This is a genomic window from Mycobacterium asiaticum DSM 44297, assembly GCF_000613245.1.
Taxonomy (GTDB): Bacteria; Actinomycetota; Actinomycetes; order Mycobacteriales; family Mycobacteriaceae; genus Mycobacterium; species Mycobacterium asiaticum.
The window spans coordinates 741,493-799,163 of record NZ_HG964936.1; the positions used below are offsets into that span (position 1 = coordinate 741,493).

Sequence of the window (57,671 nt, forward strand, 5' to 3'; positions counted from 1 at the left end):
ACAGCCATCCGCCACTCCCACCGGCACCGCCGCTGCCGCCCGCCGCGCCCGCGGCGCCGCCACTGCCGCCTGCCCCACCGGCGCCGCCGCTGCCGACTAGCCCAGCGGACCCGCCAGAGCCTCCGGCCAGACCCGACCCGGCCGGTTGGGAGAAGCCATTGCCGCCGTTGCCGTATAGCAGCCCGCCGGCGCCGCCGTTCGGACTGGCCGCCGTCCCGTTGGCGCCGTCACCGATCAGCGGGCGTCCCAACAGTGTCTGGGTGGGGGCGTTGATCGCGCTCAAGATGAGTTGGTCGACGCTCGCGGTTTCGGCCGAGGCATAGGCGCCGGCGGCGTTGGCCACGGCCGCGGCGAACTGCTGGTGAAACGCGGACGCCTGGGCGGCCAGCGACTGATACGTCTGACCGTGTGCACCGAAGATCGCTGTTATCACCGTTGATATTTCGTCGGCGGCCGCAGCCTGCAACTGCGTGGTCGGGGCCAGTGCCGCCGCACTCGCCGCGCTGATCGCTTGCCGGATGCCTGCCAAATCCGTCGCCACTGAGGTGATGGTTTCTGGGGTCGCGAACACAAACGACATGGCAGTCCTCCCGATAGACTGCCGCGCACTGTAACTCCGGACGGGCCGTCGCGTTGGCTGTTTCGCGCAGGTTGTCCGTTTTTAACCCGCGGCCGTAATGGCCGGCAGTTAATCCACGCTGGCGTCACCGATGAGATGAGCCAGCCGCGTGACGAATTCGACGGCCTGGGCCGGACTGTCCAGCGCATACCGGGCAGCGGTGGTTCGGTCACCGTCGTCGTTGTGCCGCACGATGATTGGTATGCCGTCAACGCGCGCCGCGTCGAAGGCGTCCTCGTCGGTGATGTCGTCACCGAGATAGATCGGCGCCGAGTCCGAGTCAGGCAGATGATCCATCACCCAACGCAGCGTCTTGCCCTTGTCCCAGTCAAGATCAGGACGCAACTCGATGACTTCCCGCCCCGTGGTCACCCGCAGCACATCACGCTGCCCAGCGGTGCGCACGGCGGCGGCAACCTCGTCGACCCGATCCCGCCCGGCGTTACGGTAATGCACCGCCACACCAAAACGCTTGTGCTCCACGGTAACTCCGGGAATTGGACCGAGCTTCTCGCGTAACTTTGCCGCGGCCTCCGCGAGCACGGGGATCGCTTTTGCCGCCTCTTCGTTTTGGTGGTGCTCGCCGTCGGGTGCAGTCAGCTCGAATCCGTGGCTGCCGGCATACCAGATGCCGGGCAGACCCACCCGCTTGGACACATCGGCCAGATCCCGTCCGCTGAGCACGGCGACCGGGCATTGCGCCGCCAACCGCCGCAGCGCCTCGACGGCGCCTTCGACGGGTCGCGCTTCGTCGGGGTCGTTGACGATGTCTGAGAGCGTTCCGTCGAAGTCGAAGAAAACCGCGGGCCGCCGGACAGAGAAGTCGTTGACCGCCTGCAGTGCGTCCGGAAGCTCGGACATCCGCAGGTCGCCGGTGCGCACGGTGACCTGATCGAGGTCGGCGACCTCGAAATCACCGCCGGTGGCCCGAACGCCGATCACCAAGGCGAACCCCGCGTCGCGAGCCGCCGCGACACCGGATTGATCGGCCGCGACGACCGCGCACCGGCCCGGCCGCACGGCCAGTGCCTCGGCCGTCTCAATCAGGGAGTCGCCGGCGCGGGAAAAGATGCCGGTGCCGACGCCCGCAATCCGCAGTTGTTGCACCAGCGCGTCAGTAGTCGGCAAGGCCGCGTCGAAGAGCACCGCGTCAAGGCGGCGGGGGTCGATCATCACCGACATGGCCCCACCTTCTCACGCGAGTGGGCGCCGGCCGTCACTGGCGCGACATGAACCGGCGGTGCCGCGTCAGGCCCTCGTCGGTGCTGGCGACGGAATAGCAGATTGCGGTCGAGACAACCGTGGGCACCAGCAGCGACAGCACGAAGACGAGACCTACGAATCCGCGGTTGGGTGTGGTCAGCCAGCCGACCGGAAGGCGCGCCACGCTGACGGCGAGCCAGGACGCGGCGACCGTGAGGAACAGGGTTCCCACGGTCGCTACCTTGATTGACCGCAACGCCAATTCCGTTGGCTCGGGCGTCTTCAGCGACCGGCTAAGGGTCCGGGTGCGGATGTACACCAACACGAAATCAAGCAGGATGGCCGCCGCGCAGAACGTTGCGATCGATCCGGTGAGCCAGAGCGCGGGCGGGTGGCCAAGCATGGAATGCAGGTAGTCGATACTGGTTTCGCTCATGATCAGCGTCGTGGTCATCGCGGCGCCGAAGGTCAGCCAGCCGCCTAATTCTCCCAGGAAGCAGTAGGCGCTGATGTCGGACGGGTCCTCCTTGGGCGTCTTGTTCACCGCGTGGCTGGCTAGCATCCAGCCCAGCCCGCCGAACAGTCCGGTGGTGCCGGCCGCGAGCATTCCGGTCGCCAAATTTCCCTGGGTCCAGGCGATTGCGCAGATGCTTTGGCGGTCCCCGGTGTCGGAGGGGTGAGTGCCGGAGATCAGGCTGAACAGGTAACTGTCCAGCATCAGGATCAGGACCGCCGAAGCGAACAGCGCCAGGGTGTGCGCCCCTTCTCGGCTGCTGCGGTCGAACACCAACGCGATGGCGGTGATCAGGAATCCGCCCAGCACCCCGGCTAATTGAGAGGTCGACGACGCCGCTGCGATCCCGCTCCATTGATCGGACGTGCAGAAGGCATCGGGATTCATCGAGGCCGCAATCCCGTCGAGATCCGCAAAGTCATGGGCCAGAACAATAGCGCGGATTGCGGCCGCGCTATGTCGGCTCCCTAGGGCGCGCCCGGGTCAGTGACGCACGCGCGCAGGTGGCGCGGACGGCCGCCACCGCGCCGCTCCGGAAGGCAGCGCGCGCGACGAACGCTTGCGCCGCCGGTCGAACAACAGCACCGAGTCGTCGCTCAGCGCGACCAGCTGCGCTATGCCCAGTTCGATGCCGTCGGCCAGGTGCGCCATCTCGGTCGCCCCGTCGTAGCCGGCGGTGATCCCAAAGACCAGTTCGTCTCCGTAGCTGAAGACCGCGACCCCGGTGCTGACGTTCGGTGCGGTCGGTGGGATGGGCAGCAGCCGCTCCATCCGTTGGCCCAGCAGATGCAACCGTCGCCGCGGCCCGGCGGCTGTGGTGGCCAGCGTCACCAGGCCTGCCGAAGATGGTCTGGTCAGGGCGTGTGTGCCTTGGCGCACAACGCAATGGGTGAGTTCACAGTAGGCCGCTGGTGAGGGCGGTCCGTCATGCTGTACACGGCCCGAAGCTGTTGAACGGGCTGCTCATGTTCGACGGGGAGGTACGGTAACGCCGGTCCGAGGGCGCGGAGCGAATCAGCGCGCGGTTGTTCACCGCGCCGCATCAGCAGCGTGCGGAAGCCCTCGGTGACCGCGGCAAGCGCGACATCGTTGGGCTGCACCCCGAACTTGCGAGATATCTCCTCGACGACGGCGCGCGGCACCCGCACGGTGCGGTAGTGCCGCCGAGTGGTGTCGGCACCGGTCGGCGACATCCAGGTAATGGGTAGCAGCGCTGCCCGCGCCGCCGCCTTCACCAGCGTCGCGGGTAGCTGCCAGAGAGCGTTTGTCCAGTCGGTCGATGGCTGCGAAACCTGTTTCAGCGAGCCATAGTTCGCCAATGTGCTGTTCGCAGCATCATCGCAGAGTCGCAGGAGAAGGTGGGTCGGCGACACCGCCAGGCTGTGGTGGACCTTGATCAGGATCGCCCAGCGGTCGTCGCGGAGGCCTTCGATGACCCAGCATTCCCATAACGGGCCGTCGAGGTCGAGGGGACGTTCCAGGGCGTGGGTGATGGCTGGGAAGAGTTCGCCCTCATCGCCAGGCGAGGGTAGCGCAATCCTGTGCACGTGCCGCCCCGCATTCGAATTCAACCGGAACCCCGGTTGAATCCGTTCTGTCAGCAAGTCTTTGATCAGCTCGCTGTCCGGCGCGCCGCCCTCGACGATGGCAACGGCGGCCATCGCCATGTTTGGGTGCTGATCCGGTGTCGAGCCGCCGAAGAGTCCTGCTTCGGATGCCGTCTGATGCGCCATGCCCACCCCCGATGTGGTTTTCTTGACTTGTACCAGTATCCGGATGGTGCCCGCACGGCGGTAGCCTCGTCAGGTTAAGAACGTGTGTTCCAGTTAAAGATGTGTTTAACAGCGGCGATGCGGTGGAGCGGTGGCTCCAATTTGTTACAAGCCCGTTTGAAAGCCGTTGGCGAATTCGCCTTCTTCGGTTGTGACCGATTTCATTTGTCGAACAGATGTTCGATATAGTGGAACGATGGGCTGGCACAACGGACCGCCCAGCTGGTCCGAGATGGAACGGGTGCTGGACGGCAAGCCGCGTCACGCCGGCGCTCCCGTTGCGGTGCGGCCGGCCGATGATGCCCCGCTGTCGTCCAAGCGGGGGACGTACACCGCAAAACCGGAAGGGCGGCGAGCCAAGTCGTCGGTCGCGTATGCCGAACTGCATGCGCATTCGGCGTACAGCTTTCTCGACGGGGCCAGCACGCCGGAGGAGCTGGTCGAGGAGGCCGCCCGGCTGGACCTGCGCGCGCTTGCGCTGACCGACCACAACGGCTTGTACGGGGCGGTGCGGTTCGCCGAGGCCGCCGCCGAACTCGACGTGCGGACGGTTTTCGGCGCCGAGCTGTCGTTGGGAGCCTCGTCGGTATCGGAAGCCCGCACCGAGCAGCCGGACCCGCCCGGGCCCCATCTGTTGGTGCTGGCCCGCGGGCCCGAAGGGTATCGGCGGCTGTCCCGCCAACTGGCCGCGGCGCATCTGGCCGGTGGTGAGAAGGGCAAGCTGCGCTATGACATCGATGCGCTGACCGAGGCGGCCGGTGGGCACTGGCACATTTTGACCGGTTGCCGTAAAGGTACTGTGCGCCAAGCTCTTTCCGACGGCGGGCCGGAGGCGGCGAGGCGGGCTTTGGCCGAGCTGGTGGACCGGTTCAGTGCCGAACGGGTCAGCATCGAATTGACCCATCACGGACAGCCGCTCGATGACGAACGCAACGCGCTGTTGGCCGGGTTGGCGGCACACTTCGGCGTCGGGGTCGTCGCCACCACGGGAGCGCACTTCGCCCATCCGTCCCGCCGCCGGTTGGCCATGGCGATGGGCGCGATCCGGGCCCGGCAGTCCCTGGATGCGGCGGCCGGCTGGCTGGCGCCGCTGGGCGGCTCGCATCTGCGGTCGGGTGAGGAGATGGCCCGGCTGTTCGCGCAGCACCCCGCGGCGGTGACCGCGGCCGCCGAACTCGGGGAACAGTGCGCGTTCGGTCTGGCGCTGATCGCACCGCAACTGCCGCCGTTCGACGTGCCCGACGGGCACACCGAGGACAGCTGGCTGCGCTCGTTGACCATGGTGGGCGCTGCCGACCGCTACGGGCCACCCGACGCCGCGCCGCGCGCCTACGCCCAGATCGAGCATGAGCTGAAAATCATTGCGCAACTGCAGTTTCCGGGTTATTTCCTGGTGGTCGACGATATCACCCGGTTCTGCCGGGAGAACGACATTCTGTGCCAGGGTCGGGGGTCGGCGGCCAATTCCGCGGTCTGTTATGCCCTCGGTGTCACCGCTGTCGACCCGGTGGCCAACGATCTGCTGTTCGAACGGTTTCTGTCGCCCGCCCGCGACGGGCCACCCGACATCGACATCGACATCGAGTCGGATCAGCGGGAAAAGGTGATCCAGTACGTCTACGACAAATACGGCCGCGACTACGCGGCCCAGGTGGCCAACGTCATCACCTACCGGCCGCGCAGCGCGGTGCGCGACATGGCCCGCGCCCTGGGTTTCTCGCAGGGGCAGCAGGACGCTTGGAGTAAGCAGATCAGCCACTGGTCGGGGCAGCCGGACGATATCGAAGGCATCCCCAAGCAGGTGGTCGACCTGGCCAACCAGATCCGCAACCTGCCCCGGCACATGGGAATCCATTCCGGTGGCATGGTGATCTGCGACCGGCCGATCGCCGACGTGTGCCCGGTGGAATGGGCGCGGATGGAGAACCGCAGCGTCCTGCAGTGGGACAAAGACGACTGCGCGGCAATCGGTTTGGTGAAGTTCGATCTGCTCGGGCTGGGCATGCTCTCGGCCCTGCATTACGCCAGGGACCTGGTGGCCGAGCACAAGGGCATCGAGGTGGACCTGGCCCGGCTCGACCTTTCCGAACCGGCGGTGTACGAGATGCTTTCGCGTGCCGACTCGGTGGGGGTGTTCCAGGTGGAGTCGCGGGCGCAGATGGCCACATTGCCCCGACTGCGGCCCCGGATCTTCTATGACCTGGTGGTGGAAGTGGCGCTGATCCGTCCCGGCCCCATCCAGGGCAATTCGGTGCACCCGTACATCAAGCGGCGCAACGGTATCGAGCCGGTGGTCTACGACCACCCAGCCATGGAATCGGCCCTGCGCAAGACGCTGGGGGTGCCGCTTTTCCAAGAGCAACTGATGCAGCTCGCGGTCGACTGCGCCGGGTTCTCGGCCGCCGAGGCCGACCAGTTGCGGCGCGCCATGGGCTCCAAACGCTCGACCGAACGGATGCGACGGTTGCGTGGCCGGTTCTATGACGGCATGCGCACCCTGCACGGCGCCGATGACGAGGTGATCGACCGGATCTACGAGAAGCTGGAGGCGTTCGCCAATTTCGGTTTTCCGGAAAGTCACGCGCTGTCCTTTGCGTCGCTGGTGTTCTACTCGTCGTGGTTCAAGCTGCATCATCCGGCGGCGTTCTGCGCGGCGTTGCTGCGCGCCCAGCCGATGGGTTTCTATTCACCGCAGTCGCTGGTGGCCGATGCGCGGCGGCACGGGGTGTTGGTGCACGGCCCGTGCGTCAACGCCAGCCTGGCGCACGCGACGCTGGAGAATGCCGGCATGGAGGTCCGCCTCGGGCTGGGCGCGGTCCGCCATATCGGCGACGACCTCGCCGAGAAGCTGGCCGACGAACGAAAGGCCCACGGCCCGTTTGCTTCTCTGCTGGACTTGACGTCACGGCTACAACTCTCCGTGCCGCAGACCGAGGCATTGGCGACGGCCGGGGCGCTGGGTTGTTTCGGGATGTCCCGACGCGAAGCGCTGTGGGCGGCCGGCGCCGCGGTCACTCAGCGGCCGGACCGGCTGCCGGGGGTGGGCTCGTCGTCGCACATCCCGGAGTTGCCCGGGATGAGTGAGCTCGAGCTGGCTGCCGCCGACGTGTGGGCCACCGGTGTCTCGCCGGACAGTTACCCGACCCAGTTCCTGCGCGCGGACCTGGACGCGATGGGGGTGGTGCCCGCCGCCGCGTTGGGATCGGTGCCCGATGGGGACCGGGTGCTGATCGCCGGTGCGGTGACCCACCGTCAACGGCCCGGCACCGCGCAGGGGGTGACGTTCGTCAACCTCGAAGACGAGACCGGGATGGTCAACGTGCTCTGCACGCCCGGGGTTTGGGCGCGGCATCGTAGACTGGCGCACACCGCGCCGGCGTTGCTGATTCGCGGCCAGGTCCAAAACGCAAGCGGGGCAATCACTGTCGTGGCCGAGCGGATGGGCCGCATCAGCCTGGCGGTGGGTTCGAAGTCGCGCGACTTCCGGTGATCGCGGGCAGAGCGAAAGCACCAATTTCGCGCCCGAATTGGCTGCTTTTGCGTCTGCTCGCGGTGTGCCGCACAGTATGGGGGTCACTCGCAGAAGGAGGCACGGTGTCGAAGGTCTGGTTCCTCACGGGAGCGTCTCGCGGCTTTGGTCTCGAGATCGCACGCAAGATCCTCAGCCAGGGGGACCGCGTGGTCGCCACCGCGCGGCGCGCGGATCGGATTCCAGCACAATTCCCTGACGCCGGGGACGCCCTACTCGCCGTCGACCTGGATGTCACCGACGCCGACCAGGCGACGGCCGCGGTCCAGGCCGCCGTCGACAAATTCGGGCGGATCGACGTGCTGGTGAACAACGCGGGTCGGGGACTGCTCGGAGCCGTCGAGGAATCGTCGGATGCTTCGGTCCGTGCCGTCTACGAAGTCAATGTGTTCGGCACCCTGACCATGCAACGCGCGGTGCTACCGGTGATGCGTCGTCAACGCTCGGGCCACATCATCAACATCAGTTCGGTCGGTGGGCTGCAGGGCGGACCCGGCTTCGGGGTGTACTGCTCGACCAAGTTCGCGATGGAAGGGTTCAGCGAGGCGCTCGCGCAGGAGGTCAAGCCGCTCGGCATCTGGGTGACCATCATCGAACCCGGCTATTTCCGCACCGACTTCCTCGATGCGACGAGCCTCGGTACCGAAGAGACCATCATCGAGGACTACGCCGCCACCGCCGGCGCGGTGCGCGCACGCGCCGCCGACATCAACCACAGTCAGCCGGGTGACCCGGTCAAGGCTGCCGCGGCCATTGTCGACATCGCCTCGGCATCCGAGCCGCCGCTACACCTGCTGCTGGGCACGGACTGCGTCGCGGCCGTCGAGAGCAAGATCAAACAGCTGCAGACCGACATCGACAATTGGCGCAGCGTGTCGGTGTCCACCGACCTCGACTAGCCGGCTAACGAGCGGAGGGCGTTAAGCGGTGGGTGTGGTCCATACCTTCGTCGGGGTGATCCGCAGCCGCGTGCTGTAGTTGCTCATCGCGTCGGTCAAGCCGAATTGCTCGGCGTCTTCTTGGTATTTCGCCCAGTACGATTCGTCGTCTCGGCAGTCGACACCGGTGGCGTCCACCGCCGCCGTGCCCCCGATCACGATGATGCCGCCACCGTTGCCGTCCGAATCCAGATTCACGCTCACCCGCGGGCGTGCCTGGATGTGGGCGACCTTGGCGGCGTGGGGTTCGGTGTAGACCGTGAGCGTGGTGCCGTCGAAGTAGAACCAGATCAACCGCGGCACCGGCTGCCCGGACTTGGCGACAGTGGTCAGCCAGCCGTAGTGGTCGACTGTGAGCCTGCTGGAAACCTCTTGCGTCAGTTCGATGCTCATGGCGCCAACGGTAGCCTGCAGCCATGACACTCAACCTGACCGTCGACGAAGTCCTGACCACCACCCGCTCGGTCCGCAAGCGTCTTGACTTCGACAAACCGGTGCCGCGCGAAGTGCTCATGGAATGCCTCGAGCTGGCGCTGCAGGCGCCCACCGGCTCCAATTCGCAAGGCTGGCAATGGGTTTTCGTCGAGGATCCGGAAAAGAAAAAGGCGATTGGGGACGTCTACCTGGCCAATGCCAGCGGCTACCTGAGCTCACCGGCGCCCGAATACGGCGAAGGCGACACCCGCGGCGAACGAATGGGGAAGGTGCGCGATTCGGCTTCGTACCTGGCCGAGCACATGCACGAGGCGCCGGTCCTGCTGATCCCGTGCATCCTTGGCCGGGAGGAGAAGTCGCCGTTGGGCGGGGTGTCGTTCTGGGCGTCGCTGTTCCCGGCGGTGTGGAGCTTCTGCTTGGCGCTGCGCTCGCGCGGGTTGGGGTCGTGCTGGACAACTTTGCACCTGCTCGGTGACGGCGAGCGCAAGGTGGCCGACGTGCTCGGGATCCCCTACGACGAGTACAGCCAGGGTGGGCTGTTCCCGATCGCCTACACCAAGGGCACCGACTTCCGGCCGGCCAAGCGGCTGCCGGCCGAAAAGCTGACGCACTGGAACGGTTGGTGACCACCCGCTTTGTCCCCCAATCGGAGGACAAGCAATTCATCCCAGCTATCACCTGTCGGTGGACACCGCTACCACGCGAAGTCGGGCAATCTAAGGACACAAGGTTTTACCGAAGAACAAAGTCACCGAAGGAGATTTATTGATCTGCCCGTGACAACAGACTGCGGCATGTTTCTCCCCTGCCCCCCTGAACATGCCCTGTAGAAAGCAGGCTCGTGTACGCACGAGCCTGCTTCTGCGTTAAAGGGCGCCCAAATAACCCTGTTGCCGCCAAGCCTCGTAAACCGCGACCGCCGCGGCGTTCGACAAATTCAGGGATCGTCGGCCGGCCAGCATCGGAATGCGCACCTGGCCGGTGATGTGAGGGTCGGTGAGCGTCACCTCGTCCAGTCCCGTTGGCTCGGGCCCGAACATCAGCACGTCGCCGGGCCGGTAGGCGACGTCGGCGAACCGCGTCGTGGCCTGAGCGGTGAAGGCGAACACCCGCGCCGAACCCAACACCGCCCACGCATCGTCAAGCGACGTATGCACGGTGACCGAAGCCAGGTCGTGGTAGTCCAGACCGGCGCGTCGAAGCTTGGGCTCGGACAGGTCGAAGCCGAGCGGTTCGACCAGATGCAGTTCGCAGCCGGTGGCGGCCGCAGTGCGGATGGCATTGCCGGTGTTGGGGGCGATGCGCGGTGAGTAGAACAGCATCCTGAACACAACAGGCATCCTGCCGGTACGCCGCGGGCACGAAGCGCGGCGGTTGGGACCGGGGACAATGGTCGTCATGGTCGAGCAGAGCCTGTGGATGCGGAAGGTCGCGGCCGATCCCGGACATTCGCACTGGTATATCGAACGATTCCGCTCGATGGCGCGCGCCGGCGACGACCTGGCCGGTGAGGCGCGCCTGGTCGACGCGGTGGCGCCCCGGCACGCCCGCATCCTCGACGCCGGCTGCGGCCCCGGCCGGCTGGGCGGCTATCTGGCCGCGGCCGGTCACGACGTCGTGGGCGTCGACGTGGACCCGGTACTGATCGAGGCGGCCGAACAGGACCACCCGCAGGGGCACTGGCTCGTCGGCGACCTCGCCGAACTCGACCTGCCCGCCCGCGGGATTGCCGAACCGTTCGACGTGATCGTTTCCGCCGGCAACGTCATGACGTTCCTGGCGCCGAGCACCCGCGTGCAGGTGCTGAGCCGGCTGCGGGCCCATCTTGCCGCCGACGGCCGGGCGGTGATCGGCTTCGGCGCCAACCGAGGTTACGGGTTCGATGCATTCCTCGGCCATGCGGCGGAGGCCGGTTTCACCCCGGATCTGTTGCTGTCGACCTGGGATTTGCGGCCGTTCACCGCAGACTCGAATTTCCTCGTCGCAATCCTGCGACCGTCGTAGGCATGAGCGGTAAGGCGAAGTTTGCCGGGGCGAACTGCCGGTGCGCAGGCCCGCGCGCCCGGACCTTATCTACTCAGTAACAATTATGGAGACCTCGGCTGGGTGGTGACATACTCGTCGGATTGCCAGGCAATTGCGTTCGCGGCCATCTGCCGGGGCGGGCGAAATAATGCAGCAGGAAGTTTGATGAGCCTCTCGTTTCACGTGGCCGGCGGCACGGCCATGCACAGATGACCATGTTCGCCCGCCCGACCAATTCGGTCGCGGCGGTTCCGGGCGACGCATCCGCGGGCGCGTCGGCGGCGCGCGGCCCGAAGCGTCCGCCGGCCTGGTCGCTGCGCAATTGGCCGGTGCGGTGGAAAGTGTTGGCGATCGCGCTGATCCCGTTGGTACTGGCCACGGTGTTCGGGGCCCTGCGGGTGCAGCAAGAGATGGCCAATTCCAGCAGTCTGCGGCTGGCGGCGTCCCGCGCCAACGTGATCCCGGCGATCACCAAGTACATGTCCGCACTGGATGTGGCCCTGCTGGCGGGTTCCACGGGCCGCGACGTGGATGGGGCGAAGAAGAATTTCGCCGCCCGCAAGTACGAGTTGCAGACGCGGCTGGCCGATACCGATGTGATTCCCGACGTCCGGTCCGGCGTGAACACCCTGCTGAACGGCGGCCAGGCGGTGCTGGACAAGACGGTGGACAACAGCATCGGCCTGCGCGACCGAATCACCAGCTACGCGCCGTTGTTGCTGACCGCCGAGAACGCGATCAACGCGTCGGTGCGCGTTGACAACGAGCAGATCCGGGCGCAGGTGCAGGGCCTGAGCCGGGCCGTGGGGGCGCGCGGGCAGATGACGCTTCAGGAGATCCTGACGACTCGCGGCGCCGACCTGCCCGAGCCGCAGTTGCGCACTGCGATGATCACCCTGGCAGGCACCGAGCCGTCGACGCTGTTCGGAATGACTGAGGTGCTTGGGGTCGGCTCGCCGGACGCGAAGAACCTGCAGCAGCAGATGGTGAGCCGGATGGCGATCATGTCGGATCCGGACAGCGTCCTCGTCGACAACCAGGACCTGTTGCGCTCGATCCACACCACCCAGGGGATCGCCGAGCAGATCATCAATGACACCACCGGGTCGGTGACGACCTCGGTGCAGGACCAGGCCACCGCGCGTCGCGACGCCGCCGTCCGCGACGCCGTGCTGACGCTGGCCGCGATGGCCATCGCTCTGCTGATCGTGCTGCTGGTGGCGCGGGCGCTGGTCAAGCCGCTGCGGGTGCTGCGCGACGGTGCACTCAAGGTCGCCCACACCGACCTGGAGGGCGAGATCGACCGGGTGCGGGCCGGCGCCGAACCGACTCCCGAGCCGCTGCCCGTGTACACCACCGAGGAGATCGGGCAGGTCGCCCACGCCGTCGACGAACTGCACACCCAGGCGTTGCTGCTGGCCGGGGACGAAGCCCGGCTGCGGCTGCTGGTCAACGACATGTTCGAGACCATGTCGCGGCGCAGCCGTTCCCTGGTGGATCAGCAGCTGGCGCTCATCGACCGGCTGGAGCGCAACGAGGAGGACCCCGAGCGGTTGGACAACCTGTTTCGGCTGGATCACCTGGCGGCGCGGCTGCGCCGCAACAGCGCCAACCTGCTGGTACTGGCCGGTGCCCAGATCTCGCGGGACCAGCGGGAGCCGGTTCCGCTGCTGACGGTGATCAACGCCGCGGTGTCCGAAGTGGAGGACTACCGGCGCGTCGAGATCGGATCCGTCGCCGATTGCACGGTGCTCAGCGCGGCGGCCGGCGGCGTCATCCATCTGCTCGCCGAGCTGATCGACAACGCGCTGCGCTACTCGCCGCCCAACACACCGGTGAAGGTGTCCGCGGTCCGCGGCAGTGAGGGAGGCGTGCTGCTGCGCATCGCCGACGCCGGACTGGGCATGACCGAGTCGGACCGGCGCATGGCCAACATGCGGCTACAGGCTGAACGGGACGGCACCCCCGACCCGACTCCGGAGAACGCCCGGCATATGGGACTGTTCGTGGTCGGCCGGCTCGCAGCACGGCACGGCCTGCGCGTGGGGCTGCGCGGGCCCGCCAACGGCGAAGCGGGCACCGGCACGACTGCCGAGGTTTACCTGCCGCTGAGCGTGCTCGTCGAGGGTCAGGACCGGCAGGCCGCAGAACAAGCCGCCGCGCCGCAGCGCCAGTTCTTCGCCGTACGGCCCCCGGAACCCGACGTGGCAGCCGTCGGGACCGCTCTGAGTGACGGTCGCACGCAGGCCGGGACTCCGGTGACCTCGCTGCCGCGCCGCAGTCCCGGATCGAGTGGCATCACCGGCGTACCGGTGCAGCCCGAGGAACAGCAGCCCAAGCAGAAACGCCCGCTGCCCACGCCGTGGTGGGAGAAGGGTTCTCCGCAGCCGGAGCAGCCGGCCGCGCCGCCCGAGGCTGCCAAGGTCGCGTCCGACACCTCGGCCTTCTTCGCGCGCCGGCCCCCGGCCACGGCTCCGGCCCCGCCGCCTCCGCAACCGCCCGATCTGAAACCGTCCGGACCGGCCGATGACGACGTCATCTACCAGCGGATGCTGTCGGAAATGATGGGCGACCCCCACGAGTTGGTGCAGAGTCCTGACCTGGACTGGCAGACGGTGTGGGACCGCGGCTGGTCGGCGGCCGCCGAAGCCGCGGAAAAACCCGTCGAGGCGCACACCGAGTCCGGCCTGCCGATGCGCACCCCCGGGGCGCGGCTGGTGCCCGGGGCGGCCGAGCCCGACGAGCAGCCCGAACAGCACCGCGACCCCGAAGCCATCCGCGCCACCATCGGGAAACATTTCAACGGCGTGCGCACCGGGCGCTCGCATGCCCGTCAGGAAGCCGAGCAGCAATGACGGTGCAGTCGTCGTACAGCCCGCTGGATTGGCTGGTGTCAAAATTCGTGCGGGAGGTGCCCGGCGTGGCACATGCGTTGCTGGTGTCTGTCGACGGACTGCCGGTCGCTGCTAGTGAGCACCTGCCCCGGGAACGGGCCGATCAGTTGGCTGCGGTGGCGTCCGGGCTGGCCAGCCTCGCCACCGGCGCCGCGCAGTTGTTCGAGGGCGGACAGGTGCTGCAGTCGGTGGTGGAAATGCAGAACGGCTTCCTGCTGTTGATGCGCGTCGGTGACGGTTCACACCTGGCCACCCTGGCCATGCCGTCGTGCGACATCGGTCAGATCGGTTACGAGATGGCCGTTCTGGTCGAACAGGTAGGCAACGTCGTTCAGTCCGCCCGCCGCGCCGAGCCCGAGTCCCGATGGACGAACTCGAGCCACCGCTGACACCGCCGAGGTTGGTCCGGCCGTACACTTTGACGGCCGGGCGGACCGGCACCGACGTCGACCTTCCGCTGGAAGCGCCGGTGCAGGCATTGCAGGCGGGTCTGGCGCACGAGTGGCCGGCCGACGACGTGCGGGGCAAGATCATCCGGTTGTGCGTCGGCACGCTCTCGGTCGCGGAAGTCGCGGCCCGGCTGGATATTCCGGTCGGTGTTGCGCGCGTCCTGATCGGTGATCTGGTCACCTCCGACTACCTTCGGGTGCACAGGACCTTGACCGACCGTTCGACCCGCGATGAGCGGCAGGAACTCATAGGAAGGACCCTGCGTGGCCTCAGGGCACTCTGAAGCACTCGGCACCGCGTCGACGAAGATCGTCATCGCGGGCGGCTTCGGCACCGGCAAAACCACCTTCGTCGGTGCGGTGTCGGAGATCATGCCGTTGCGGACCGAGGCGATGGTCACCGACGCCTCGGCCGGCGTCGACATGATCGAGGCGACGCCAGACAAGCGCACCACCACCGTCGCGATGGACTTCGGCCGCATCACCCTGGCCGAGGATTTGGTGCTTTACCTGTTCGGCACCCCCGGCCAGCGCCGGTTCTGGTTCATGTGGGACGACCTGGTGCGCGGCGCGATCGGCGCGATCGTGCTGGTGGACTGCCGCCGACTGCAGGACAGCTTCGCCGCTGTCGAATTCTTCGAACACCGCCGGTTGCCGTTCTTGGTCGCGGTCAACGAGTTCGACGGTGCACCGCGCTATCCGATCGACGAGGTCCGCAAGGCGCTGACGCTGCCCGAGCACATCCCGATGATCACCATCGACGCCCGCAATCGCCGGTCAGCCACCGACGCGCTGATCGCGGTGAGCGAATACGCGCTGGCCAGCACCTGACTCGTTGCTTGAGTGGACTTCGTTGCTTGAGTGGACTGAGCGCGAATTCAGCCGCGAAGACTTCCGCGACGAAGATCTGGGTGCGCTGCACACCGAGCGTGTGGTGTTCACCGAGTGCGATTTCAGCGGCGTGAACCTGGCCGAGTCCCAGCACCGCGGATCGGCGTTCCGCAACTGCACCTTCACTCGGACCACGCTGTGGCACAGCACGTTTGCGCACTGCAGCGTGCTGGGTTCGGTGTTCACCCAGTGCCGGTTGCGGCCGGTCGAGTTCGACGAGGTCGACTTCACGCTCGCGGTGCTCGCCGGCAACGACCTGCGTGGTGTTGACCTGAGCGGGTGCCGACTGCGGGAAACCAGCCTGGTGGACGCTGACCTGCGCAAGAGCGTGCTGCGCGGCGCCGACCTGCGGGGTGCCCGGACCACCGGCACCCGGCTGGATGAGGCCGACCTGCGGGGTGCGATGGCCGACGCCGCGTTGTGGACCAGCGCGAAGTTGTCCGGCGCGCGCATCGACGTGCCGCAGGCGATGGCGTTCGCCCTGGCGCACGGCCTCCGGCTGGACGGGTGAGTTAGGCCCCTGCTCGCGCAATCTCACGCAAGCTTTAGCGCTTGAGCCGGATCCGCCACCACACGATGCCGGAGTACACCACCGACAGCACTGCCAGCATCCCCATGTCGAACAGCCACGCGGTACGGGAATGCGTCCAGTGGCTGTCCTCGGGACTGACCGAACCCGGCACCAGCTCGCGCAGGTTGACCGTGGCCGCCGACGCGCCATAACCCCAGCGCGCCGGCACTGCCCAGGACAGCTGATCCAAGAACACCCGATTCGTCACCGGCACAATGCCGCCCGCCAAAACCAGCTGCAGCATCAGCGACACCACCAGCAGCGGCATGATCTGCTCGTTGGACCGGGCGATCGCCGACAGCACCAATCCCAGGATCGCCGAGGCCACACACGTCGCGGCGATGCTGGTGAACAGTTCAAAACTCGGACTGCCCAGCAGCAGCGCCCGCTGCGTCGGCGCCCCCTTGCCCACCAGCACAATGATCGTCGCGATTGCCGCCTGGACGATCGCAAACCCACAGAACACGGTGATCTTCGCGCCGAGGTAAGCCGACGTCGACAACCCGACGGCCTGCTCGCGGCGAAAGATGGCGCGCTCGCCGATCAAGTCGCGGATGGTCAGCGCACTGCCCATGAACACCGCGGCAATGCTGAGCAGGTTCAGGATCTGCGCGGCCTCGTCCGGGGTGTCGCTGGTCGGCGATGCCAGGTCGAAGCCGCGGTCACCGGGGACCGTCAGCGACAGCGCACCCAGGATGAACGGCAACACCGCCAGAAAGACGAAGTACGCGCGGTCGTTCACCACCAGCCGCACCTGTCGTCGGGCGATCGTCGAGAACTGCCGCCGCGCGCTGGTATGCGCCGGCTCACCCAGGCCGCTCGGGGCCTGCGGCTGCTTGGCCGAGACCAGGCTGTCCTGCGCCGCGCGTTGCGCGAGGAAGCGCCGGTTGGCCTCGTCCGGGTCGGCCCCGACCTGGGCGAAAATGTGCGCCCAGTTCGTGGTGCCGAAGGCCTCGCCGATTTGACCTGGGGGACCCAGGTACGCCGTCTTCCCGCCGGGCGCCATCAATAGCACCTGGTCGCAGACGTCGAGGTAGGTCAGCGAGTGGGTGACCACCAGCACCACCCGGCCGGCGTCGGCGAGTTGCCGCAGCATCGTCATCACCTGCAGGTCCAGCGCCGGGTCCAGCCCCGAGGTCGGCTCGTCCAGGATCAGCAGCGACGGGCCGGTCAGCAGTTCCAGTGCGACCGATGCGCGCTTGCGCTGGCCGCCGGAGAGCTGGTCGACGCGGGTGTCGGCGTGCTGGGTCAGCCCCAGTTCTTCGAGCACCTGCGCGATGACCTGGGCGCGGTCGGCCTTGGTGGTGTCGGGCGGCAGCCGCAGTTCGGCGGCATACCCCAGCGCCTGGTTCACGGTGAGCTGCCGGTGCACGACGTCGTCCTGCGGCACCATCCCGATCCGGCTGCGCAGGGATGCGTACTCGGTGTGGATGTTGTGACCTTCGAACGTCACGACGCCGGTACCGGGTCGGGCGTAGCCGGCGATCAGCCGGGCCAGCGTGGTCTTGCCCGCCCCCGATCCACCGATGATGGCCGTCAACGTGCCGGGCCGGGCGGTCATCGACACCTTTTGCAGCAACGCCTTTCCGTCGACGCTGAAGCACACGTCGTCGACCTCGAGGCCCCCGGTGCGGGTGGCGGCCTCGGTGCGGCGCACCAGCGTTTCGCCGGTGAACACCAGGTCGACGTTCCCGATGGTGACCACGTCGCCCTGGCTGAGCAACGCCGACCCGACCCGGATGCCGTTGACGAAGGTGCCGTTGATGCTGTGGGCGTCGCGGATCTCGATGCCGATGGCGGTGGGCGCCAGGTACGCGTGCCGGCGCGAGGCCAGCACGTCGTTGACGACGATGTCGCAGTCCTCGGCGCGCCCGATCCAGGCGGTGCGCCCGACCGGCGGCGCCAACTTCGGATCGGCTCCCAGGACGTTGATGCCGCGGGTCGGAAACTGCGACACCGTGGTGACCGGGTTCAGCGGGTCGGTCGGTGCCGGATCGGGCGGCGGCTCCGGGGCGGCTCTGGGCCGCAACGGAATTGCCGCGGTGCGCTGCGTGTCAGCCAGCTGAGACTGACGTTGGGGCGGACGGAACAGTCGCGGCGGCGGCTTGGCGGCCGGCTGCCCGATCCGGAACACGACGTGCGGCCCGTCCGGCCGGGCGAGGTTGACCGTCATCCCGTCCTGGATGTCGACCAGCGGCACCGGCCTGCCGTTGACGAAAATCCCGTGCGGCGAACGGTTGTCGATGGCCTTCGCGATCCAGTTGCCCTGCTCGAAGCGCAACAACAGATGAGCGCGCGCCACCAACGGATGCGCGACCCGCAGGTCGGCCCGGACATCGCTGCCCAGGATCGCTTCCCGGCCGGCCGTGAACGTGCGCTGCGCCGGGCCGGCCCGAACGGTCAGCGCGGGCGGTTGGGCTGGGGTCATTCAGTCACCTCGGCGGCTCAGTGCCGCTTGAGCCGAATGCGCCACCACACGACACCGGAGTACACCACCGACAGCACCGCCAGCATCGCCATGTCGAACAGCCACGCGCTGCGGGTGTGCGCCCAGTGGCTGTCCTCGGGGCTCAGCGAACCGGGCACCAGCTCGCGCAGGTTCACCGTGGCGGCCGACGCCGCATAACCCCAGCGCGCGGGGATCACCCAGGACATCTGGTCGAGGAAGATGCGGTTGGTCACCGGGATCATCCCGCCGGCGAGCACCAGCTGCAGCATCAGCGACACCACCAGCAGCGGCATGATCTGCTCGTTGGACCGCGCGATCGACGACAGCACCAACCCCAGGATCGCCGACGCTACGCAGGTGGCGGCGACGGTGGCGAACAGTTCGAGGCTCGCGTTGCCCAGCACCAGGGCTTTCTGGGTGGGAGCCCCCTTGCCCACCACCACGATGGTGGTGGCGATCGCGGCCTGCAGCACCGCGAACACGAAGAACACCGTGAGCTTGGCGCCCAGATAGGCCCAGGTGGACAGGCCGACCGCCTGTTCGCGTTTGAAGATCGCGCGTTCGCCGATCAGGTCGCGGATGGTCAGCGCGGTACCCATGAAGACCGCGGCGATGGACAGCAACGTCAGGATCTGAGCGGCCTCGTCCGGTGTGTTGCTGGTGGGGGAGGCCACCCGGAACCCGCTGTCACCCGGCACGGTCAGCGACAGCCCGCCCAGGATGAACGGCAGGATCGCCAGGAATACGAAGTAGGCGCGGTCGGCGACGACCAGCCGCACCTGGCGGCGGGTGATCGTGGAGAACTGCCGCCGGACACTGGTGTGCGCGGGCGCGCCCAGGTCGGCCGGCGCCGGTTCGGGCGCGGTCGGCGGCGGCTGCCGCTGCGCCAGGAAGCGGCGATTGGCCTCCTCGGGATCGGCGCCCACCTTGGCGAAGATGTGCGCCCAGTTCGTCGTGCCCATCACGTCGCCGATCTGGCCCGGCGGACCCAGGTACGCCGTCTTCCCGCCGGGCGCCATCAGCAGCACTTGGTCACATACGTCGAGGTAGGTCAGCGAGTGGGTGACCACCAGCACCACCCGGCCGGCGTCGGCGAGTTGCCGCAGCATCGTCATCACCTGCAGGTCCAGCGCCGGGTCCAGCCCCGACGTCGGCTCGTCCAGGATGAGCAGCGACGGGCCGGTGAGCAGTTCCAGTGCGACCGATGCGCGCTTGCGCTGGCCGCCGGAGAGGTTGTCCACCCTGGTGTCGGCGTGCTTGGTCAATCCCAGTTCGTCGAGCACCTGCGCCACCACTTGGGCGCGGTCTTCTTTGCTGGTGTCGGGCGGCAGCCGCAGTTCCGCCGCGTAATTGAGCGCCTGATTGACCGTCAGTTGGCGGTGTACGACATCGTCCTGCGGCACCATTCCGATCCGGCTGCGCAGGGATGCGTACTGCTGATGAATGTCGTGACCCTCGAAGGTCACCGTGCCGGCACTGGGCGTGGTGTATCCGGCGATCAGCCGGGACAGCGTGCTCTTGCCGGCGCCCGAGCCGCCGATGATCGCGGTCAGCGTCCCGGGCCGCGCGGTCATCGCCACGTTGTCCAGCAACCGATTGCCGTTGATGGTGAACTGGATGTCGCGAACCTCGAGGCCGCCGGTCCGGGCCGCGGCTTCGGTGCGGCGCACCAGGATGCCACCGACAAAGGCCAGGTCGACGTTGCCGATGGTGACCACGTCACCCTCGGACAGGATTGCCGACCCGACCCGGATGCCATTGACGAACGTCCCGTTGATGCTGTCCAGGTCGCGGATCTCGGCGCCGACCGGCGTCGGGGTCAGGGTCGCGTGATACCGGGACGCCAGTACGTCGTTGACGACGATGTCGTTCTCGGGTGCCCGCCCGATGCGCGCCGCCGCGGATGGTTGGGCTTGGCCGGGCCCGACGGTGGGAGCCTTGACGGTGCCGGTGGCCAATTGCGAGACGGTGGTGTCGTGGGTCGGCGGTCCGGGGGGTGCCAGGTTGGGCTGCGCGGCTTGGGTGGGGGGTGCCAGGTTGGGCTGCGCGGCCTGGGTGGGGGGTTGCAGGTTGGGCTGGGCCGCCTGCGTGGGCGGCAGCGGGGCCTGCGGCTGGCGGCCCGCGCGGGGAGCCTGGGGCGGGATGGTCGGGATGGCCGCGGTACGTTGCGCGCCGCCGGACTGCGCCGGCGTGGTTGGCGCCGGGGGACCCAGCGGGTGGCGCGATCACGGCTAGGCGCTCGGTCGGCGGCAGGGCGCCGACGTTGCCCTGCCGGTGGCCGACCTCGAAGGTAATGCGCGGGCCGTCCGGAGCGCCGAGGTTGACGGACTGACCGTCCTGAATGTCGAGCCCCGGAATCCGTTTGCCGTTGAGGAAGATTCCGCTGTGCGAGCTGTTGTCGACCGCGACCCAGCGGCCCCGCTCGAACCGCAGGATGAGGTGGGCGCGAGCGATTAACGGGTGCGCGACCCTCAGGTCCGCGCGAAGATCGCTGCCCACCACCACATCTGGCCCAGCGGCGAAGTCGCGGTGTGAACGCGCCGACCGAACTGTCAACACAGGACCTGGGTTTGGGCTCATTAGCTCACCCTAGAGGCGCAAGCCCGGGTTACCGGCGCTTTAACCGAATCCTCCACCACACGATCGAGCTGTAGACGATGCACAACACCGCGAGCATGGCCATGTCGAACAACCAGGCGCTCTTGGTGTGGTTCCAGTGCTGGTCTTTGGGGTCGGTCGGGCCGGGTGTGAGGCGGTGGGTGTCGATGGTCGACGAGGCCGCCGCATAACCCCACCGGGCCGGTGTGGCCCAAGACAATTGGTCGAGGCCGGTGCGGTTGGTCACCCAGATCATGCCGCCGGAGAACACCAACTGAGACATGATCGCGGTGACCAGCAGCGGCATGATCTGGTCCTGGGACTTCGCGATCGCCGACAGCGCCATGCCGAGAATGGCCGACGTGACACAGGTTGCTGCGACGGTGACGAACAGCTCGAATCGGACGTCGAAGAGCAGCACGGGGCCCGAGAGCGGTTTGCCCCAGCCGACCACCGCGATCGTGGTGGAGATCGCGGCCTGCATGGTCGCGAACGCGCAGAACACCACGATCTTGGCGGCCAGATAGGCGCCGGTGGACAGGCCTACCGCTTGTTCCCGCCGGAAGATCGGCCGCTCGCCGACCAGGTCGCGGATGGTCAGGGCGGTACCCATGAACACGGCGCCGACGTTGAGCATGACCAGGATCTGGCCGGGCTGGTTGGGCGCGCTGCTGAGCGGATCGGCCATGTCGAAGCCGGTCTTGCCGCGAACCGTCAGGGTCAGCACACCGATGAGGAACGGCAGCAGCGCGAGGAACACGGTGTAGCCACGATCCGAAATGACCAGTCGCACCTGGCGGCGCGCGATCGTGGAGAACTGGCGCAACCCGCTGTTGTGCACCGGTTCACCGAGATCGGCCGCCGGGCTGGACTCCGGCGGGCGGTCCGGTCCGCCCCGGTTGCCTTCCAGGAAACGGCGGTTGGCCTCGTCCGGGTCGGCGCCCACTTTGGTGAAGATGTCGGCCCAGTTGGTGGTGCCCATCGCGGCACCGATCTCATCGGGCGGGCCCAGGAACGCCGTCTTGCCGCCGGGGGCCAGTAGCAGGATCTGGTCGCACACGTCGAGGTAGGACACCGAGTGCGTCACCACCAACACCACACGCCCGGCATCGGCGAGCTGGCGCAGCATCATCATCACCTGGCGGTCCAGCGCCGGGTCCAGCCCCGAGGTCGGCTCGTCCAGGATCAGCAGCGAGGGCCCGGTGAGCAGCTCCAGGGCCACCGAGGCTCGCTTGCGCTGGCCGCCGGACAACTTGTCGACGCGGGTGTCGGCGTGCTTGGTGAGCTCGAGCTCTTCGAGGACCTGGGCCACTACCTGGGCGCGGTCGGCCTTGCTGGTGTCGGGCGGCAGCCGCAGCTCGGCGGCATACCCGAGGGCCTGGTTGACCGTCAGCTGGCGGTGCACCACGTCGTCCTGCGGGACCATGCCGACCCGGCTGCGCAGCGACGCATACTCGGCGTGGATGTCGTGGCCCTCGAAGGTCACGTTGCCGGTGGTGGGGCTGGTGTAGCCGGCGATCAGGCGCGACAGCGTCGACTTGCCGGCGCCGGACCCGCCGATGATCGCGGTCAGGGTGCCGGGCCGCGCGGTCAGCGAGATGTGGTCGAGCAGTTGCTTGCCGCCCTCGACGGTGAAGGTGACCGAGTTGACCTCCAGGCCGCCGGTGCGAGAGGCGACCGCAGTGCGGCGGACCAGCGTCCCGCCGGTGAAGACCAGGTCAACATTGCCGATCGTGACCTGATCGCCCTCGGTGAGGATCGCCGACCCGACCCGGACACCGTTGACGAACGTGCCGTTGACGCTGTTGTTGTCCCGGATCTCCGCGCCCAGCGGCGTCAGCGTCAAAAACGCGTGGTGGCGCGATGCGAGGACGTCCTGGATGACGATGTCGTTGTCGGTGGAACGACCGATCGTGACGGAGTTCGCCGGTATCTCATGTGAGCCGGTCCGGGTCAGCAGCGCCTGGAACATCTTGGTGGCGATATTTCCCTGCTCGGGGGGCCTGGTGATGTTCGCGGGCGGGATCGGTTGGCGCGGGGCCGATCTCGGCGGGGCGGGCGCGAAGTTCGGTGACGACGGCGGCGGTCCGCTCACCGGATAGCCCGGCGGGGCCCAAGGCGCGTTGCCGCTGCTGGGATACATAGGTTGCGCAGGCGGCGGTGGCGGCGGGCCGCCGGGGAGCGGCCGGCTCGGCGGCGGGCCGGCCCAGGCCGGTTGGCGTCCGGACGGCGGTGGTGGGGGTGGGGGACCGCCGGGCCCGGGCGCGGCCGCCGGTTGGATGATCGGCAGCGACTCGGTCTGCGGCGGCCGGCCGGCCGGTCCGCGATGCCGTCCGACTTCGAAGGTCAGCAGCGGCCCGTCCGGGTTCCCGATGTTGACGGTCTGGCCGTCGGTGATGTCGACCACCGGGATCCGGCGACCGTTGGCGTAGGTGCCGTTGAGGGAGTTGTTGTCGATCGCCAGCCAGCGGCCCTGATCGAAGCGCAGCAGCAGATGGGCGCGCGAGATCAACGGATGGGTAATGCGCATGTCGGCCCGTAGGTCACGGCCAACTACAACGTCGTGGCCCGCCGCGAAGGTACGTTCCGACCCGTCGTGGCGAACGGTCAGCGTAGGCGGGGCGGGAGGGGGCATCGCTGACAACTTTAGCCGGTCGAGCCGTGGTTACGGCTTGTCAGGCGCGCCGGTCACCACACAGTGGGTGCGGCGATAGATGGTCGGCATGCACTGATTGCAGTGCGTGCACGCCGACCGGGTGTGCGCACCGTCGGCCGCGATCCGGTTGATCAAGTCGGGCTCGGCCAGCAGCGCACGAGCCATCGCGACGAACTGGAATCCCTCGGCCATGGCGAGGTCCATCGTCTCCCGGTTGGTGATGCCGCCGAGCAGAATCAGCGGCAGTTTCAGCTCAGCGCGGAACAGTTTGGCTTCCCGCAGCAGGTAGGCCTCGTGGTAGGGATACTCGCGCAGGAACTTCTTACCCGTCATGCGCATCCCCCAGCGCAGCGGCGGTTTGAACGCGCCGGCGAACTGCTTGATGGGCGCGTCGCCGCGGAACAGATACATCGGGTTGACCAGCGAGCTGCCGGCGGTGAGCTCGATCGCGTCCAGCCCTCCGTCCTCCTCCAGCCACTTCGCCGTGGTCACGGCCTCGTCGGTGCTGATGCCGCCGCGGATGCCGTCGGACATGTTCAGTTTTGCCGTCACCGCGATCTGGCGCGGTCCCTGGTCCACGGCACGGCGCACGGCCAGCACCAGTCCGCGGGCCACCTTTGCGCGGTTGGCCAGCGACCCGCCGAACTCGTCGGTGCGACGGTTGATCAACGGGCTGAGGAACGAACTCGCCAGGTAGTTGTGGCCGAGATGGATCTCGACGGCGTCGAAGCCGGCCTCCACGGCGAACCGGGCCGCTTTGGCATGATCGGCCAGCACGTCATCGATGTCGTCGCGGTTGGCTTTACGGGCGAACCGCATCGCGATCGGATTGAAGAACCGCACCGGGGCCAGGGCGGTGGCCTTGTTGGACTTGGCGTTGGCCACCGGCCCGGCGTGGCCGATCTGGGCGCTGACCGCGGCCCCTTCCGCGTGGACGGCGTCGGTGAGCCGGCGCAGCCCCGGCACCGCCTCCGGACGCATCCACAGCCCGTTCCCTTCGGTGCGTCCGCCGGGGGAGACCGCGCAGTAGGCGACGGTGGTCATCCCCACCCCGCCGGCCGCGGGCAGGCGGTGGTACTCGATGAGGTCGTCGGTCACCAGCGCGTCGGGCGTGCGAGCTTCGAACGTCGCGGCCTTGATGATTCGGTTGCGCAGCGTCAGCGGACCGAGCTTGGCCGGGCTGAACACGTCTGGGGCTGCAGACATACCGGGAGCCTAATCGCGGCATGCCAGACTGTCAGTCGTGGGCGCAATCACGCTGGACGGCAAGGCCACCCGCGACGAGATCTTCGTCGACCTCAAACAACGGGTTGCCGCACTGACCGAGTCGGGTCGCACGCCCGGCCTGGGCACCATCCTGGTCGGCGAGGATCCCGGGTCGCAGGCCTATGTGCGCGGCAAGCACGCCGACTGCGCGAAGGTGGGCATCACGTCGATCCGTCGCGACCTGCCGGCCGACATCTCCACGGAAACGCTCAACGAGACCATCGACGAGCTGAACGCCAACCCCGACTGCACCGGCTACATCGTGCAGTTGCCGCTGCCCAAGCACCTCGACGAGAACGCGGCCCTCGAGCGCGTCGACCCCGATAAGGACGCCGACGGGCTGCACCCCACCAACCTGGGCCGGCTGGTGCTCAACACGCCGGCGTCGCTGCCGTGCACCCCGCGCGGCATCGTGCATCTGCTGCGGCGCTACGACATCGAACTCGCCGGGGCCCACGTCGTCGTCATCGGCCGCGGTGTGACGGTGGGCCGCCCGCTCGGGTTGCTGCTCACCCGCCGCTCCGAAAACGCCACGGTCACGTTGTGCCACACCAAGACTCGCGATCTGGCAGCCCTGACCAAGCAGGCCGACATCATCGTGGCCGCCGTCGGCGCGCCGCACCTGCTGACCGCCGACATGGTGCGGCCCGGCGCCGCCGTTGTCGACGTCGGCGTCAGCCGGGTGGACGGCAAGCTCACCGGCGACGTGCACCCCGATGTGTGGGATGTCGCCGGCCACGTGTCGCCCAACCCCGGCGGCGTCGGGCCCTTGACCCGCGCCTTCCTGCTCACCAACGTCGTCGAGCTGGCCGAACAGCAATGACGGTTCGGGCCATTCTGGGGCGCGTCTTGCGCGCCCAATGGCCGATCCTGCTCGTCGGGCTCATTTTTCTGGTGGCGTTCGTGCTGGCCGGCGCGAACTTCTGGCGTCGCGGCGCCCTGCTGATCGGCATCGGTGTCGGCGTTGCCGCCGTGCTGCGGCTGGCCCTGCCCGACGAGCGCGCCGGCCTGCTGGTGGTGCGCAGCAGGGGCACCGACTTCCTCACGACGGCGTCGGTCGGCGCCGCGATGGTCTATGTCGCGTGGACGATCGACCCGCTGGGGACCGGTTAGAACCCAGGCAGCCCCGGAATGCCTGACAAGCCGGGGATCTGTTGCAGACCGCCCGGGATGTTGCCGCTGGCCACGTCGGCCATCACCGACGGGCAGTACATCTGGATCGCGATGGTGGTGAACATGCTCGCCATCTCGGGCGACATGCCGTTGCTGCCGCGGATGCGGCTGGCCGCCGCGGCGAAATTCCCGCCCGGCTGGGCCAGCATCGGACACACGGACTGGCCGAGTGCTTCTGCGTTGATCGGGTCGCCGTAGTTCACGCCGGCATTGCTCAGCGCGGTGATGAAGGCGTCGTCAATGGGACTCGCCTCGGCAGGGGCGGCGAACGCCGCGGCCGCGGTCAGCATGCCCGCGGTTCCCGCCAATAGGCGAACGGTCAGTGGCTGGTAACGCCATGTCTTCATGTCTGCTCCCTCATTGATGTCGAGAGCACCCAGGACTCCCAGCGGCACTCCAGTGAACGCTATGAACCTTTGTCGACGGCGGTCTCGTTCGGGACACGATGACATAAAGCTTTGGCTTTCGAGGCGCTTGTCGCTGGCTAGCAAACACGGCATCGATTAACGGGTCCGCGGCCAACAACACGATCTTGTCACGCTGTGCGCGACACGTTGGCGGACAGAGCTGTTAGCGGCCGCGGCGATCAACAATGCGGTTCATGATCTCTCGCCAGGCTTTTCTGCGCGGTGCGGTCGGTGCGGTGGCGACCTCCGCGCTGTTTCCGGCGGCACTGGTCCGGGCGGAACCGGCCGGTGCCTGGAGCAGTTTGGCTTCTTCCATCGGCGGAAAAGTGCTGCTGCCCACCGATCCCGCCTTCAGCACCGGCAAACAGATTTTCAACTCGAACTACAACGCGTCGAGCCCCGCGGCCGTAGTCGTGGTCACCACGCAGGCCGACGTGGAGAAGGCGGTGGCCTTCGCCGCGGCCAACAAGCTCAAGATCGCCCCGCGCGGCGGCGGGCACTCCTACATCGGCGCGTCGGCCGCCAACGGCACCATGGTGCTCGACCTGCGCGGGCTGACCGGCGGAGTGAATGTGGACAGTGCCGCGGGCACCGTCACGGTCCCGGCCGGGACTAGCCTGTCCGCGGTGCAACAGGCCCTCGCCGGGGCCGGGCGGGCCATTCCGACCGGCAGCTGCCCCACGGTGGGTGTAGCGGGGCTGACGCTGGGCGGTGGGATGGGAGCCGATTCCCGCCATGCGGGCCTGGCGTGCGACGCGTTGCGCTCGGCCACCGTGGTGTTGCCCAACGGCCAGGTGGTCACCGCGTCAGCCGACGAGCACCCCGACCTCTTCTGGGGCCTGCGGGGCGGCGGCGGTGGCAACTTCGGGGTGGTCACCTCGATGACGTTCACCACGTTCGCCACTTCCGACTCCGACGTGGTGCGCGTCGTGTTCGCTCCGTCGGCGGCGCCTCAGGTGCTGACCGGCTGGCAGGCATGGCTGGCCCAAGCCGACCGCAACACCTGGGGCCTGGTCGACCTCTCCGTCAACGGAACGCAAGGTGATTGCCACGTGCTGGCCACGTGTCCGGCGGGTACCGGCGCGGCGGTGACCGATGCGATCAAGGCGGCCGTTGGGGCCCAACCCACCGCGACCGAACACAAGACGCTGAGCCAGATGGATCTGGTCACCTATCTGGCCGGGGGCAGCGCGGCGAGCTCGCCGCGTGGGTTCGTGGCGGGCTCCGACGTGATCGGCACGATGACTTCCGCTGCGGCGCAGGCCATCGTCTCAGCGATCGGAAAATACCCGCCCGCTGGGGGACGGGCATCGGTGATCGTCGACACGCTCAGCGGCGCCGTCGGCGACGTGGATCCTGCGGCATCGGCGTTTCCGTGGCGACGGCACTCCGCCGTCGCGCAGTGGTATGTCGAAACCGGGAACGGTCAGACGTCCACCGCGAGCACCTGGGTGGCCACCGCACACCAGACCGTGCAACAGTTTTCGGCCGGTGGTTACGTCAATTACCTGGAGCCCAACACGCAGGCGTCGCGGTACTTCGGGCCGAACCTCGCGCAATTGACCGCCGTCCGGCAGCGCTATGACCCGGACGGTTTGATGTACTCCGGTCTGACCTTCTAGGGGCCGTCACGTACGGAACAATTGCTCCGTCGGAACGCTGATGTGCATTCTGCACAGGGCTTTGTGCAGTTTGCATGAGCTACCTAAATTTATTGGCGAATTCGCCATTTCCCGCCCAGGATGCTGGTGAAATCTAACCCACAGGACTGCTGGGCCGGGGGTCTCCGCAAGGACTGCTGAAATCCGCAAGCAACGCGGTGTGCACATCCTGAAGGGATTCGGTCATGGAATTTCCGGTGCTGCCGCCGGAGATCAACTCCGCTCTGATCTATGCGGGGGCTGGGACCGGGCCGTTGTTGAAGGCCGCTCAGGCATGGCAGGGACTCGGTGCCGAACTGTGGTCGGCCGCAGCCTTGTTCGGTTCGGTCACGTCCGGCCTGACGGAGGGGGCATGGCAGGGTCCGGCCGCAGCCGCGATGGCCGAGGTGGCCGGTCCGTACGTGAGCTGGCTGAGTGCCGCGGCTGCGCAAGCAGAGACGACCGCCGCGCAGGCCGAGGCGGTCGCGAGCGCCTTCGAGACGGCGGTGGCCGCTGTCGCGCACCCGCTGGCGGTGGCGGCCAACCGCAGTGAGCTGGTTCGGTTGGCGCTGTCCAACATCTTCGGCCTCAATGCGCCGGCGATTGCAGCCACTGAGGCGGCGTACGAACAGATGTGGGCCCAGGACGTCGCGGCGATCTTCGAGTATCACGCCGGCGCGTCGGTGATCGCCGCGGCGTTGACCCCCTTCGTGCACAATCCGACCGGGCTGGCCGGCACGGCAGCGGCGATCGGTGCCGCCGCCGGGGAGAAAGCGATGCAACTCAACGCCGGCATCGCCAACGTCGGCAACTACAACCTCGGCCTGGGCAACGTCGGTCAATGGAACGTGGGTGCGGGCAACCTCGGCGCGCAGAACCTGGGGTTCGCCAACAGCGGTATCGGCAACTTCGGCTTCGGCAACGTGGGGAACGGCAATATCGGGTTCGGTAACGCGGCCCTTGGCGCCTTCCTCGGTGGCAATATCGGGTTCGCGAACACCGGCGCCAACAACTTCGGTTTCGCAAATACAGGGAACAACAACATCGGCATTGGGCTGACCGGTGACAATCAGACCGGTATCGGCGGCCTGAATACCGGTACCGGCAATATCGGGTTGTTCAATTCTGGAACCAACAACGTCGGATTCTTCAATTCTGGTACGGGCAACTTCGGTTTGTTCAATTCCGGAAATTACAACAGCGGTGTCGGCAACTCGGGGCTCGCCAGCACAGGCCTGTTCAATGCCGGAAACTTCAACACCGGTCTGGCCAATGTGGGCAACTACAACACCGGCACGCTGAACGTCGGCAGCTTCAACTCCGGCGATTTCAACCCCGGCCACACGAACACCGGGTGGCTCAACACCGGCAACACCAACACCGGCATCGCCAATTCGGGCAACGTCAACACCGGTGCCTTCATCGCGGGCAACCAGAGCAATGGCGTGCTGTGGGTGGGTGACAACGAGGGACTGATCGGCTTCGCCAGCGGGACGCATGTGTCCGTCATCCCGCTCGACTTGGGCATCTTCGGCGGCATCGGACCCATCACCTTGCGGCCCATCCCGATCATTCCCACCATTCCGCTAAACATTCACCACACATTCTTCATCCCGCCGCTGGCCATTCCAGACATCGTGATTCCGCCAATCGGTGGTGGCACAGCTATCCCGATCAGCATCGGGCCGGTGACTATTACGCCGATCGAACTGATAGCCAAACAGGTATTCCAGGCGAGTTTCCCGGCCGGGCCGTTCGATCTGTTCGGGATCGTCACAATACCGCAGACCATCGATTCGGCCGGTTCGGTCACCGGCCCGATACATATCGACACCCGCCTGCCCGTATTGAATGTCAAAGTCAACTGGAACACCCCGTCGTTCACGATTTTCCCAAATGGCATCAGCGTGCCGGATAGTCCGCTCTCGCTGCTGGCTAACTTGGGCCTGGGAACTCCCGGCTTCACCATCCCCGGCTTCAGCGTTCCCGGACAACCGATCCCGCTGACGATTGACATTGACGGCCAAATCGACGGCTTCAGCACCCCGGCCATCACCATCGACCGCATCCCGATCAACCTCGGTGCACACATCGAAATCGGACCCACCCAGATTCGGGGTCCGTTCAATCTTCCGGCGACACCGGGCTATGGGAACACCACCGTTGCTCCGTCGTCCGGCTTCTTCAACTCCGGTGCCGGCGGCACCTCGGGGTTCGGCAACATGGGCGGGGGAGTATCCGGCTGGCTGAACCAGGCGCCGAACTTGCTGACGGGATCCGGCTCAGGTGCATTCAATGCCGGGACCTTGCACTCGGGCATGCTGAACTTCGGGTCAGGGGTGTCCGGTCTGTACAACACCAGTTCGCTGCCGTTTGGAACGCCGGCATCGCTCTCCGGTATCGCGAGCATCGGCGAAACACTGTCCGGTGTCTCCGCGGCGGGAAGCGCGCTGAGCCGCGGCATCATTGCCAACCTCGGCTGGGCCGACGTCGGCAACTTCAACGTCGGGTTCGGCAACGTCGGCGACTTCAATCTGGGTGCGGCCAACGTCGGCGGGTACAACCTCGGCTTAGGCAATGTCGGGGACGGCAACTTCGGTCTGGGTAACTTCGGCAGCGGCAATTTCGGTTTCGGCAACGCCGGCCTGACGCTGGGCCAGTTGGGTAACGGCAACTTCGGTTTCGGCAACGCCGGGAGCGACAACTACGGCTTCGCGAACCTGGGATTGAACAACATTGGTTTCGCCAACACCGGGAACAACAACATCGGTATGGGGCTGACGGGAGACAACCTCACCGGTATCGGTGGCCTGAACTCCGGTTCCGGAAACATCGGGTTGTTCAACTCCGGAACCGGCAACGTCGGCTTCTTCAACACCGGCACCGGCAACTTCGGCCTGTTCAACTCTGGCAGCTTCAACACCGGGATCGGCAACTCCGGATCGGCGAGTAGCGGCCTGTTCAATGCCGGCGTCCTGAACACCGGCGTCGCGAACGCCGGCAGCTACAACACCGGCAGCTTCAACGCCGGCAACACCAACAGCGGCGACTTCAATCCGGGCAACTTCAACACCGGCTGGTTCAACACCGGGCACTCCAATACCGGGCTTTTCAACTCTGGCAGCCTCAACACCGGTGCCTTCATGAGCGGTCACGGCAACAACGGCATGTTCTGGCGCGGCACGTACGAAGGCCTGATGAGTGCCTACTCGGACATCACGATTTCTCGGGCCCCTATCACCGTGCACGCCATCGGTGGCGTCGGGCCCGTTCATGTCGCGCCGGTGCCCGTCCCCGCGCTGCACTTCAACATCACCAACGCGGCCGTCGGCCTCGGGCCGATCAACTTCGCGCCCATCACCGTTCCCGCGATACCGCTGCAAGCTCTGGGTTCGGTGGACCTGGGGCAGACCTTCATCTCGCCCATCGTCGTGCTCAACTCGCGCTTCGACGCCATCTCGGCCAGCATCGGATCGTTCAGCTTCAACAATCCGTTGGTCAAGATCGACAAGTTGGGTAACCCGAACGGGTTCTTCATCTCCGACCTCTCGTTGAGCGGTGTCAAGATCAGCGGTCCCACCATCGGCAGCGACATCCCGCTGTCGGTGAGCCTGAGCACGAACATCGTGCGGCTGCTGCCCAATGGCTTCTCCATCCCCGCCCAAACCATTGCCAACATCGCCATCACCGGCGGCAACGACGCGTTCACCTTCTTCCCCAACGGGCTCACCGTGCCGAAGGCATCCGCCGGGATCGCCAACTTCTCCGGCGGTCTAGACGCATTTACGCTGCTGCCAAACGGTTTAACGATCACCACCGTGCCGTTGACCCTCGACGCCAAGGGCATGGTCGGTGACATCCACCTGCCGTTCATCGACATCAAGCCGCTCCCGGGCTTCGGCAACTCGTCCACCACTCCCTCGTCGGGCTTCTTCAACTCCGGTGGTGGTGGTGGCTCGGGGTTCGGCAACTTCGGTGCCGGAATGTCGGGCATGCTGAACCAGGCGCACGACACACTGGTAGGTGCGGGTTCTGGATTCGCCAACTTCGGCACGGCGGGATCGGGCCTGTTGAACGCGGGTTCGGGCGTGTCGGGTTTGTTCAACACCAGCGCACTGCCGCTCGGAAGTTCCGCTTTCCTCTCGGGGTTCGGCGGCGTCGGCCACCAGCTATCCGGATTGTTCACCGCGGGAACGGTTCTCAACCAGGGCAGCAGCATCCTCAACCTCGGCTGGGCCAATCTCGGCAGCGGCAACTTCGGCTTCGGCAATGTTGGAGATCTCAACCTGGGCGCCGCCAACATCGGTGGGCAGAACTTCGGCGGCGGCAACATCGGTAGCGGCAACTTCGGGTTCGGCAACTTCGGCAACGGCAACATCGGATTCGGCAACACCGGCCTGGCCGCAGGCCTGTTGGGCAACAACAACTTCGGATTCGGCAATGCCGGCAGCAACAACTCCGGGTTCGGCAACTTCGGGCTCGGCAACATCGGATTCGCCAACACCGGCAACAACAACATCGGCATCGGGCTGCAGGGCGACAACCTCACCGGCATCGGCGGCCTGAACAGCGGTAGCGGCAACATCGGGCTGTTCAACTCGGGCACCAACAACGTCGGGTTCTTCAACACCGGCACCGGCAACTTCGGGTTGTTCAACTCCGGAAGCTACAACACCGGCATCGGAAACGCCGGGATCGCCAGCACCGGTCTGTTCAACGTCGGCAACTACAGCACCGGGCTGGGCAATGCCGGCCACTACAACACCGGCAGCTTCAACACCGGCACCGGCAACAGCGGCGACTTCAACCCCGGCAACTACAACACCGGCTGGTTCAACACCGGGCACGCCAACACCGGCGTGTTGAACTCGGGTGACGTCAACACCGGCGCGTTCATCAGCGGCAACTACAACAACGGCATGTTCTGGCGGGGCAACTACGAAGGACTGGCAAGCTTCTACTACGGGATTACCATTCCCGAGTTCCCCATCCACGTCACCACCACCGGCGGCCTCGGACCCATCGTCATCCCGGACATCCACGTTCTTCCGCCACTGCACTTCGGTATCAACGGCAACGGCAACTACGCCTTCACTGTGCCCGACATCCCGATCCCGGCCATTCACATCAGCTTCGACGGAACCGGAAACATCAACTTCCACGCACCGGCGACCACGCTGCTGTCCCCGATCAGCGCCAACGGACAGTTTGTCGGTGGCCCCGTCACCGCCTCTAACATCACGCTGAACCCGTTCAAGGTGAACTGGGCCCTCCCGCAGTTCTTGCGCGATTGGTTCGGGCTGCCGGAAAGTATCTTCATCGAGCTCGAGGCTCCCGTCGTCCTCAATTTCATTACGCTGGGCCAGCTTTACCTGCCGCTGGAATTCGCCAACCCGGCGATCGCCCTCGATGCGATTTCGATCAGCCAGGCGCTCCCGATCGACATCCCGCCGATCGACATCCCCGCCTCGGTGATCAAGGGCATGTCGATGGGGCAGACGCTGCCGATCAATTTCTCCGCGGACATTCCCGCCGTGACCATTCCCGGGATGACGATCGCCGGGATTCCGCTGAACTACGACATCGCCACCACCGCGGGGCCTTACACGCTGTCGATCATCGACCTGAAGCCGACTCCGGGCTTCGGGAACTCGACCACGCTGCCGTCGTCGGGCTTCTTCAACTCCGGCGCCGGGGGAGGCTCGGGCTTCTTCAACGCCGGCGCGATGGTCTCGGGTCTCATGAACAACGCGTCGAGTGCGACGCTGGGCGTGCTCTCCGGTGTGGGCAACGTGGGTTCGCTGGTATCGGGTATGTCCAACGCCGGCACCGGCATCTCCGGCCTGCTGAACGTGAGCTCGCTGGAGTTCGACACGATTGCGAACATCTCGGGGTTGAGCAACCTCGGCAACCACGTCTCGGGCATCTCCTACCAGGGCCTGATCGCGATACTCACCGCCCCCTCGAGCCCGTCCCCGATCTCGCAACTGATCGACGGTTTCTTCCACGAACTTGAGGCATTGGATCCGGTCAACCTGCTGAGCCTGGGCAACGTGGGTGGCATCAACATCGGCTTCGGCAACTTCGGCGAGTTCAACCTCGGTGCCGGCAACGCCGGCGGCATGAACTTCGGCGGCGGCAATCTGGGTGGCGGCAACCTGGGCTTCGGCAACCTGGGCAGCGGCAACTTCGGATTCGGCAATATCGGTGACGGAAACTTCGGGTTCGGCAACAGCGGCCTGGCGGCAGGACTGTTGGGCTACAACAACTTCGGGTTCGGCAATGCCGGCAGCGGCAACTACGGCTTCGCCAACTTCGGCGTGGGCAACATCGGATTCGCCAACAGCGGCAACAACAACATCGGTATCGGGCTGCAGGGAGACAACCTCACCGGCATCGGCGGGCTGAACTCCGGTAGCGCAAACATCGGGTTGTTCAACTCCGGCACCGGAAACATCGGCTTCTTCAACACCGGCACCGGCAACTGGGGGCTGTTCAACTCCGGCGACTACAACACCGGCGTCGGAAACTCAGGGACGGCCTCCACCGGTCTGTTCAACGCCGGCAACTTCAACACCGGCCTGGCCAACGCCGGGCACTACAACAGCGGCACCGGGAACGCAGGCAACACCAACACCGGCGACTTCAACACCGGCAACACCAACACCGGCTGGTTCAACGCCGGCAACACCAACACCGGCATGTTCAACACGGGCAATGTCAACACCGGCGCCTTCAACTCCGGCAACTTCAACAACGGCGTGTTGTGGACCGGCGAATACCACGGCGTGTTCAGCTTCAAATACAGCATCGAAATCCAGCCGAGCACCATCCTGGACTTCAACGAGACCTTCAACTTCGGTCCCGTCACCATCCCGCAGTTCGACATCCCGAGCATGTCGCTGTTCGACATTCACCAGGTCGTCAACGTCGGACCGTTCACCATCCCGCAGATCGATGTTCCGGCACTGGGCCCCGACATCCACCAGACCATCGAGATCCCGTCGATCGTCTTCTTCAAGGGCATGACCCTCGGTGGCGAATACCTCTTCCCGTTTACGGCCCCCCGGCGCCGGCGCCGCCGCCCTTCACCCTGCCGGTCATCACCGTCAAGGCCCTCGGCGACGTCTGGACGATCGGACAACCGAATGGCGTCATGGACAACGGCTGGGCCCGAAAGCCGGTCACCGGTCTCACCTTGTTCGGCGGGCCGAGCAATGCATCGAGCGGCTACACCAAGATCACCATGCCGACCGTCACCATCCCGACCATCGCGAGCGACCCCTTCCCGTTGAAGATCGATCTGACGGGCGGGATTCCGGCGTTCACCCTGTTCCCGGGCGGCCTGAACATCCCGCAGAACCCGATCCCGATCAACATCGACGCGGCCGGTGTGCTGGATGCCATCACGATCTTCCCCGGTGGTCTCACCATCGACCCGCTGCCGCTGAAAGCTGCGCTGAACATCAGCATGCCGCACAGCAGCGTCACCATCATCGATATCCCGGCGATGCCGGGCTTCGGAAACTCCACTGCCACACCGTCGTCGGGTTTCTTCAACAGCGGTGCCGGCGGGGTGTCGGGTTTTGGCAACTTCGGTTCTGGCGTATCAGGCTTCCTGAACCAGGCGCACACGGCGCTGACCGGAACGCTGTCCGGCACTCTCAACGTCGGGACGTTGAGTTCGGGCCTGCTCGATGTGGGTTCAGGGGTCTCCGGATTCTTCAACACGGCCAGCCCGCTGGTCTTCGGCACGCCGGCGCTGCTTTCCGGCATAGGCAACTTCGGCAACCACCTGTCCGGGCTGTCCGCTGCCGGAACCGCGCTAAACCAGACGCTGATGGCCAACGTCGGCCTGGCCGACGTCGGCAACCTCAACGCCGGCTTCGGCAACATCGGTGGATTCAACCTGGGCGCCGCCAACATCGGTTTGCAGAACCTCGGGTTCGCCAACGTCGGCCATGGCAACTTCGGGCTGGGCAACTTCGGCGACGGCAACTTCGGGCTGGGCAACTTCGGCAACGGCAACTTCGGGTTCGCCAACACCGGCCTGGCCGCAGGCCTATTGGGCAACAACAACTTTGGGTTGGCCAACTCCGGCAGCGGCAACATCGGTTTCGCGAACAGCGGCAACAACAACATCGGCATCGGGCTTTCGGGCGACAACCTGACCGGCATCGGCGGGCTCAACTCCGGGTCCGGAAATATAGGGCTGTTCAACTCCGGAACCGGCAATATCGGGTTCTTCAACAGCGGCACCGGCAACGTCGGGTTGTTCAACTCGGGCAGCTACAACACCGGTGTCGGCAACGCGGGGACGGCTTCTACCGGATTCTTCAATACCGGCAACTTCAACAGCGGCGTGGCCAACGCGGGGCATTACAACACCGGCAGCTTCAACGCGGGCAACACCAATACCGGCGACTTCAACCCAGGCAACATCAACTCCGGTTGGTTCAACACCGGCAACTCCAACACGGGCGTGCTGAACTCGGGCAACATCGGCACCGGTGCGTTCATGACGGGCAACGCCAGCAACGGCTTCTTCTGGCGAGGCGAGTACCAGGGCTTGTTCAGCTACGCCACCACCTTGCCGATGCCGCCGGTCACCCTCTTCGACATCCACGCCAACGCCTCCTTCGGGCCGGTCGTCATCCCGCCCATCCCGGTGCCCGTGACACACCTGCACCTCACCGGCAACGTCGCGATGGGCGCTTTCACCATCCCGCAGATCGACATCCCCGCGCTGCACCCCGACTTCAACGGGACCATCGCCGTCGGCCCGATCAGGCTGCCATCGGTCGCCATCCCTGGTATCAACCAGCTCGAAATAATCCAGCACGTCGACCAGACGACCGGGTCGAACTCGGCGATCAGCCCGTTCATCATCTGGACGTGGCCGAGTGAAGGCCACCCGTTCGACACAGGTCCTACCTACTACACCATCGGCGCCAGTTGGCCGGGGCCCCCCTTCGCAACAGGCAACCTGGTCACCTTCGGCGGCGTTGCCGGGGAGTCCAATACCTTCTTCAAGCTGATAACCTCGGGATTCCATACCCCCGAAATCAACATCAGCCAGATCCTGGCCAGCGTGCATGCGCCCGGTGTCATCGACGCGATCACCATCTTCCCCGGCGGATTGAACTTCTCGGCGGCAAACCTGCTGAGCCTCAACCTCGATGCTGGGACCCGTGCGGTCAGCATCCCGGCGATCACGTTCCCGCAGATTCTGGGCAACGCCGACGGCTCGGTGTACCTCATCGGCAGCAACACCACGGTACTGCACATCCCGCCCACTCCGGGCTTCTGGAACACCACGGCCACACCGTCTTCCGGCTTCTTCAACAGCGGCGCGGGCGGCGGCTCCGGTTGGGGCAACTTCGGCGCCGGCGTGTCGGGCCTCTGGAATCAGGCTCACGACGCATTGATGGGCAACGGTTCTGGATACATGAATGTGGGCTCACTGCACTCCGGTTTGCTGAATGTGGGCACGGGGCTGTCGGGCCTGTACAACACCAGCACGCTGGCCTTCGGACAGCAGGCGCTGCTGTCCGGCTTCGGCGATGTCGGCCACCATCTCTCAGGCATGATGACGGCCGGATCGGACATGAACCGGTCGTTGATCGCCAACATCGGGCTGGCCGACGTCGGCAACTTCAACGTGGGCTTCGGCAACGTCGGTGACCTGAACGTGGGCGGGGCCAACATCGGCGGCCAGAACTTCGGGCTGGGCAATATCGGCAATGGCAACTTCGGGCTGGCCAATGTCGGCAACGGCAACTTCGGGTTCGGCAACTCGGGTCTGGCCGCAGGCCTGTTGGGCAACAACAACTTCGGCTTCGCCAATGCCGGCAGCGGCAACCTCGGTTTCGGGAACTTCGGCCTCGGGAACATCGGATTCGCCAACACCGGCAACAACAACATCGGCATCGGGCTGCAGGGCGACAACCTCACCGGCATCGGCGGGCTGAACTCCGGCAGCGGCAACCTCGGACTGTTCAACTCGGGCAACGGCAACATCGGGTTCTTCAACACCGGCAACGGCAATGTCGGGTTCTTCAACACCGGCAACTACAACACCGGCATCGGCAACGCCGGAATCGGAAGCACGGGGATATTCAACGCCGGCAACTTCAACACCGGGCTGGGCAACGCCGGGCACCACAACACCGGCAGCTTCAACGCGGGCAACGCCAATAGCGGCGACTTCAACCCGGGCAACATCAACACCGGCTGGTTCAACACCGGAAACTCCAACACCGGCCTGCTCAACACCGGCAGCGTCAACACCGGCGCTCTCGTCTCCGGCAACTACGTCGACGGCCTGATCTGGCGAGGCAACTACCAAGGCCTGCCCGGATTCTCCCTCGAGTACACCTTCCCGGTGATCCCGGTGGTCGGCGCCGACATCGTCGGCGGCCTGGGGCCCATCACCGTGATTCCGCCCATCCACATCCCGACCATTCCGTGGTACCTCGACGCGGCCGGCGGGATCGGCCCGGTCAACATTCCGTCCATCCCGATTCCGTCGATACACGCGTCGATCAGCCCAGGCATCAGCATCAGCCCCATCAGCGTCGCGCCTATTACCATCACCGGACCGAACATCACCATCGACTACAGCACTGCGCCCAGTTTCTCGATCTCCGGCGGGAGTTCAAGTTTCGTTGTCGCCGCCAGTTACGGTTTTGTCATTCCGGGACCGATCACGATCGAGGGCTCTCCGGCCGGTGTGAAGGTCGACAGCCCCGGCTTCAAGCTCGAGCCGATCCACACCCTGGGTGGGTCGCTGACCATCCCGGGATTCACGATCCCCACCGGGCCGATCAACATCGGGCTGCCGCTGTCACTGACCATCCCCGGTTTCAACACCCCGGCCGGCGGAATCCCGTTGCTGCCGTTGGGCTTCGGCTTCGAAAGCGGCACACCGTCCTTCGACCTGCCGACGGCCGTCATCGACCGCATCCTGTTCGATCTGCACGCGACCAGCACGCTGGGGCCAATCGACATTCCGCTCGCCGGGTTCGGCGGCACCCCGGGCCTCTTCAACACCAGCCTGCTGCCGTCGTCAGGCTTCTTCAACAGCGGCGGCGGCACCGTTTCCGGCTTCATGAACTTCGGCACCTCCGTGTCCGGCCTGCTGAACTCGGTGTCGACCGCGGCGGCCGGATCGCTTTCCGGCGTCGCCAACTTCGGCACCCAACTATCGGGCATGCTGAACCGTGGCACCGATATTGCCGGCCTGTACAACTTCAGCTCCTTGGACCTGTTTGCGTCCGCGGTGATCTCGGGCTTCAACAACGTCGGCGAGAAGTTGTCGGGTTTCTTCTTCACCGGGAAAGGGCCGTGACTGTCTGACCGCCGCCTCTTGGTTCGTCATCTATACAAAGGCTGTAAGTGACGCACCGCAGCAGAGGAGCCCGTGAACGATGACTGACATCACCCGACTGAACAGCGAGTTGGTGGCCCGCGTACTCACCAGCGAGGCGGCGGCATCGCCCGCGCTGCGCCGAGCCGCCTTCGACAATGCCGGACTGACCGAGCCGATACGTGCCTTGATCGAAAAGGTGGCCCAGCGCTCCTATGAGGTCACCGACAAAGACATCGCCGAGGTGCGCAAGGCCGGATTCAGCGAAGACCAGGTTTTCGAGTTGGTGGTCAGCGCCGCCGTCGGACAGGCCAACCGCCACTACACCAGCGGCCTGGCGGCGCTCGCCGACGCCACCGGGGCACAGCGATGAGGCTCGGCGTCCTCGACCACGGCCACCCGCTACACATCAAGGCGCTGTTCGCCGTGATCCGGCTGGTGTCGGGGCATCCGGTCGTCGATGCCGTGAAGCTGGCCTTCTACCGACGCGATTTCTACGGTGCCGGCGAGCTCACCCACGAGGCCATGCGAGGCACTTCGGAATGGTCGGTCGGGGACCGCGAGCTGATGGCCGCCGTCGTCTCGCAAGCCAATGAATGCCCGTTCTGCGTCGCCGCGCACACCGCCACTTCCAGACAGTGGTATCGAGACGACGCGAAAGTCGCTGCCGTGCTTGCCGATTTGGATGCGGCGCCGATCGGGGCGGCGTTGCGGGAGACCCTCCGGCTGCTCGGCAAGCTCGCCCGGGAACACCGTGTCGACGCCGACGATATCCGGGCGGTTCTCGACGCCGGCGCTTCGGCCGAGCAGATCAAGGATGCGCTAGGCGTGTGCCTGGCCTTCGACATCACCAACCGGCTGGCCAATGCCTTCAACTTCGAGATGGCCGAACCCGCTGCCATGGACGCCGGCGCGAGGCACCTGCTCAAACGCGGCTACCGATAAACCACTAGGACAGGGTGGCCCGCACGCACACCGTGATGTAAGGCAGGGCAAGGCCATTGGCGTTCGCCAAAGCCGGGTGGGTGGCCAACAGCTCGCGTACCTTGTCCAGCGTCTTGGTGCGCACCTCGGTAGGCGAGGTGATGCAGTAGGTTCGCGAGGCCACCAGGTCGATAAGTGCCTGCGGCGTAAGATAATTGGTCCACTCAAGCTGGTGGCGTTCCACCTCGGTGAACGGCTCGGGGAGTGTCACCCGGTTGCGGACCGGATCGTCGTCGCGGCCGATGATCTCGCCGAGCTCGCGCACCCAGCCGAGCCGTTCGTCGCGGGTGTTCCAGACCAGACCCAGCCGACCGCCCGGACGCAACACCCGGGCCACCTCCGGAATGGCGCGGGCCGGGTCCACCCAGTGCCACGCCTGGGCCACCAACACCGCGTCAACGCTGTTGTCCTGCAACGGGATCTCTTCGGCCGTGCCCAGCAGCGCGCGCGTCTGCGGCAGCGATGCGGTCAGCACCTCCAGCATTTCGGGAACCGGGTCCACGGCTACCACGTCCAGGCCGCGCTCGACCAGTCGCGTCGTCAACTTGCCGGTCCCTGCGCCCAGGTCGAGGACTTCGCGGGCACCGGGCGGCAACAACCAGTCGATCGCTTCCGGCGGATACGTCGGCCGGCCCCGTTCGTAGGCGGCCGCGGCCGCGCCGAAGGACAGGGAACGGTCGCGCTGGGATCGGGTCACCTTGGCTGCCTCGCGCACGCGCCTTCGGCCAATTGCAGGGTCTCGCGGATCAACACACCCACCGCGTCGGATTCGATCAGGAAGCCGTCGTGGCCGCAGATGGACTTGACCACCCGCACCCCGCCGCAGCCCGGCAACAGCTCGGCGAGCTCGTCCTGCAGACGCAGCGGGTAGAGCCGGTCGGACGTGATGCCGCCGACCACGGTCGGGACCGGGCACCGAGTCAGCGCCGCGTGCACGCCGCCGCGTCCGCGCCCGACGTCGTGGCTGTTGAGTGCTTCGGTCAGCGCGACGTAACTGCCCGCGTCGAAGCGGGAAAGCAGCTTGTCGCCCTGGTGCTCCAGATAGCTCTGCACGGCGTAGCGGCCGCCGGCCGCGGGGTCCTCGCCCAGCTGCGGCTCGTTGGCGAACCGCCGGTCCAGCTCGACCTCGCCGCGGTAGGTCAGATGCGCGATGCGGCGGGCGATTTTCAGCCCCTCGTCGGGAGCCCGGCCAGTGTCGTAGTAGTCGCCACCCTGCCAGTTCGGGTCTGCCTTGATCGCCGCGATCTGGGTGGTCTGCGTGCCGAGCTGGTCGCCGGTGGAGCGGGCGCCCACCGCCAGCAACAGGCCCGCCCGCACCCGGTCGGGGTGGCCGACAATCCACTCGAGCGCGCGTGCACCGCCCATGGACCCGCCAACGACGGCGGCCACCTGAGTTATTCCCAGCGCGGCCAGCGTGGCGATGTCCGCCTCGACCTGGTCGCGAATGGTGATGCGTGGAAACCTTGAGCCGTACGGCTTTCCGTCCCGGGCCAGCGAGCTCGGCCCGGTGGAGCCGCGGCAGCCGCCGAGCGAGTTGGTGGCCACCGCGCACCAGCGATTGGTATCGATCGGTGCGCCCGGTCCGGCGACCCCGTCCCACCAGCCGGGCGTGGGGTGCCCCGGTCCGGCGGGCCCGGTGATGTGCGAGTCGCCCGTGAGTGCATGCAGCACCATCACCACGTTGTCGCGCGTCGGCGACAACTCGCCCCAGCGCTGCACCGCGATGTGGACGTCGTCGATGACCGCACCGCTTTCCAGCCGCAGCGCGCCGATGTCGACGACGCCGACCTCACCTTCGGCGGGCAGCGCTTGCGTGGGCACGTCGGAGATCGTCACGTCCGGCGCCCTCAGAACGCCGCCACGGCCTGCGGGTCGGTCCCGGCCTTGGCGGAGTTGAACACCTGGGCGGCGGCGAAACCGAGCTCCAAGTCGGCCAGGATGTCGTCGATGTTCTCCAGTCCGACGGCCAGCCGCACCAATCCGGGAGTGACGCCGGTGGCGAGCTGCTCGGCGGCGCTGAGCTGGGCGTGGGTGGTCGAGGCCGGGTGGATGACCAGCGAACGCACATCCCCGATGTTGGCGACGTGGCTGTGCAGCTGCAGGGCGTCGACGAACGCCTTGCCGGCGTCCACGCCGCCCGCCAGCTCGAAAGCCAGCACCGCGCCGGCGCCCTTGGGCGCCAACTTCTTCGCCAACTGATGCCAGGGCGAGCTGGGCAGCCCCGCGTAGTTGACCGAAAGCACGTCCTCGCGGGCCTCTAAGAACTCGGCGACCCGCTGGGCGTTGGCGACGTGGCGCTCGACTCGCAGGCTCAGCGTCTCGAGGCCCTGGGCGACCAGGAACGCGTTGAACGGCGAAGCCGCCGAGCCGAGGTCGCGCAGCAGTTGCACGCGCGCCTTGAGCGCGAACGCGGGCGGCCCGAGCTCGGCGAACACCACGCCGTGGTAGCTGGGGTCGGGGGTGGTGAACCCAGGGAACTTGCCGTTGGTCCAGTCGAAGGTGCCGCCGTCGACGATGACACCGGCGATGGCCGAGCCGTGCCCGCCCAGGTACTTGGTGGCCGAGTGCACGACGATGTCCGCACCCTGGGCCAGCGGCTGGATGAGATATGGCGTGGCAATGGTGTTGTCGACGATCAGCGGCACTCCGTTGCGGTGCGCCACGTCGGAGACGCCGGGCGTATCCAGCACGTCGATCTGCGGGTTGGAGATGGTCTCGGCGAAGAACGCCTTGGTGTTGGGCCGCACCGCCGCCTGCCAGGAGTCCAGGTCGTCGGGATCCTCGACGAAGCTGACCTCGATGCCCAGCTTTGGCAGCGAATAGTGGAACAGGTTGTAGGTGCCGCCGTAGAGCCGCGGGCTGGAGACGATGTGATCACCGGCGGCGGCCAGGTTCAGGATGGCGTAGGTCTCGGCCGCCTGTCCGGAGGACAGAAACAACGCGGCCACACCGCCCTCGAGCGCGGCGATGCGCTGCTCGACGACGTCGGTGGTCGGGTTGCCGATGCGGGTGTAGATGTTGCCGGGCTCCGCGAGGCCGAACAGGGCGGCCGCGTGGGCGACGTTGTCGAACGTGTACGACGTGGTCTGGTAAATCGGCAGGGCCCGCGCGTTGGTGGTCGGGTCCGGCCGCTGCCCGGCGTGGATCTGCTTGGTTTCGAAAGACCAATTCGCGGTCGGGTCGGTGTTCTCGGAGCTCACTCTGGTCGCTTTCTGCTGGGGGAATGGCGGTTAGGCGAAGAGAGGCACAGCTTGCAGAGCCGAGTGGGTTTCAGGAGTGCACATCACGTTTCCCTGTCAGCTCAGGGGCCCGGTTGACGGCGGACCCGCGCTTGCCGCGTAGCCGGTGCGGCTACTCAACCTGGTCATCACCCGGGGCACCCCACCGCGGTTGGAGGGTTGCCGGCCAGCAAGCCGGGGCTTGACGCTGGCGCTCATGACCGATTTGAAGACTATCGTATGGCGGCGGATCCCCGCCAATTCCTAGCTGGCGGGCGGCTCGGCCACCTGCTTGCCGCGGTTCGCCCCCACGCATTCGTCCAGGAAATCCAGGATCACCTCGGTGACTCGCCCGGGTGCCTCGAACATCGGCACGTGGCCGACGTTGTCGAGCCTGGTGAACCGGTGGTCGTCGGGCAGTTGAGTGCGGAAATGCTTGCTGAACCGGGGCGAAGGGACGACCCGGTCCTTCTCGCAAACCACCAGATGGGCAGGCACGGAGTTCTCGGCGAGCTGCTGCAGCCCGGGCATCAGCAGCGCCTTGACCAGCAACTGGAAGTAGGCCGGGCAGTGCGCTACGTCATCGACGATGACGCTGAGTTCGCGCTCGCTGACCCCGTCGGGGCTGGCGCTGATCGCGTAGGTGGCCAGGTGGCGGCTGAACGGTATGCGCAGTACCCGCGGCCCGAACAGCCAGGCGAGTATCAGCATCGGAATGCCCAGGATGAACTTGCCGATCACCTCGAACTTGGCCGGGCTCCACCGGGTCCAGCCGCCGGCCGGGGCGATGCCCAGCACGCTGCGCGCGCGCCCGCGTCGTTCCAGCTCGAACGCCACCCAGCCGCCGAGCGAGTTGCCGACGATGTGCGCGGTCTCCCAGCCGAGTTCGTCCATCTGGCGTTCGACATGGTCGGCCAGGACCTCGGACGACAGGAAGTAGGTGCCGGCGCGCGGACCGCCGTTGTGGCCCGCCATCGTCGGCGCGAACACCTCGTAGCGGCCGGTTTCGGCCAGTTGCTGCGCAACCACCTCCCACACCGTCTGCGACATCAGGAAGGGGTGCAGCAGCAGCACCGGCTCGCCCGAACCCAAGTGGATGGGCTCACGGGTGGCGGCGCCCGATGAAGGCTTTCGCAGGCTTCGCATAATTTCGACAGTAAATGCGGTACCGCTGGTACCGCAACCGAGCGTGCGGCTGGCATCACGTTCGCGCGGCCGGGGCCCGTGAAAAGATCGTGAGCATCATGAGCACCCCTACCGGATCCCGCCGGATTTTTTCCGGTGTGCAGCCCACTTCTGACTCGCTACACCTCGGCAACGCCCTCGGGGCGGTCGCCCAGTGGGTCGGGCTGCAGGACGAGCATGAGGCGTTCTTCTGCGTGGTGGACTTGCACGCCATCACCATCCCGCAGGATCCAGAGGCACTGCGGCGCCGCACGCTGATCACCGCCGCCCAGTACCTAGCGCTCGGCATCGACCCCGACAGGGCCACCATCTTCGTGCAGAGCCACGTGCCCGCTCACAGTCAGCTGGCCTGGGTGCTGGGCTGCTTCACCGGGTTCGGCCAGGCCTCCCGGATGACGCAGTTCAAGGACAAGTCGACGCGCCAGGGCGCTGACTCCACCACCGTCGGACTCTTCACCTACCCGGTGCTGCAGGCCGCCGACGTGTTGGCCTACGACACCGACCTGGTTCCGGTGGGCGAAGACCAGCGCCAGCACCTGGAGCTGGCCCGCGACATCGCCCAGCGCGTCAACAGCCGCTTCCCGGACACCTTCGTCGTCCCCGACGTGTTGATCCCGAAGGTCACCGCCAAGATCTACGACCTGCAGGACCCGACGTCGAAGATGAGCAAGTCGGCGTCCACCGACGCCGGGCTGATCAGCCTGCTCGACGATCCGGCCAGATCCGCCAAGAAGATCCGCTCCGCGGTCACCGACAGCGAACGCGAAATCCGGTACGACCCGGAGGCCAAAGCCGGCGTGTCGAACCTGTTGAGCATTCAGTCGGCGGTCACGGGCGTCGGTATCGACACCCTGGTCGACGGGTACGCCGGACGCGGCTACGGCGACCTGAAGAAAGACACCGCCGAAGCGGTCGTCGAATACGTGCGGCCGATCAAGGCGCGGGTCGACGAGCTCACCGCCGACCTGGGCGAGCTGGAGGCCGTGCTGGCGGCCGGGGCGCAGCGCGCCAACGAGATCGCCAGCAAAACAGTGCAGCGGGTCTACGATCGGTTAGGTTTCCTTCCGCTTAAGGAATAAGTTGACCGCGAACGACCAGCCCGTGCCGGCCACCCCGGGAGTACTTGACCGGCTGCGGGCCCGGGCTGACTGGTTCGACCATGCGGTGCGCGCGTTCCTGCACTTCCGGGATTGCAACGGCAATCTCTTCGCGGCCGGGCTCACCTACTACACGCTGATCGCGCTGTTTCCCTTGCTGATGATCTGTTTCGCGCTCGGTGGTTTCGCGTTGTCACGGCATCCGGGACTGGTCGACACCATAGACGACCGCGCCCGATCGTGGGTGTCGCCGGAGCTGGGGCAGCAACTGGTCGGCGTGATGAACTCGGCGATCGCCGCGCACACCTCCGTGGGCGTGATCGGACTGGTTTTCGCGGCTTGGGTGGGCCAGACGTGGATGTACCGGCTGCGCGAAGCGCTCGGCAGAATCTGGGGGCACCCGGTGTTCTCGGAGGGTCTGGTGCGCACCGTGCTGTCCGATCTGGCCGCCGTGGTGGCGACGTTCGGAGTAATCCTGGCCACCATGGCGCTCTCGGCGCTCGGCCATCGGGAGCCGATGGAAGCAGCACTCAATCTGCTTGGCTTACCACAGCTTTCGGTCTTTCACTGGGTGCTGCGAGTGCTTTCCGTGCTGGTCTCCTTCCTGGTCTCGTGGCTGGTCTTCACCTGGGTGATCGTCCGGCTGCCGCGGGAGTCGGTGGGTGTCGTCACCTCGATGCAGGCCGGTCTGATCGCGGCCGTCGGGTTCGAGTTGTTCAAACTGCTGGGCTCGCTGTATCTGCGAGTGGTGTTGCGCAGCGTGGCCGGTGCGACTTTCGGGCCGCTGTTGGGGCTGCTCGTGTTCGCCTATGTCACCTGGGTGCTGGTGCTGTTCAGTACCGCCTGGGCCGCGACGGCGGACGCCTCGTGACCGATACCGACACCGACCCTGCCACCGGAACCGGCACCCCGGGGGTCCTGCAACGACTGCGGGCCCGGCACGGCTGGCTCGACCACGCGGTCAAGGCCTACCAGCGCTTCAGCAAACAGAAGGGCACCTTCTTCGCGGCGGGTCTCACCTACTACACGATTTTCGCGTTATTTCCATTGCTGATGGTCGGTTTCGCGGTGGCCGGTTACACGTTGTCGCGCCGGCCGCAGCTGTTGAGCACGCTGGAGGGGCGCATCCGCACGGCGGTGGCCGGGGAGCTGGGCCAGCAGCTCGTCGACCTGATGAACTCGGCGATCGACGCGCGGGCTTCGGTCGGTGTGATCGGGTTGCTGACCGCGGCCTGGGCCGGCCTGGGCTGGATGTATCACTTGCGGGAGGCGTTGAGCGAAATGTGGTTACAGCCCGCCGATTCCGCGGGCTATGTGCGCACCAAGTTGTCCGACATGCTGGCCATGGTGGGCACGTTCCTGGTCATCACGGTCACCATCGCGTTGAGCGCCCTCGGGCAATCCGGCCCGATGGGGGCGTTGCTGAAATTGCTTCATATACCTGAGTTCTCGTTCTTCGACGAGATCTTCCGCGTCGTCTCGGTGCTGGTGTCGGTGCTGGTGTCGTGGCTGCTGTTCACCTGGATGATCGCCCGGCTGCCGCGCGAGCCGGGCAGCTTCGTCACCTCGATGCGCGCCGGCTTGATGGCGGCCGTCGGTTTCGAGGTGTTCAAGCAATTGGGGTCTATCTACCTGCAGACCGTGGTGCGCAGCCCCGCCGGTGCCACGTTCGGACCGGTGCTGGGCCTGATGGTCTTCGCGTTCGTCACTTGGTCGCTGCTGTTGTTCGCCACCGCCTGGGCAGCGACGGCCGCTGACGACGAACGGGAGACTCACGTGGACCCGCCCGCTCCGGCGATCATCAGACCCCGCATTCAAGTTCAGGAGGGCCCCAGCGCGCGCCAGACATTGGCCGCCATGGCCGCTGGAGCCGTTGGCGCCCTGACGCTTTCCCGGCTGGCCCGGCGCCGCGACCGCTAGCTGACCAGCTTCAGGCCGACAATGCAGCCGACGATCCCGGCGATGAACAGCATTTTGAGCAGCGATGCCGGTTCGTCCCCCGTCACCGTCGCGTAGCAGACCGTCAGCACCGCGCCGATGCCCACCCACACCGCGTAACTGGTGCCGGTGGGCAGGCTGCGCATCGCCACCGCCAGGCCGGTCATTGAAAACAGCAGCGCCACACCGAAGATCAGCGATGGCACAAGCCGGGTGAAGCCTTCGGACCGGCTCAGGGCGGTCGCCCACACCGCTTCGAGGACTCCGGAAACCACCAGCACGAGCCAGGCCATCACCGCACCCCCGGAACGAGGCGCCACTGCCCGTTGGCCATCACACCCGTCACCCGCAGATGCTGATCCAGCACAACAAGATTGGCGGCGAATCCGGCCCGGATCGTGCCCACGCCGTCGAGTCCGAGCGCCCGGGCCGGGGTCGTGGAGGTGGTCTTGACCGCAGCGGCCAGGCCCGCTCCGCTGGCAACGGCGCGAAAGACTTGGTCCATGGTGGCGGTGCTGCCGGCGATGGTGGTCGTGCCGCGTACCCGGGCCACCCCCGAGCTGACGACCACCGGCACCGATCCCAGCCGGAACTCCCCGTCACCGCAACCTGCCGCGGCCGTCGCGTCGGTCACCGCGGCGACCCGGCCCGCACCCACCGCGGCGATCACCCCCTGCACCATGTCCGGGTGGACGTGTACCCCGTCGGCGATCAATTCCACGGTCACACGCGCATCGCCCAACAGGGCAAGCGCGGGCCCGGGCTCGCGATGATTCAAGGGTGGCATCGCATTGAACAGATGGGTGCCGACGGTGGCTCCCGCCGCAATCGCCTGCCGGGTCTGTTCGTAGTCGGCGTCGGTATGCCCGACGGCGACAACGGCACCGGCGTCGCGGAAACGCCGGATCGCCTGGCCGCTGCCCGGCAGCTCCGGGGCCAGCGTGACCATCCGCACGGTGCCGTCGGCGGCGGCCAGGACGGCGTCGATCTCGTCGGGGTCGGGCGGCCGGATCTGGGCGGGATCGTGCGCGCCGCAACGTCCCACGCTCAGCCACGGCCCCTCCAGGTGGATGCCGGCTATCAGCCCGTTCCGGGTCGCATCGGCCAGCAAGCCAACGGCGGCAAGAAGTTTCGCGGGTGCGGCGGTGACCAAGCTGGCCAGCGTCGTGGTGGTGCCGTGGCGAGCGTGAAACGCAACGGCCCGATCCACCTCACCGTCGCTGAAGGAAGCGCCGCCGCCGCCGTGCACATGCATGTCGACGAATCCCGGAACCACAACGGAATCGGGCAGCTCCACGTCGCCCGATGCGGTCGGCGTCCCCGAACCGCAGGCGGCGATCCGCCCGCCTTGCGTGTCCACCCACCCGGGCCGGCAGACCTCGCCGTTGACCACAACCGTGCCGGCCAGGATCAAGGTCATGGCCAGCGCCCGCCGTTCTCCCAGAAATGTCGGATGTCCTCGAGCTGGCGGCCTTTGGTCTCCGGTGCGAATCGGTACACCACGCCGAACGCGATCACCGCGAAAGCCCCGAACACCGCGAAAACTCCTGCGCCGCCGAGCAGCTGCAGCAGGGTGAGGAAGAAGCCGGCGATGATCGCGTTGGCGATCAAATTCGAAGTCAGCATCACGCTGGAGCCCACCGACCGCAGATGGGACGGAAAGCTCTCCCCGGCGAACACCCACACCAGCGAGCCGAACCCGAAGCTGAACCCGACGATGAACAGCAGCACCCCGCCGAATCCGAGCAGCAGCGGGGCGTGGGATTCCTCGGCGAACACGGCGATCAGCACCGCGTCGGCGACGATCATCAGCGCGATGCCGGACAACAGGATCGGGCGCCGGCCCACCCGGTCCACCAGGAACAGCGACGTGCCCACCGCCGCCAGGCCGGCCACCTGTACCAGCGCCGGCAGCGCCAGCAACGCAAAATCACCCTCGAAGCCCATCGCTTTGAAAAGCCGTGGGCTGTAATAGATTATCGCGTTGATCCCGGTGATTTGGATGAGGAAGCCCAGGGCCACCACGAACAGGGTGGCGCGTAGATAGGGCCGTCGCAGCATCTCCGCGAGCCCGCCGCCGGGGGTGTTTTGGTCTTCGCGCACCGCGACGGCGATCTCGGCCAGTTCCGCATCCACGGCCGCCTCGGGTTCGATGCGCAACAGTGCCCGGCGCGCGTCGTCGACGCGGCCTTTGAGCAGATACCAGCGTGCGGTGTCGGGCATGCGTAACAGCAGCGGCAGCAACAGCGTCGCGGGCACCGCGGCCAGCCCGAGCATCCACCGCCAACCCTGTGACCCGGCCAGCAGGTAGCCGGTGACATAGCCCAGGATGATGCCGCTGACGGTGGCCAGCTGGTAAGCGGCCAGCAGCGATCCGCGCACTGCGGCGGGCGCCGATTCGGCCACGTACACCGGGACCACCACCACCGAGACGCCGATGGTGACGCCCAGCAGCAGCCGCGCTGCCAGCAGCATCGGCACCGACACCGACATCGCGCCCAGCAAGGCGAACAGCGCGTAGCCAACCAGGATCAGCACCATCGACTTCTGCCGCCCGATCGCATTGGCCAGCACGCCGCCGCCCAGCGCTCCGCCGATCTGGCCGATCACCACCATGGTGGTGACGAGTTCCTTGTGCTCGTCGGTGAGGTCGAAGTCCCTCGAGATGACATGCAGTGCGCCCGCGATGCTGGATAGGTCGTAACCGTAGATGACCCCGACGCTGGCCGCGGTAAGGCCGACCAGCAAACCCCGACCGGTCAGGTTTTCACCCTGGCTTTGAGCACTTCGATGGCCTTGGCCGGGTCCTCGGGGGTGATGCAGGGGCGCACCCGCCGGCCCACATCGATGACCAGCAGGGTGCTCTTGCGTCCGCGGTGAATGTCCAGCGGGAACCAGTAGCGTGGATCACCGGCGCCCCAGATCCGGCCCTTGCCGCTGGCCCAGCCCATCTGCTCGCTCTTGATGCCCTTGATGTCGCTGTAGGCGACTCGTTTGGCCGTGGCAAAAGGGAAGTAGTAGTGCCGAATGGTGATGCCTTCCTCATCCAGCGTGAGGTTGGCGTCCTCGTACAGGGCGGTCATGGCGCCTGAGTCTAGTGCCTGCTAATGCTCGCGACGGGCGTTCATCGACCGTGCTACCAGGATCAATCCGAACACGATGACAGTGCCGATGACGGCCACCCCCACCCGGATCGGCAGCGTGTCCGCCGACGACATCAGCCCAGCCGCCTGGTTGTTCTCCGGGGCTCGGTTGGCGGGGTTGGGATTGCTGGGCAACAGCGACGGGTCGGGTTCGATGAGCGAGCCGACCTGCGTGCCCTGCGGGGTGCCGAAACCGTAGTCCAGTAGGTGCGCCGCCTGCTCCCAGGGTGCGATCGGTTGCCGGGTGCCGTGCAGCAGGACAGCAACCAGCCGGCGGCCGTTGCGGTTGGCCGCGCCCACAAAGGTCTGGCCGGCGTCGTCGGTGTAGCCGGTCTTGCCGCCCATCGCGCCGGGGTAGTGGTAGAGCAGCTGGTTGTCGTTCTCCAGCTCGTAGCCCGGGTGGTCGCCGTGGCCGGGGAAGTCGAATGTCCTGGTCGCGACGATGTCGGCGAAGACGGGGTTGCGCCAGGCGTATCGGTAGAACAACCCGATGTCATAGGCCGAGGTGCTCATGCCGGGCCCGTCGAGCCCGGACGGTGTGGCCACCCGGGTGTCCCGTCCGCCGAGTTTGGCGGCCAGCACGTTGAGCTTCTCCAGCGCCGCCTGCATGCCGCCGAGCTGCATCGCCAGCGCGTGCGCCGCGTCGTTGCCCGAGTGCATCAACAAGCCGTGCAGCAATTGGTTGATGGTGTATACGCCGCCGGCGTCGACCCCGACCTTGGTGCCCTCGGCGGCCGCGTCGTCATCGGTGCCCGGGACCGTCTTGTTCTGGTTGAACGCGTTGATTGAGGCCATCGCGACCAGCACCTTGATGATGCTGGCGGGGCGGTGCCGGCCGTGCGGATCCTTCGCGGCGATCACGGCGCCACTGTCGAGGTCCGCGACCAGCCACGCCTCGGCGGACACATCCCCGGGGACCGGTGGGGTGTCCGGGGCGGTGATGATGCCGCAGCCGCCCAGCGCGTTCCCGCCGATCGGCGTCGGAGGCAGGGCCAGGGGGAGCGGCGGGTCGCCGGCCTTCGGCACCTCGGAGGAGTCGACGGCGGGTGGGGTGTTGATCATGTATGGGCAGTTCTCGGACCCGGCATTCACCGCGGCGCTGGGCTCGGCCCGAGCCGCCGGAAGCGTCAGCGCGCCCGGTCCGGTGACCGCCAAAAACGCTGCGGCCAGGCACGATGCGGCGCGCAAAGAGATCCGTGAAAACAGCATCGCTGAGCAGATTAAGTGATCGAACGCGGGATCGCAGGGTGCCGCGCGGTGTTGGATTTCCTGCGCTGCCTGCTCAGAAGTCGAGCCCGTATCCCCCGCGCAGGTCTGTGTGTGCGGCCGCCAGGACGCGGTCGCACAAATCCACCAGGGCGTCGAGGTCGAGATCGGAATCTTTGCCCAGCATGTCCAGGAACACCGTCTCCTGCCTCCGCAGCTCGGACCACTTGAGTTCGCCCTCGTAGTACACGGTCGCGTCTTCGGCAGGTGCGGGGCAGGCCGCGGACTGGGCCAACTGCCGCTTGCACGCATCCAGCTGGGTCAGCGAGTAGCCGTGCTCGCGGAACTGACGATCCCACTCGTCGAGCAGCAGACCTACCAGCTCTTGCACCGGCGGTGCGGCGTAGACCAATAGTTCGGCCACTCCGTCGTCAAGGCCCAGTCGCATGCGGAAGTCATAGAGCTCCCGGATGGCCTCGGCGCGCCGCTGGGTAGCGATCTCCGCGGCGGTCCCGCGCCCCTCGTATTGGGCCGCGCGTTTGACGTACATGGTCGCCGAAATCAGCGATTTGAGCACCGCCTTCTTGTCATCGGCAGCCCGCTTTTCAAAGTCGAGCACTCGTTCGTGCCGGCGGTCTTCCGCTTTGTTCCTGGCGTCGATGCGCTTAGTCCAGACCGCGACGGTGGCGCTCGAAATCACGGAGGCGAGAGGGACGAGCGCGTTTGCTATCACCGTCATCCAGTTCATCCGTCGACCCTAAAACTCGCGGCTCGAAGTCCGCACGTAAACGGGTGAGAGACAGGACTCGCGCCCCGCGAGAGCAGCCCAGCAACATTTGACAGTGTCAAAAATAGGTGTGACACTGTCATCAGTATGAAATTGCTTACGCTATCCGAGTTCGCCACCGCGGCCGCCGCCGCGGTGCAGGCGTCCGGCGCCGTGCCGGAGAATCGGCAAGCCAAGCCGATCCCGGCCGAGCGCATGGTCCGCTACTACACCGCGCGGGGCTTGCTGCCCCGGCCGGGTAACCGGGGGCGGGCGCTGACCTATGGGCGCTCACACCTGATCCGGCTGGTCGCCATCAAACGGTTGCAGGGCCAGGGCCTGTCGCTGGAGGAGATCGCTGAGCGACTCGACGGCATGACGGCGGCGCAGGAAGAGGCGCTGGCCGCCATCCCGGAGGCGGCGATGCCTGCGGATCTGGGCGATCCCGAACCGACGCCCGAAGCCGCGCGCGCCGCCGGCCCGTTCTGGCGGATGGCCCCCAAGGCCCCCGAACCGGCTGCCGAACCGGCCGTCACCAACCTGCAGGCCGTGCGGCTGTCCGACACTGTCACCTTGCTGGTCGACGGCGACGGGCTGCCGTCCCTCGATGCCCTGCGCCATGCCGCGGCCCCGCTGCTGGACCTCATCGCCCACACCCGAAAGGACTCGTCATGAGTGCTCAGTTGTTACCCCTGCTGCCCGCCGGCCCCGCACACCCGGTTCGGGCGGGCAGGCCGACGTGCGGTGAGTTGTCGGGATCGGACGGCCGATCCCTGCCACTGAAGTCGCTCAGCGTCGATGCCGCCCTGGTCGGCCTGACCGCCACGTCCACCGTGCGCCAGCGGTTCGTCAACACCGGCGACACCACCATCGAGGCGACCTACGTATTTCCCCTGCCGGCCCGCGCCGGGGTGACCGACTTCGCCGCCGACCTGGCGGGGCGGCGCGTGATCGGGGTCCTCAAGGAACGGGGTCACGCCCGCGCCGACTACGAGCAGGCGCTGCTCGCCGGCCAGCGCGCCGCGATCGTCGAAGAGGACCGCTCGGACGTGTTCTCGGTGCGCGTCGGCAATCTCGGCCCAGGCGAGGAAGCCACCATCGAGTTGCGGCTGACGGGGCCGCTGTCGTTCGAGGACGGCGAGGCGACGTTCCGATTTCCCCTGGTGGTGGCCCCGCGGTACACGGCAGGAAAGCCATTGCCGGGTGACCGGACCGGCGCCGGCCTGGCCGACGACACCGACGCGGTGCCCGACGCGTCGCGGGTCACGCCACCACGCCTGGCTGCAGACGACGAACGCCTCGATCTGCAGATCGAGCTGACCCTCGACGGCGCCGGCCTGCCGGTGTCCGATCTGCGGTCCAGCCTGCCCACGGCGGTGTCCGAAGTCGACGGCGCGACCCGGCTACTGGTGGAGCGGGGCGCGCGGGCCGACCGGGACTTCGTGTTGCGCTTCCGCATCGACCGCGGGGAGCTGTCGTCGTCGGCGCTGTTGGTCCCGGACGGCGAGGGTGACGAGGGCACCTGGTCGGTGACGCTGGTGCCCCCCGCCGAAAGCGGCAGCGCACCGCGCGACGTGGTGGTGTTGCTGGACCGCTCGGGTTCGATGCACGGCTGGAAGATGATCGCCGCCCGCCGGGCCGCGGGCCGGATTGTGGACATGCTGGATGCCGTCGACCGGTTCTGCGTGCTGGCCTTCGACGACCGCATCGACAGTCCGGCGGGGCTACCGGCGAGCTTGGTCGATGCCAGCGACCGGAACCGGTTCGCCGCCGCCTCGTGGCTGGGCGGGCTGGAGAGCCGGGGCGGCACCGAAATGGCCCAGCCGCTGTTCAAGGCTGCCCAGCTGCTCGCCGGCTCGGGTGAAGACCGGCTGGCCAGCGTTGTCTTGGTGACCGATGGCCAGATCACCGGGGAGGACCAGCTGTTGGCGACGCTGGCGCCGGCTCTGGGCGACACGCGCATCTATTGTGTGGGAATCGACCGGGCGGTCAACGCCGGCTTCCTGGACCGGCTGGCGAAGCTGGGCCGCGGCCGATCCGAACTGGTCGAGTCCGAGGAGCGCCTGGATGAGGCGATGGCGCGGCTGGCGCGGACCATCGGACGTCCGGCGCTGACCGGATTGCGGGTGAGCGCCGACGGGATCGAGATCGTCGACGGCACCCTCACACCGGGCCGGTTGCCCGACGCCTTCGCCGGCGTGCCGTGGGTGGTTTCCGGGCGTTACCGGGGTGGGGAAGCCGCGACGCTACAGGTAGCGGGGGACGACTCGGCCGTGGTGACGCTGCCCGCTCAAGTGGCCCCGGAAGCGGTTGCGGTGCGGACGATTTGGGCGCGATCGGTGGTCCGTGACCTGGAGGACGACTATGCGTCGTACGGCGCGGACGAAGAGCTGGCCGAACGGATCGTCGCGCATTCGGTCCGGTTCGGGGTGCTGTCCCGGTTCACCGCGTTCGTGGCCGTCGACCCGGAACGCACTGACGCCGGCCCGCTGACCGACGTGATCCAACCCGTCGAGGAGCCGTCGGGATGGGCAACGACCGTGGGCTTCGTCCAGGCGGCGAAGGTATCGGCACCTGCCTTTGACATGGTCATGCCCGCACCCATGGCCGCGCCCCCACCTGTGCCCGCAGGGAGGAAGCCGGCGCCGATGCGGCCGCTGGACAAGCTGCTCAAGGTGGTGGAGAAGAGCGCGCAAGTCCGTCGTTCCGGGCTGGACACGGTGCTCGACGAGCTCAAGCAGCACCGCGACGCGGAGTCCGACCGGGAACTGCGCGCGGCGCTCGACCAGTTGTGCGCGGCGCTGGCGCGGTTCCTAAAGCACCCGTCGGGGCCGCAGGGGCGGCAACTGCTGGTCGCGGTCGACGCGGTGAAGCGGGCGCTGGCCGCCCAAGGCAGGCAGGCGAGCAGGCGGCGCTTCTGGACGTAAGTCCGTCCGGCGCGAACGTGCGCAGATTGCCGGTGCCAGCGGCGTGTCGCCGCGCATCTACGCACGCTCGCGAACCGGCGCGTGCGTCAGTCCACCCTGATGTCGTTCAGGACGCCACGCAGGATCGACTCGATGGCGTCGAACTCGGCTGGACCGCTGATCAACGGCGGCGCGATCTGGATGACGGTGTCGCCGCGGTCGTCGGTGCGGCAGTACAGCCCGGCTTCGAAGAGCGCCGCCCCAACCCGCTTGAGCAGAGCGGAACGTTCGTCGTCGGCGAACTTCTGCCTGGTCGCCTGGTCTTTGACCAATTCGATGCCGAAGAAGAAGCCTTCGCCGCGGACGTCGCCGACGATCGGTAGGTCGTAGAGCCTTTCCAGGGTGGCGCGCAGGGCAGGGGACTGGTTCTTCACGTGGTCGTTGAGGCCTTCGCGTTCGAAGATGTCGAGGTTGGCCAGCGCAACCGCCGCCGACACTGGGTGGCCGCCGAAGGTGTAACCGTGCCGGAACGTCGTCTTGCCGTCGTTGAACGGTTCGAACACCCGGTCGCTGGCGATCATCGCACCCAACGGCGAGTAGCCCGACGTCATGCCCTTGGCGCAGGTGATCATGTCCGGCACATAGCCGAAGTCGTCGCAGGCGAACATGGATCCGATCCGACCGAAGGCGCAGATCACCTCGTCGGAAACCAGCAATACGTCGTAGGAGTCGCAGATCTCGCGGACCCGCTCGAAATAGCCCGGCGGCGGCGGGTAGGAGCCGCCGGCGTTCTGCACCGGCTCCAGGAAGACGGCGGCGACGGTTTCGGGGCCCTCGAACTCGATGGCTTCGGCGATGCGGTCGGCTGCCCATCGACCGAATGCCTTCGCGTCCTCGGCATACGGCTCCGGCGCGCGGTAGAAGTTGGTGTTGGGCACCCGGAACCCGCCCGGCGCCAACGGCTCGAAAGCTTCCTTGTACTTCGGCAGGCCGGTGATCGACAACGCACCCTGGGTGGTGCCGTGGTAGGCGATGGCGCGCGAAATCACTTTGTACTTGTTGGGTTTGCCGACGAGCTTGTAGTACTGCTTGGCAGCCTTCCATGCGGTTTCGACGGCCTCGGTGCCGCCGTTGGTGAAGAAGACCCGGTTCAGATCTCCCGGCGTGTAACCGGCGAGGCGCTCGGACAATTCGATGGCCGGCGGCGTGGTGTTGCCCCACAGCGGGAAGAACGCCAGTTTCTCGGCTTGGCGCGCGGCGGCCTCGGCGAGTTCGGTGCGGCCGTAGCCGACCTGCACGACGAACAGACCCGACAGTGCGTCGAGGTAGCTCTTGCCGCGGTCATCGAAGATGGTGACCCCTTCGCCGCGGGTGATGACGGGTGGCGTGATGCCGTTGCCGTGCTGGGCGAAGTGGAGCCAGAGATTTCTGGACATAGTGATCGCGAGCCTAGCGTTAGGCTCACAATATGGCGGTAGCCCAGCAGGTCTCCGAGTTCGAGGCGCTGCGGCCACATCTCATGTCGGTCGCCTACCGGCTGACCGGCACGGTGGCCGACGCGGAAGACATCGTCCAGGACGCATGGCTACGTTGGTCCACCCAGGACAGGGCGATCGACAACCTCCAGGCGTGGCTGACCACGGTGGTGAGCCGACTCGGTCTGGACCGGCTGCGGTCGGCGGCGCACCGGCGCGAGTCCTACACCGGCAATTGGTTGCCCGAGCCGGTGGTGATGCCCTTCTCGGATTCGCCGGCCGATCCGCTGTCGGCCGTGGTGGCCGCCGAGGACGCCCGGTTCGCGGCCATGGTGGTGCTGGAACGGCTCAGCCCC

42 protein-coding genes, 3 pseudogenes and 1 riboswitch (1 of these 46 running past the window's edge) are annotated in these 57,671 nt (G+C 66.8%); of the genes and pseudogenes, 22 read left to right on the forward strand and 23 right to left on the reverse strand.

The genetic code is table 11. From position 1 onward, the window contains the following. The 5 genes from BN972_RS30120 to BN972_RS03610 all read right to left on the reverse strand — a co-directional run. On the reverse strand, positions 1-580 hold a 580-nt coding region (locus tag BN972_RS30120; RefSeq protein WP_148305385.1), incomplete at its 3' end, for a PE family protein. Between the two features lie 108 nt (positions 581-688). After that, a complete protein-coding gene (gene otsB / locus BN972_RS03600; protein WP_036352981.1) occupies positions 689-1,801 on the reverse strand; it encodes a trehalose-phosphatase in 1,113 nt (370 codons plus the stop codon). 34 nt (positions 1,802-1,835) lie between these two features. Further along, positions 1,836-2,723, reverse strand: coding sequence for a hypothetical protein (locus tag BN972_RS03605; RefSeq protein ID WP_036352984.1), 888 nt, complete (start codon positions 2,721-2,723; stop codon positions 1,836-1,838). A 96-nt stretch (positions 2,724-2,819) separates the two neighbouring features. Next, positions 2,820-3,167 carry a WS/DGAT domain-containing protein gene (locus BN972_RS30920; protein WP_390176177.1) on the reverse strand — a complete coding sequence of 116 codons (348 nt, stop codon included), beginning with the start codon at positions 3,165-3,167 and terminating at the stop codon, positions 2,820-2,822. Between the two features lie 23 nt (positions 3,168-3,190). Then, positions 3,191-4,069 carry a wax ester/triacylglycerol synthase domain-containing protein gene (locus tag BN972_RS03610; RefSeq protein WP_315968776.1) on the reverse strand — a complete coding sequence of 293 codons (879 nt, stop codon included), beginning with the start codon at positions 4,067-4,069 and terminating at the stop codon, positions 3,191-3,193. A gap of 235 nt (positions 4,070-4,304) precedes the next feature. On the opposite strand from BN972_RS03610, the gene BN972_RS03615 reads away from it, so the two are divergent. Both BN972_RS03615 and BN972_RS03620 read left to right on the forward strand, forming a co-directional pair. Then, positions 4,305-7,598 carry an error-prone DNA polymerase gene (locus tag BN972_RS03615; RefSeq protein ID WP_036352987.1) on the forward strand — a complete coding sequence of 1,098 codons (3,294 nt, stop codon included), beginning with the start codon at positions 4,305-4,307 and terminating at the stop codon, positions 7,596-7,598. 104 nt (positions 7,599-7,702) lie between these two features. Then, the gene (locus tag BN972_RS03620) at positions 7,703-8,536 is read left to right on the forward strand and encodes an oxidoreductase (protein WP_036352990.1); all 834 of its coding nucleotides are present in this window, start codon (positions 7,703-7,705) and stop codon (positions 8,534-8,536) included. 21 nt (positions 8,537-8,557) lie between these two features. On the opposite strand, the gene BN972_RS03625 is transcribed toward BN972_RS03620, so the two are convergent. After that, positions 8,558-8,968 (reverse strand): TIGR03667 family PPOX class F420-dependent oxidoreductase, encoded by a 411-nt coding sequence (locus BN972_RS03625; RefSeq protein WP_036352992.1) that lies wholly within the window; start codon positions 8,966-8,968, stop codon positions 8,558-8,560. A 23-nt stretch (positions 8,969-8,991) separates the two neighbouring features. Between BN972_RS03625 and BN972_RS03630 the strand changes: the two genes are divergently transcribed. After that, positions 8,992-9,636 carry a nitroreductase family protein gene (locus BN972_RS03630; RefSeq protein ID WP_036352995.1) on the forward strand — a complete coding sequence of 215 codons (645 nt, stop codon included), beginning with the start codon at positions 8,992-8,994 and terminating at the stop codon, positions 9,634-9,636. A 240-nt stretch (positions 9,637-9,876) separates the two neighbouring features. Here the strand turns inward: BN972_RS03630 and BN972_RS03635 are convergent, their stop codons facing one another. Continuing rightward, positions 9,877-10,341 (reverse strand): tRNA (cytidine(34)-2'-O)-methyltransferase, encoded by a 465-nt coding sequence (locus tag BN972_RS03635; protein ID WP_036352998.1) that lies wholly within the window; start codon positions 10,339-10,341, stop codon positions 9,877-9,879. Positions 10,342-10,408: 67 nt separating this feature from the next. Here BN972_RS03635 and BN972_RS03640 point away from each other — a divergent pair, with 67 nt between their 5' ends. The 6 genes from BN972_RS03640 to BN972_RS03665 all read left to right on the forward strand — a co-directional run bounded on the left by BN972_RS03640 (position 10,409) and on the right by BN972_RS03665 (position 15,780). After that, positions 10,409-11,014 carry a class I SAM-dependent methyltransferase gene (locus tag BN972_RS03640; protein WP_036353001.1) on the forward strand — a complete coding sequence of 202 codons (606 nt, stop codon included), beginning with the start codon at positions 10,409-10,411 and terminating at the stop codon, positions 11,012-11,014. Between the two features lie 230 nt (positions 11,015-11,244). Further along, complete coding sequence (locus BN972_RS03645; protein WP_036353005.1) at positions 11,245-13,890, forward strand: sensor histidine kinase; 2,646 nt, start codon at positions 11,245-11,247, stop codon at positions 13,888-13,890. Then, positions 13,887-14,318, forward strand: coding sequence for a roadblock/LC7 domain-containing protein (locus BN972_RS03650; RefSeq protein WP_036353007.1), 432 nt, complete (start codon positions 13,887-13,889; stop codon positions 14,316-14,318). Before BN972_RS03645 ends, BN972_RS03650 begins: the two co-directional genes overlap by 4 nt. Further along, entirely contained in the window at positions 14,294-14,662 is a 369-nt protein-coding gene (locus BN972_RS03655) for a DUF742 domain-containing protein (RefSeq protein ID WP_036353010.1), read from the forward strand. Before BN972_RS03650 ends, BN972_RS03655 begins: the two co-directional genes overlap by 25 nt. Then, the gene (locus BN972_RS03660; RefSeq protein ID WP_036353012.1) at positions 14,643-15,209 is read left to right on the forward strand and encodes a GTP-binding protein; all 567 of its coding nucleotides are present in this window, start codon (positions 14,643-14,645) and stop codon (positions 15,207-15,209) included. The genes BN972_RS03655 and BN972_RS03660 overlap by 20 nt, the downstream gene beginning before the upstream one ends. Positions 15,210-15,231: 22 nt before the next feature. Further along, positions 15,232-15,780 carry a pentapeptide repeat-containing protein gene (locus BN972_RS03665; protein ID WP_036353014.1) on the forward strand — a complete coding sequence of 183 codons (549 nt, stop codon included), beginning with the start codon at positions 15,232-15,234 and terminating at the stop codon, positions 15,778-15,780. A gap of 34 nt (positions 15,781-15,814) precedes the next feature. Here the strand turns inward: BN972_RS03665 and BN972_RS03670 are convergent, their stop codons facing one another. From BN972_RS03670 to BN972_RS03685, 4 genes and pseudogenes are all read right to left on the reverse strand, one after another. After that, the gene (locus BN972_RS03670; RefSeq protein ID WP_036353017.1) at positions 15,815-18,268 is read right to left on the reverse strand and encodes an ATP-binding cassette domain-containing protein; all 2,454 of its coding nucleotides are present in this window, start codon (positions 18,266-18,268) and stop codon (positions 15,815-15,817) included. 17 nt (positions 18,269-18,285) lie between these two features. Beyond that, positions 18,286-20,869, reverse strand: a pseudogene (locus BN972_RS03675) (ATP-binding cassette domain-containing protein). A gap of 28 nt (positions 20,870-20,897) precedes the next feature. Further along, on the reverse strand, positions 20,898-23,522 hold the full coding sequence (locus BN972_RS03680) for an ATP-binding cassette domain-containing protein (protein WP_036353019.1): 2,625 nt from the start codon (positions 23,520-23,522) through the stop codon (positions 20,898-20,900). A gap of 30 nt (positions 23,523-23,552) precedes the next feature. Further along, entirely contained in the window at positions 23,553-24,749 is a 1,197-nt protein-coding gene (locus tag BN972_RS03685) for an NADH:flavin oxidoreductase (RefSeq protein WP_036353022.1), read from the reverse strand. Positions 24,750-24,786: 37 nt separating this feature from the next. On the opposite strand from BN972_RS03685, the gene BN972_RS03690 reads away from it, so the two are divergent. Both BN972_RS03690 and BN972_RS03695 read left to right on the forward strand, forming a co-directional pair. Continuing rightward, the gene (locus BN972_RS03690) at positions 24,787-25,632 is read left to right on the forward strand and encodes a bifunctional methylenetetrahydrofolate dehydrogenase/methenyltetrahydrofolate cyclohydrolase (protein WP_036353025.1); all 846 of its coding nucleotides are present in this window, start codon (positions 24,787-24,789) and stop codon (positions 25,630-25,632) included. Further along, positions 25,629-25,922, forward strand: a complete 294-nt coding sequence (locus BN972_RS03695) for a DUF3017 domain-containing protein (protein WP_036353028.1) — start codon at positions 25,629-25,631, stop codon at positions 25,920-25,922. Before BN972_RS03690 ends, BN972_RS03695 begins: the two co-directional genes overlap by 4 nt. Here BN972_RS03695 and BN972_RS03700 read toward each other — a convergent pair. Then, positions 25,919-26,329 (reverse strand): DUF732 domain-containing protein, encoded by a 411-nt coding sequence (locus BN972_RS03700; RefSeq protein WP_036356440.1) that lies wholly within the window; start codon positions 26,327-26,329, stop codon positions 25,919-25,921. The genes BN972_RS03695 and BN972_RS03700 overlap by 4 nt on opposite strands. Before the next feature lie 254 nt (positions 26,330-26,583). Here BN972_RS03700 and BN972_RS03705 point away from each other — a divergent pair, with 254 nt between their 5' ends. From BN972_RS03705 to BN972_RS03720, 5 genes are all read left to right on the forward strand, one after another. Then, a complete protein-coding gene (locus BN972_RS03705; protein ID WP_390176178.1) occupies positions 26,584-28,011 on the forward strand; it encodes an FAD-dependent oxidoreductase in 1,428 nt (475 codons plus the stop codon). A gap of 224 nt (positions 28,012-28,235) precedes the next feature. Further along, the gene (locus BN972_RS31080) at positions 28,236-35,324 is read left to right on the forward strand and encodes a PPE domain-containing protein (RefSeq protein WP_167659553.1); all 7,089 of its coding nucleotides are present in this window, start codon (positions 28,236-28,238) and stop codon (positions 35,322-35,324) included. Then, a complete protein-coding gene (locus BN972_RS31085) occupies positions 35,276-39,379 on the forward strand; it encodes a beta strand repeat-containing protein (protein WP_390176195.1) in 4,104 nt (1,367 codons plus the stop codon). Before BN972_RS31080 ends, BN972_RS31085 begins: the two co-directional genes overlap by 49 nt. Before the next feature lie 79 nt (positions 39,380-39,458). Continuing rightward, on the forward strand, positions 39,459-39,770 hold the full coding sequence (locus BN972_RS03715) for a carboxymuconolactone decarboxylase family protein (protein ID WP_036353033.1): 312 nt from the start codon (positions 39,459-39,461) through the stop codon (positions 39,768-39,770). Further along, the gene (locus tag BN972_RS03720) at positions 39,767-40,342 is read left to right on the forward strand and encodes a carboxymuconolactone decarboxylase family protein (RefSeq protein WP_036353035.1); all 576 of its coding nucleotides are present in this window, start codon (positions 39,767-39,769) and stop codon (positions 40,340-40,342) included. The genes BN972_RS03715 and BN972_RS03720 overlap by 4 nt, the downstream gene beginning before the upstream one ends. 4 nt (positions 40,343-40,346) lie before the next feature. Here the strand turns inward: BN972_RS03720 and BN972_RS03725 are convergent, their stop codons facing one another. From BN972_RS03725 to BN972_RS03740, 4 genes are all read right to left on the reverse strand, one after another. Further along, positions 40,347-41,078 (reverse strand): class I SAM-dependent methyltransferase, encoded by a 732-nt coding sequence (locus BN972_RS03725; protein ID WP_036356442.1) that lies wholly within the window; start codon positions 41,076-41,078, stop codon positions 40,347-40,349. Continuing rightward, entirely contained in the window at positions 41,075-42,217 is a 1,143-nt protein-coding gene (metX, locus tag BN972_RS03730) for a homoserine O-acetyltransferase MetX (protein ID WP_036353037.1), read from the reverse strand. Before metX ends, BN972_RS03725 begins: the two co-directional genes overlap by 4 nt. Positions 42,218-42,228: 11 nt before the next feature. After that, positions 42,229-43,581 (reverse strand): bifunctional o-acetylhomoserine/o-acetylserine sulfhydrylase, encoded by a 1,353-nt coding sequence (locus BN972_RS03735; protein ID WP_051545014.1) that lies wholly within the window; start codon positions 43,579-43,581, stop codon positions 42,229-42,231. A 122-nt stretch (positions 43,582-43,703) separates the two neighbouring features. Beyond that, positions 43,704-43,822, reverse strand: a riboswitch (SAM riboswitch). A 41-nt stretch (positions 43,823-43,863) separates the two neighbouring features. Then, a complete protein-coding gene (locus BN972_RS03740; RefSeq protein ID WP_036356447.1) occupies positions 43,864-44,670 on the reverse strand; it encodes an alpha/beta fold hydrolase in 807 nt (268 codons plus the stop codon). A 173-nt stretch (positions 44,671-44,843) separates the two neighbouring features. On the opposite strand from BN972_RS03740, the gene trpS reads away from it, so the two are divergent. The 3 genes and pseudogenes from trpS to yhjD (BN972_RS03755) all read left to right on the forward strand — a co-directional run. Continuing rightward, positions 44,844-45,863, forward strand: coding sequence for a tryptophan--tRNA ligase (gene trpS / locus BN972_RS03745; RefSeq protein ID WP_036356448.1), 1,020 nt, complete (start codon positions 44,844-44,846; stop codon positions 45,861-45,863). Position 45,864: 1 nt separating this feature from the next. Next, positions 45,865-46,752 (forward strand): inner membrane protein YhjD, encoded by an 888-nt coding sequence (gene yhjD, locus BN972_RS03750; RefSeq protein WP_235192357.1) that lies wholly within the window; start codon positions 45,865-45,867, stop codon positions 46,750-46,752. Beyond that, positions 46,749-47,636, forward strand: a pseudogene (yhjD, locus tag BN972_RS03755) (inner membrane protein YhjD); the annotation flags it as partial. The gene yhjD (BN972_RS03750) and the pseudogene yhjD (BN972_RS03755), both read left to right, overlap by 4 nt. Positions 47,637-47,797: 161 nt before the next feature. Here yhjD (BN972_RS03755) and BN972_RS03760 read toward each other — a convergent pair. The 6 genes from BN972_RS03760 to BN972_RS03785 all read right to left on the reverse strand — a co-directional run bounded on the left by BN972_RS03760 (position 47,798) and on the right by BN972_RS03785 (position 52,916). After that, on the reverse strand, positions 47,798-48,112 hold the full coding sequence (locus BN972_RS03760) for a DMT family transporter (RefSeq protein ID WP_036353039.1): 315 nt from the start codon (positions 48,110-48,112) through the stop codon (positions 47,798-47,800). After that, a complete protein-coding gene (gene nagA, locus BN972_RS03765; protein ID WP_036353041.1) occupies positions 48,112-49,239 on the reverse strand; it encodes an N-acetylglucosamine-6-phosphate deacetylase in 1,128 nt (375 codons plus the stop codon). Before nagA ends, BN972_RS03760 begins: the two co-directional genes overlap by 1 nt. Beyond that, positions 49,236-50,642, reverse strand: a complete 1,407-nt coding sequence (locus BN972_RS03770) for a sugar porter family MFS transporter (RefSeq protein WP_390176196.1) — start codon at positions 50,640-50,642, stop codon at positions 49,236-49,238. The genes nagA and BN972_RS03770 overlap by 4 nt, the downstream gene beginning before the upstream one ends. Further along, a complete protein-coding gene (locus BN972_RS30125) occupies positions 50,579-50,902 on the reverse strand; it encodes a hypothetical protein (protein ID WP_036353045.1) in 324 nt (107 codons plus the stop codon). The genes BN972_RS03770 and BN972_RS30125 overlap by 64 nt, the downstream gene beginning before the upstream one ends. Positions 50,903-50,923: 21 nt before the next feature. Further along, positions 50,924-52,171 carry a D-alanyl-D-alanine carboxypeptidase family protein gene (locus tag BN972_RS03780; RefSeq protein WP_036353047.1) on the reverse strand — a complete coding sequence of 416 codons (1,248 nt, stop codon included), beginning with the start codon at positions 52,169-52,171 and terminating at the stop codon, positions 50,924-50,926. 73 nt (positions 52,172-52,244) lie between these two features. Next, entirely contained in the window at positions 52,245-52,916 is a 672-nt protein-coding gene (locus BN972_RS03785; RefSeq protein ID WP_235192358.1) for a hypothetical protein, read from the reverse strand. A gap of 126 nt (positions 52,917-53,042) precedes the next feature. On the opposite strand from BN972_RS03785, the gene BN972_RS03790 reads away from it, so the two are divergent. Both BN972_RS03790 and BN972_RS03795 read left to right on the forward strand, forming a co-directional pair. Beyond that, positions 53,043-53,609: a MerR family transcriptional regulator gene (locus BN972_RS03790; RefSeq protein WP_051545017.1), complete on the forward strand. Its 567-nt coding sequence runs from the start codon at positions 53,043-53,045 to the stop codon at positions 53,607-53,609. Beyond that, positions 53,606-55,861, forward strand: coding sequence for a VIT domain-containing protein (locus BN972_RS03795; protein ID WP_036353049.1), 2,256 nt, complete (start codon positions 53,606-53,608; stop codon positions 55,859-55,861). Before BN972_RS03790 ends, BN972_RS03795 begins: the two co-directional genes overlap by 4 nt. Positions 55,862-55,947: 86 nt before the next feature. Here BN972_RS03795 and BN972_RS03800 read toward each other — a convergent pair. Then, a pseudogene (locus BN972_RS03800) lies at positions 55,948-57,276 on the reverse strand (aspartate aminotransferase family protein); the annotation flags it as partial. Positions 57,277-57,308: 32 nt separating this feature from the next. On the opposite strand from BN972_RS03800, the gene BN972_RS03805 reads away from it, so the two are divergent. Then, positions 57,309-57,671, forward strand: partial view of a sigma-70 family RNA polymerase sigma factor gene (locus BN972_RS03805; protein WP_036353053.1) — the 5' end (the start) only. The gene runs 549 nt beyond the window's last position; only the first 363 of its 912 coding nucleotides appear in the window; it begins with the start codon at positions 57,309-57,311; the stop codon falls past the right edge of the window.

Excerpts from the sequence above, each read along its gene's own strand:
- BN972_RS03610 (WP_315968776.1), bottom strand. The coding sequence starts at position 4,069 with ATGGCGCATCAGACGGCATCCGAAGCAGGACTCTTCGGCGGCTCGACA.
- BN972_RS03695 (WP_036353028.1), top strand. The coding sequence starts at position 25,629 with ATGACGGTTCGGGCCATTCTGGGGCGCGTCTTGCGCGCCCAATGGCCG.
- BN972_RS03785 (WP_235192358.1), bottom strand. The coding sequence starts at position 52,916 with ATGAACTGGATGACGGTGATAGCAAACGCGCTCGTCCCTCTCGCCTCC.
- BN972_RS31085 (WP_390176195.1), top strand. The coding sequence starts at position 35,276 with ATGCCGACCGTCACCATCCCGACCATCGCGAGCGACCCCTTCCCGTTG.
- BN972_RS03605 (WP_036352984.1), bottom strand. The coding sequence starts at position 2,723 with ATGAATCCCGATGCCTTCTGCACGTCCGATCAATGGAGCGGGATCGCA.
- otsB (WP_036352981.1), bottom strand. The coding sequence starts at position 1,801 with ATGTCGGTGATGATCGACCCCCGCCGCCTTGACGCGGTGCTCTTCGAC.
- BN972_RS03645 (WP_036353005.1), top strand. The coding sequence starts at position 11,245 with ATGACCATGTTCGCCCGCCCGACCAATTCGGTCGCGGCGGTTCCGGGC.
- BN972_RS03655 (WP_036353010.1), top strand. The coding sequence starts at position 14,294 with ATGGACGAACTCGAGCCACCGCTGACACCGCCGAGGTTGGTCCGGCCG.
- trpS (WP_036356448.1), top strand. The coding sequence starts at position 44,844 with ATGAGCACCCCTACCGGATCCCGCCGGATTTTTTCCGGTGTGCAGCCC.
- BN972_RS03760 (WP_036353039.1), bottom strand. The coding sequence starts at position 48,112 with ATGGCCTGGCTCGTGCTGGTGGTTTCCGGAGTCCTCGAAGCGGTGTGG.
- BN972_RS03630 (WP_036352995.1), top strand. The coding sequence starts at position 8,992 with ATGACACTCAACCTGACCGTCGACGAAGTCCTGACCACCACCCGCTCG.
- BN972_RS30125 (WP_036353045.1), bottom strand. The coding sequence starts at position 50,902 with ATGACCGCCCTGTACGAGGACGCCAACCTCACGCTGGATGAGGAAGGC.
- BN972_RS03720 (WP_036353035.1), top strand. The coding sequence starts at position 39,767 with ATGAGGCTCGGCGTCCTCGACCACGGCCACCCGCTACACATCAAGGCG.
- BN972_RS03625 (WP_036352992.1), bottom strand. The coding sequence starts at position 8,968 with ATGAGCATCGAACTGACGCAAGAGGTTTCCAGCAGGCTCACAGTCGAC.
- nagA (WP_036353041.1), bottom strand. The coding sequence starts at position 49,239 with ATGACCTTGATCCTGGCCGGCACGGTTGTGGTCAACGGCGAGGTCTGC.
- BN972_RS03650 (WP_036353007.1), top strand. The coding sequence starts at position 13,887 with ATGACGGTGCAGTCGTCGTACAGCCCGCTGGATTGGCTGGTGTCAAAA.
- BN972_RS03790 (WP_051545017.1), top strand. The coding sequence starts at position 53,043 with ATGAAATTGCTTACGCTATCCGAGTTCGCCACCGCGGCCGCCGCCGCG.
- BN972_RS03615 (WP_036352987.1), top strand. The coding sequence starts at position 4,305 with ATGGGCTGGCACAACGGACCGCCCAGCTGGTCCGAGATGGAACGGGTG.
- BN972_RS03685 (WP_036353022.1), bottom strand. The coding sequence starts at position 24,749 with ATGTCTGCAGCCCCAGACGTGTTCAGCCCGGCCAAGCTCGGTCCGCTG.
- BN972_RS03795 (WP_036353049.1), top strand. The coding sequence starts at position 53,606 with ATGAGTGCTCAGTTGTTACCCCTGCTGCCCGCCGGCCCCGCACACCCG.
- BN972_RS03640 (WP_036353001.1), top strand. The coding sequence starts at position 10,409 with ATGGTCGAGCAGAGCCTGTGGATGCGGAAGGTCGCGGCCGATCCCGGA.
- BN972_RS03780 (WP_036353047.1), bottom strand. The coding sequence starts at position 52,171 with ATGCTGTTTTCACGGATCTCTTTGCGCGCCGCATCGTGCCTGGCCGCA.
- BN972_RS03680 (WP_036353019.1), bottom strand. The coding sequence starts at position 23,522 with ATGCCCCCTCCCGCCCCGCCTACGCTGACCGTTCGCCACGACGGGTCG.
- BN972_RS03705 (WP_390176178.1), top strand. The coding sequence starts at position 26,584 with ATGATCTCTCGCCAGGCTTTTCTGCGCGGTGCGGTCGGTGCGGTGGCG.
- BN972_RS03670 (WP_036353017.1), bottom strand. The coding sequence starts at position 18,268 with ATGACCCCAGCCCAACCGCCCGCGCTGACCGTTCGGGCCGGCCCGGCG.
- BN972_RS03700 (WP_036356440.1), bottom strand. The coding sequence starts at position 26,329 with ATGAAGACATGGCGTTACCAGCCACTGACCGTTCGCCTATTGGCGGGA.
- BN972_RS31080 (WP_167659553.1), top strand. The coding sequence starts at position 28,236 with ATGGAATTTCCGGTGCTGCCGCCGGAGATCAACTCCGCTCTGATCTAT.
- BN972_RS03715 (WP_036353033.1), top strand. The coding sequence starts at position 39,459 with ATGACTGACATCACCCGACTGAACAGCGAGTTGGTGGCCCGCGTACTC.